Origin of the sequence: Okeania sp. SIO1H4 (genome assembly GCF_010672695.1) — a bacterium.
Classification (GTDB): Bacteria; Cyanobacteriota; Cyanobacteriia; order Cyanobacteriales; family Microcoleaceae; genus Okeania; species Okeania hirsuta.
Window position 1 is genome coordinate 57,672 of record NZ_JAAHGB010000010.1, and the last position, 57,671, is coordinate 115,342.

Annotated in this window: 35 protein-coding genes, 1 tRNA gene and 4 pseudogenes (1 of these 40 only partly in view); 25 read left to right on the plus strand and 15 right to left on the minus strand. The window is 35.5% G+C overall.

Annotated features, from left to right (window positions below; all coding sequences use genetic code 11):
• On the plus strand, positions 1 to 653 hold the end of the coding sequence (locus F6K06_RS10695; protein ID WP_124142806.1) for a hypothetical protein. Its footprint begins 694 nt before the window's first position; 653 of the gene's 1,347 nt are visible here — the last part of the coding sequence; its start codon lies beyond the left edge, outside the window; the stop codon is at positions 651 to 653.
• A gap of 233 nt (positions 654 to 886) precedes the next feature.
• Here the strand turns inward: F6K06_RS10695 and F6K06_RS10700 are convergent, their stop codons facing one another.
• Positions 887 to 2,620, minus strand: a complete 1,734-nt coding sequence (locus tag F6K06_RS10700) for an asparagine synthetase B (RefSeq protein ID WP_124142807.1) — start codon at positions 2,618 to 2,620, stop codon at positions 887 to 889.
• A gap of 831 nt (positions 2,621 to 3,451) precedes the next feature.
• Between F6K06_RS10700 and F6K06_RS10705 the strand changes: the two genes are divergently transcribed.
• The 5 genes from F6K06_RS10705 to F6K06_RS10725 all read left to right on the plus strand — a co-directional run bounded on the left by F6K06_RS10705 (position 3,452) and on the right by F6K06_RS10725 (position 11,214).
• Positions 3,452 to 4,618 carry a class I SAM-dependent methyltransferase gene (locus F6K06_RS10705; protein WP_124142808.1) on the plus strand — a complete coding sequence of 389 codons (1,167 nt, stop codon included), beginning with the start codon at positions 3,452 to 3,454 and terminating at the stop codon, positions 4,616 to 4,618.
• Between the two features lie 278 nt (positions 4,619 to 4,896).
• Complete coding sequence (locus tag F6K06_RS10710) at positions 4,897 to 6,255, plus strand: acyltransferase domain-containing protein (RefSeq protein ID WP_124142809.1); 1,359 nt, start codon at positions 4,897 to 4,899, stop codon at positions 6,253 to 6,255.
• Between the two features lie 21 nt (positions 6,256 to 6,276).
• Entirely contained in the window at positions 6,277 to 6,969 is a 693-nt protein-coding gene (surE, locus tag F6K06_RS10715) for a 5'/3'-nucleotidase SurE (protein ID WP_124142810.1), read from the plus strand.
• The gene (locus tag F6K06_RS10720) at positions 6,963 to 9,221 is read left to right on the plus strand and encodes an SMP-30/gluconolactonase/LRE family protein (protein WP_287240900.1); all 2,259 of its coding nucleotides are present in this window, start codon (positions 6,963 to 6,965) and stop codon (positions 9,219 to 9,221) included. Before surE ends, F6K06_RS10720 begins: the two co-directional genes overlap by 7 nt.
• A gap of 1,459 nt (positions 9,222 to 10,680) precedes the next feature.
• Positions 10,681 to 11,214 (plus strand): histidine kinase dimerization/phospho-acceptor domain-containing protein, encoded by a 534-nt coding sequence (locus F6K06_RS10725; RefSeq protein ID WP_240038743.1) that lies wholly within the window; start codon positions 10,681 to 10,683, stop codon positions 11,212 to 11,214.
• Positions 11,215 to 11,757: 543 nt separating this feature from the next.
• Here the strand turns inward: F6K06_RS10725 and F6K06_RS10730 are convergent.
• Positions 11,758 to 14,442 carry a HEAT repeat domain-containing protein gene (locus tag F6K06_RS10730; RefSeq protein ID WP_124142813.1) on the minus strand — a complete coding sequence of 895 codons (2,685 nt, stop codon included), beginning with the start codon at positions 14,440 to 14,442 and terminating at the stop codon, positions 11,758 to 11,760.
• A gap of 1,051 nt (positions 14,443 to 15,493) precedes the next feature.
• Between F6K06_RS10730 and pip the strand changes: the two genes are divergently transcribed.
• Entirely contained in the window at positions 15,494 to 16,441 is a 948-nt protein-coding gene (gene pip, locus F6K06_RS10735; RefSeq protein ID WP_124142814.1) for a prolyl aminopeptidase, read from the plus strand.
• Between the two features lie 239 nt (positions 16,442 to 16,680).
• Here the strand turns inward: pip and F6K06_RS33875 are convergent, their stop codons facing one another.
• Positions 16,681 to 17,163 carry a hypothetical protein gene (locus tag F6K06_RS33875; protein ID WP_338043112.1) on the minus strand — a complete coding sequence of 161 codons (483 nt, stop codon included), beginning with the start codon at positions 17,161 to 17,163 and terminating at the stop codon, positions 16,681 to 16,683.
• A complete protein-coding gene (locus F6K06_RS33880; protein ID WP_339379578.1) occupies positions 17,150 to 17,467 on the minus strand; it encodes a methyltransferase domain-containing protein in 318 nt (105 codons plus the stop codon). Before F6K06_RS33880 ends, F6K06_RS33875 begins: the two co-directional genes overlap by 14 nt.
• Positions 17,468 to 17,480: 13 nt before the next feature.
• On the opposite strand from F6K06_RS33880, the pseudogene F6K06_RS10745 reads away from it, so the two are divergent.
• Positions 17,481 to 17,999 (plus strand): annotated as a pseudogene (locus tag F6K06_RS10745) (adenylate/guanylate cyclase domain-containing protein); the annotation flags it as partial.
• A gap of 611 nt (positions 18,000 to 18,610) precedes the next feature.
• Here F6K06_RS10745 and F6K06_RS10750 read toward each other — a convergent pair.
• A complete protein-coding gene (locus tag F6K06_RS10750) occupies positions 18,611 to 19,135 on the minus strand; it encodes a pentapeptide repeat-containing protein (protein ID WP_240038744.1) in 525 nt (174 codons plus the stop codon).
• 358 nt (positions 19,136 to 19,493) lie between these two features.
• Between F6K06_RS10750 and F6K06_RS10755 the strand changes: the two are divergent.
• From F6K06_RS10755 to F6K06_RS10765, 4 genes and pseudogenes are all read left to right on the plus strand, one after another.
• Positions 19,494 to 20,209, plus strand: a pseudogene (locus F6K06_RS10755) (IS1 family transposase).
• Positions 20,210 to 20,861: 652 nt separating this feature from the next.
• A pseudogene (locus tag F6K06_RS10760) lies at positions 20,862 to 21,545 on the plus strand (Rpn family recombination-promoting nuclease/putative transposase).
• Between the two features lie 12 nt (positions 21,546 to 21,557).
• Positions 21,558 to 21,758, plus strand: a complete 201-nt coding sequence (locus F6K06_RS33885; RefSeq protein ID WP_338043114.1) for a DUF4351 domain-containing protein — start codon at positions 21,558 to 21,560, stop codon at positions 21,756 to 21,758.
• Positions 21,759 to 23,366: 1,608 nt separating this feature from the next.
• Positions 23,367 to 23,540 (plus strand): hypothetical protein, encoded by a 174-nt coding sequence (locus F6K06_RS10765; RefSeq protein WP_161564985.1) that lies wholly within the window; start codon positions 23,367 to 23,369, stop codon positions 23,538 to 23,540.
• A 251-nt stretch (positions 23,541 to 23,791) separates the two neighbouring features.
• Here the strand turns inward: F6K06_RS10765 and F6K06_RS10770 are convergent, their stop codons facing one another.
• The 4 genes from F6K06_RS10770 to F6K06_RS10785 form a co-directional block, all read right to left on the minus strand.
• Positions 23,792 to 24,646: a DUF6816 family protein gene (locus tag F6K06_RS10770; protein WP_287240904.1), complete on the minus strand. Its 855-nt coding sequence runs from the start codon at positions 24,644 to 24,646 to the stop codon at positions 23,792 to 23,794.
• Positions 24,647 to 25,606: 960 nt separating this feature from the next.
• Positions 25,607 to 27,247 (minus strand): AAA-like domain-containing protein, encoded by a 1,641-nt coding sequence (locus tag F6K06_RS10775; protein ID WP_287240906.1) that lies wholly within the window; start codon positions 27,245 to 27,247, stop codon positions 25,607 to 25,609.
• 849 nt (positions 27,248 to 28,096) lie between these two features.
• Positions 28,097 to 29,209, minus strand: coding sequence for a bifunctional diaminohydroxyphosphoribosylaminopyrimidine deaminase/5-amino-6-(5-phosphoribosylamino)uracil reductase RibD (ribD, locus tag F6K06_RS10780; protein WP_124155506.1), 1,113 nt, complete (start codon positions 29,207 to 29,209; stop codon positions 28,097 to 28,099).
• Positions 29,210 to 29,486: 277 nt separating this feature from the next.
• Entirely contained in the window at positions 29,487 to 30,017 is a 531-nt protein-coding gene (locus tag F6K06_RS10785; RefSeq protein WP_240038745.1) for a cyclic nucleotide-binding domain-containing protein, read from the minus strand.
• A 607-nt stretch (positions 30,018 to 30,624) separates the two neighbouring features.
• On the opposite strand from F6K06_RS10785, the gene purF reads away from it, so the two are divergent.
• Entirely contained in the window at positions 30,625 to 32,106 is a 1,482-nt protein-coding gene (purF, locus tag F6K06_RS10790) for an amidophosphoribosyltransferase (RefSeq protein WP_124142819.1), read from the plus strand.
• 1,035 nt (positions 32,107 to 33,141) lie between these two features.
• On the opposite strand, the gene F6K06_RS10795 is transcribed toward purF, so the two are convergent.
• On the minus strand, positions 33,142 to 33,768 hold the full coding sequence (locus F6K06_RS10795) for a chorismate lyase (protein ID WP_124142820.1): 627 nt from the start codon (positions 33,766 to 33,768) through the stop codon (positions 33,142 to 33,144).
• Between the two features lie 1,828 nt (positions 33,769 to 35,596).
• Between F6K06_RS10795 and F6K06_RS10800 the strand changes: the two genes are divergently transcribed.
• Complete coding sequence (locus F6K06_RS10800) at positions 35,597 to 37,231, plus strand: hypothetical protein (protein WP_287240910.1); 1,635 nt, start codon at positions 35,597 to 35,599, stop codon at positions 37,229 to 37,231.
• A 163-nt stretch (positions 37,232 to 37,394) separates the two neighbouring features.
• Positions 37,395 to 37,748, plus strand: a complete 354-nt coding sequence (locus tag F6K06_RS10805; protein ID WP_287240912.1) for a hypothetical protein — start codon at positions 37,395 to 37,397, stop codon at positions 37,746 to 37,748.
• A 7-nt stretch (positions 37,749 to 37,755) separates the two neighbouring features.
• On the opposite strand, the gene F6K06_RS10810 is transcribed toward F6K06_RS10805, so the two are convergent.
• Positions 37,756 to 38,901 carry a GTPase gene (locus tag F6K06_RS10810; RefSeq protein ID WP_287240914.1) on the minus strand — a complete coding sequence of 382 codons (1,146 nt, stop codon included), beginning with the start codon at positions 38,899 to 38,901 and terminating at the stop codon, positions 37,756 to 37,758.
• A gap of 252 nt (positions 38,902 to 39,153) precedes the next feature.
• Between F6K06_RS10810 and F6K06_RS10815 the strand changes: the two genes are divergently transcribed.
• Positions 39,154 to 40,407, plus strand: a complete 1,254-nt coding sequence (locus F6K06_RS10815) for a transposase (protein ID WP_287240915.1) — start codon at positions 39,154 to 39,156, stop codon at positions 40,405 to 40,407.
• A gap of 185 nt (positions 40,408 to 40,592) precedes the next feature.
• Here the strand turns inward: F6K06_RS10815 and F6K06_RS10820 are convergent.
• Positions 40,593 to 40,673, minus strand: a tRNA-Leu gene (locus tag F6K06_RS10820).
• A gap of 183 nt (positions 40,674 to 40,856) precedes the next feature.
• Here F6K06_RS10820 and accC point away from each other — a divergent pair.
• Positions 40,857 to 42,215 (plus strand): acetyl-CoA carboxylase biotin carboxylase subunit, encoded by a 1,359-nt coding sequence (gene accC, locus F6K06_RS10825; protein ID WP_124146591.1) that lies wholly within the window; start codon positions 40,857 to 40,859, stop codon positions 42,213 to 42,215.
• 100 nt (positions 42,216 to 42,315) lie between these two features.
• Here the strand turns inward: accC and F6K06_RS10830 are convergent, their stop codons facing one another.
• The gene (locus F6K06_RS10830; protein ID WP_124146590.1) at positions 42,316 to 42,600 is read right to left on the minus strand and encodes a YggT family protein; all 285 of its coding nucleotides are present in this window, start codon (positions 42,598 to 42,600) and stop codon (positions 42,316 to 42,318) included.
• Between the two features lie 540 nt (positions 42,601 to 43,140).
• On the opposite strand from F6K06_RS10830, the gene psbX reads away from it, so the two are divergent.
• From psbX to F6K06_RS10850, 4 genes and pseudogenes are all read left to right on the plus strand, one after another.
• Positions 43,141 to 43,260, plus strand: coding sequence for a photosystem II reaction center X protein (gene psbX / locus F6K06_RS10835; protein ID WP_124146589.1), 120 nt, complete (start codon positions 43,141 to 43,143; stop codon positions 43,258 to 43,260).
• 487 nt (positions 43,261 to 43,747) lie between these two features.
• Entirely contained in the window at positions 43,748 to 44,629 is an 882-nt protein-coding gene (locus F6K06_RS10840) for a Ycf66 family protein (RefSeq protein WP_287240918.1), read from the plus strand.
• Positions 44,630 to 46,666: 2,037 nt separating this feature from the next.
• A pseudogene (locus F6K06_RS10845) lies at positions 46,667 to 47,800 on the plus strand (trypsin-like peptidase domain-containing protein); the annotation flags it as partial.
• Positions 47,801 to 48,442: 642 nt separating this feature from the next.
• Entirely contained in the window at positions 48,443 to 49,150 is a 708-nt protein-coding gene (locus F6K06_RS10850; protein WP_287240920.1) for a pre-peptidase C-terminal domain-containing protein, read from the plus strand.
• Positions 49,151 to 50,098: 948 nt separating this feature from the next.
• Here the strand turns inward: F6K06_RS10850 and F6K06_RS10855 are convergent.
• Together F6K06_RS10855 and F6K06_RS10860 are read right to left on the minus strand one after the other, a co-directional pair.
• A complete protein-coding gene (locus F6K06_RS10855; RefSeq protein WP_192901219.1) occupies positions 50,099 to 50,299 on the minus strand; it encodes a chlorophyll a/b-binding protein in 201 nt (66 codons plus the stop codon).
• A gap of 226 nt (positions 50,300 to 50,525) precedes the next feature.
• The gene (locus F6K06_RS10860) at positions 50,526 to 51,542 is read right to left on the minus strand and encodes a succinate dehydrogenase/fumarate reductase iron-sulfur subunit (RefSeq protein WP_124147578.1); all 1,017 of its coding nucleotides are present in this window, start codon (positions 51,540 to 51,542) and stop codon (positions 50,526 to 50,528) included.
• Between the two features lie 1,468 nt (positions 51,543 to 53,010).
• On the opposite strand from F6K06_RS10860, the gene F6K06_RS10865 reads away from it, so the two are divergent.
• The 4 genes from F6K06_RS10865 (at position 53,011) to F6K06_RS10880 (ending at position 56,234) form a co-directional block, all read left to right on the plus strand.
• Complete coding sequence (locus tag F6K06_RS10865; protein WP_124147577.1) at positions 53,011 to 53,544, plus strand: RDD family protein; 534 nt, start codon at positions 53,011 to 53,013, stop codon at positions 53,542 to 53,544.
• A 33-nt stretch (positions 53,545 to 53,577) separates the two neighbouring features.
• A complete protein-coding gene (gene rpmG, locus F6K06_RS10870; RefSeq protein ID WP_124147576.1) occupies positions 53,578 to 53,766 on the plus strand; it encodes a 50S ribosomal protein L33 in 189 nt (62 codons plus the stop codon).
• Between the two features lie 75 nt (positions 53,767 to 53,841).
• Positions 53,842 to 54,060, plus strand: a complete 219-nt coding sequence (rpsR, locus tag F6K06_RS10875) for a 30S ribosomal protein S18 (protein ID WP_124147575.1) — start codon at positions 53,842 to 53,844, stop codon at positions 54,058 to 54,060.
• Positions 54,061 to 54,215: 155 nt separating this feature from the next.
• Positions 54,216 to 56,234, plus strand: a complete 2,019-nt coding sequence (locus tag F6K06_RS10880; RefSeq protein ID WP_287240935.1) for a ribonuclease catalytic domain-containing protein — start codon at positions 54,216 to 54,218, stop codon at positions 56,232 to 56,234.
• Positions 56,235 to 57,671: the final 1,437 nt, after the last annotated feature.

Genomic DNA, 57,671 nt, shown 5'->3' on the forward strand with positions numbered 1-57,671 from the left:
TAAAAATTAATTCTGAAGTTACAGCTTATAGTTTTGACCGAGTTATTGTGTGTGACACTGCCGAAATTGCTCAATTTTTAATAGCTAATAATTTCCACTTTGAACATAACTGCGCTGTACTCAGTATTGATGGATATCCCCAGAATATTTTTAGTACAGTAATGCAAATGTTAAAACAAAATCCAGATTTAAAAATTTATGCTTTTCATAGTGCTAACCCCCGTGGAGTCAGGATGATAAATGAACTGCGAAATAGTCCTAATTGGTTTGGCGGAAATAATCTAATTATTTATGATTTAGGATTATTGCCACGTCATGTATTTCCTAGTAAGAATATGTGGATTTTAAAGTCAGATGAATCAGCAAGACAAGTGCAACAAATACCTACAGCAGTTAAGTCAACTTTATCAACAGATGAATTAGCATGGTTAGAGGCAGGATTTTATGTAGAATTAGAATCTTTTTCTCCTCGTAAATTACTACAAGTAGTTTCTCAAGGTATTGCTAAAACTCAAGCAGTAGCTAATGGTTATACTTCAACTTCAGATAATAGTTTAGATTCTGGTGATAGTGGTGATGATGGAATAATTTTTATTGGTATTAATAATGATAGTCGAAATGTAGGTTTTTTCGCATCTGATAGTTTTGGTTAATGTAGGTTGGGTTAAGCGAAGCGCAACCCAACAAAAACCTATATCTATCTTATCTATTCTATATATTATATTGGTTTTATCCTGCGGATAAGTTCCGCTAACATTCCTCAACCCAATCTACTAATAACTAATAACTGTTGGGTTTATCCTACGGATAAGCTGGCGCTAACGTTCCTCAACCCAACCTACTAATAACTGTTGGATTTTAGTTGCTCAACCCAACCTAAATAAACTTATTTTTGATTAACTTGTAGCCAAATTTCTAAACTTACTAATAACCATAATTTAATACCATAACGCTTCCAAGTATCCCCACGATAATTTAACCAATCTTTGATTAAATCTTGATTGAAATAGGGAGCGATCGCTGCATTTTTACTTAACAATAAATTCCTAGTTCGACGTTGCCATATTTGTTTAAACCAAAAGTTAACAGGTACCATCATTCCACTTTTTGGACGAGTTAATATTCTCTCTGGTAATAAGTCTGCCACTGCTCGTTTTAATACCGCTTTTTCATCAGCACCAGATAATTTATATTCTGATGGAATTTCTAAACTTAGTTCCACAATTCTTTGGTCAAATAATGGGGAAAGTCCGATTAAACTAGCCGCCCTAGTCATATTATTTACCTTAGTTAAAATATGGTCTGCTCCCTTAAATTTAATATTGAGTAACATCAAACGTTTTAAATAATCAGCATCAGAATTTAAGTCAGATTCAAATATATAAGATTCTGTTTTTATAGCTTGCCAAATCTCCGGTTTTAATAGCTTAGATAAATCTGCAAAACATTTATGAAAAGAACTTAGATAAGACGAAACAATATCTGGCTTTCCTGACTGCAAACCACCATAAATATTATTTAATAACATCGGTTTATTTTTCGGTCCGCCAAAACAAGGGTCCCCACCTTCACCATTTAGAATAACTCCCACATTTTCTGCTGCTAAATTTCCTAAAAGATAATTAGGAACTGTTAACGGATCACCAATAGGATCGTCTAAATTTGCCATAGTAATTGGCAGTTTATTCCACATATCATCCGGTGTAATTTCTAGGATATGATGTTGAGTTTGACAATGTTCAGCAACTAAACTAGAAAATTCTAATTCGTTCGGTAATTCTGCACCAAAATGTATTGAATAAGTATGTACTGGATAATCATGATTTTTTGCTGCTAATGCCACAATACAACTCGAATCTAAACCACCCGATAAATAAGCTCCCACTGGTTGATTATTTGGTAAATATTCAGGAATAATTTTATCTAGAAGAGAACGTAATTTTTGACCATGATATTCTAAAGCTTGATCGGCATCTTTAACTTGTGCTTGTGGTTGCCAATAAGACATTGGTGATGGAATTTTTAAATCATTAGTAAAATGGATGAAACTTCCCGGTCTTAATTCTTTTACTTCCTGCCAAAGAGTACGTTCTCCAGGTACAAAAGCACAACAAAGATAATCCCGTAAAGCAATTAAATCTAACTCATTAGAATGGTAAGAAGAAAGAATTTTTAACCGAGGAGAAATCCAAATAGTTGAGTCAGTAGTCGTGTAATATAAAGTCCGTCCACCCACGCGATCGCGTCCAATCCATAATTCTTTTTCTTCCCTATCCCAAACTGCTAAAGCAAAAATTCCTTCCAACAACAAAAAAGTTTTTTTTCCATAACTTTGCCATAATTCAGCAACTATTTGAGTAACAGTAAGAGAGGTAGAAATATCTAAAAGTTTTTGTAATTGTGGCAGATTAGTTAAACAAATATCACCCACAACAACAAACCTTTCATTAGAGCTAAAAATCGGTTGAACTTGATGAATCAAAAAATGGCGATCGCTCCAAGAAATATCTGCCTTTATCTGGTCTATTTTGCCCCAAGCAATATGCCAATTAGGGGCAACTAAATTTTTATTTGTAGGAATGGATAATTGTTTATTTAATGATAAAAAAGAAAACTTCATATTTACTAATTTAGATAATAATTATTGGGTAGTCCTACATAGTAATGGTAAGATGATTTAAGGATAAGTAATATCATGTCCGGTTAAACAGTTATAAATAAACGACTCATAATTCAGAATTTAGAATTCAGAATTTAGAATTTAGCAGGGAAGAAAGAAGAAAAGAAAGAGAAAGTTTTTTGATCACTAATTATCCGGACATGATATAAGTCGGTGAAAAAAAACCAAATTATGTAAATAAATTTTAAGCAGTTTGATTTGAGTAAAATTTAAAACGTTCCGTACTGTAGTTTCCCTTTTTTCCCCTACCCCCATGTGTAAATTTCCTCACTCATATATGTAGGTATATTATCCATATTTACTTATCTTTACATAGTTTGGTTTATTTATGCCAACTTACTTAGAAGCACAGGGCAAACGCATCTCGTCAATAAACTAGGGGTAATTATCAATAAACCGGGTTTTATTGCGCTTGTTGACAATAGACTTTCAACATATAGTGTCTATAAAATCAAATAAACACTACATATAGGGAACGGCAAAATAAGATGCGTTTGCCCTGCTTAGAAGCAAAAGTTATTGATGGGAATCATCAATATTAATAAATTTTTAGTATGGATGGTTTTCCTAACCATATCCAATTGAAAATGTGCTCACATTATCATTGCCTAGCAAAGCGGAACAGTGTTCTATCATTAGCTTTATGCTCTCACTTGAAGTTACTCAAAGCCATAAATAATTCTACTTAATTAAATACACAAATTTTCTGTAGCTTGTTGTGATATAATCTGAAGTGCTGAATGTGGGTTAACTAATTTAATTGTAGGAGACATGAAAGTAACTCCAAAACAAATAGAGACTGTTTACAATGAAAGCAATGCCGTTGAACACTACCTATCTAAAAGTCGTCGTGATGGTGTAAAAATTGAGTGGGAAGAACCTTTTTCTTGTTCAGTATTTAAGAGAGCAATTGTATTATGCAACAGAAAGAAAGGAGACAAGCTAAAAGTTCTTGATGTTGGTTCAGGTACAGGTGATGGATACGCTTTACTATCCCAGTTATTATGTGATGATTTCGCCATTGCTGGCAACTACGAGCTAGATTATTTAGGTGTTGATATTAGCAGCCAGATGGTAGAAACTGCCCGTAATATCTATGCCAACCATAGTAACGCTAGGTTTGAGTGTGCAGATATTCGCACCAGCAGTTTGACTGAGCCTTTCGATATTTACCTCTCTTGTGGAGTTCCCTACTCCCATCTTACCCACAAAGAACTTCACCAAGCCCTCAAGATGATCGCTACCAATGTTTGCCAGCATCGCTCCCGGTGTGCTGTGGTGGTGGATGTCTTAGGGCGCTACAGTATTGAGTGGACACCCCAATGGCAAGAAAGCCGTTGGAATTACTCCATGAGTTTTTTTGAGAGTGAAGGGGATGCAGAAGCTACCTGGATGAGCTTTTACTCCCATCACGACTTGCAGGAAATTATGCAGCAAGCTATGGATGAAGTAGGCTGTCCTGTAGAAAGATTTGAGTTTTTTGACCGTTCTATCATGGTAGGTCGTCATACCTCAACGGGACAGTTTAATCCGAAATTACCCCAGTATCGGAACCTAGTTAATAGTTTACTTGATAGTTCAGTGGAGACAGATTTAAGTCAACTGCTATTTTCAGTAGAGTTAGGTTCAGCACCAGAGCATATCTTAGATTTCTTCAGGAAATTTTCTCGTTGGTGGAATACTTTGGTGAGTCAAGCAGCAGCACTTTTGGGTGAGTCTCTAGCAGTGGAGTCTGTGGAATTACCTTCAGAGATTCAAGAATTCCAGGAAAATGTCCAAAAGGAATTGTCCCATATTTCTGACCCAAATTTGTACCGAAAGAAGGTAGAGTTGATGCTGCCTGAAGCGTTACGTTGTTTGGAAGCAACGCAACAACCAGGCTATGGTGTAGGTCATGATTTGTTTGGGGTAATGTGGTTGGATGCCACCAGGCTTTAGGTAAAAACGGCTTTCTTAAATCAGTGTTAACTATAGAAGCATTGACGAATAAAGTTTGTAGCATTTTTAGGTCGGAAAAAGTATCGTATTTTCGCTTGATAAGGCTCAAAAAGTTAGTATTTGAGTAAGATAGAGGCAGAAAAATTAAGGGATAATTTTTCCGAGTCTCTCCTCTACAACTACCTCCAAATCTTGAATCTTAACTACTCCCTACTCTCTACTCCCTGCCTTAGCAAAAAGACTTTTGAGCGCAAACCCTAACTAGATATCTAAAGTGAATGAATGTTTTTTGTGAAGTTCAACAATCAAATATAAAACCAGGAAAAAGAAAAGAGGAACGCCCCTTACATCTCCTGATTTTATCCGCTAAGACGGAAATAGAATTGCAGGAATTGAGGGCAAAGTACATTAGCTATTTAGAGTCTACTACCGACGAAAAATTGGCGGATATTTGTTTTACTGCCAATATAAGCTGTAAGTGCCTGAAGTATCGCTTGGCAGTTATCGCCTCCTCAGTGGCACAGATGCGGGAAAAATTAATGGCACCTGACTCAGAGAGTATGGGGGTTGTTGAAAACCAGGAAAACAAGAGCAAGATTGCCTTTCTCTTTACCTCTCAGGGCTATCAGTATGTAGGTATGGGTCGCCAACTCTACCAAACTCAACCGACTTTCCGACAAGCACTCGATCGCTGTAACAACATTCTTAGTCCATACTTAGAAAAGCCGTTATTGGAAATTCTCTATCCTCCAGAAGAAATAGAAGAGTCAACCCAATATCTGCTTGATGAAACAGCTTATACCCAACCAGCATTGTTTGCAGTACAGTATGCTATGTTTGAACTATGGAAATCTTGGGGAATTAAACCAGATGTAATGATGGGGTATAGTGTAGGGGAATATGCTGCTGCTTGTGTTGCTGGAGTTTTTAGTCTGGAAAATGTTTTGAAAGTGATTGCCGAACGCAGTCGGCTGATGGCAGAATTACCAAAGGATGGTAAGATCGTGGCAGTAAAAGCATCAGAACAAGAAGTTCGCACAATTATTGGTTCCCAGCCTTGTCCTATTTGGATTAGCGCCATCAACGGCCCCAAAAATGTCGCTATTGCTGGCAAAATCGAGGATGTGGGCGCAGTGTCTACGGCAGTAGAAGCACAGGGACTTGAAATTAAAAAACTAAATGCTTCTGTTGCTTTCCATTCGCCCTTGATGAAACCTATGTTAGGTGAGTTTAAGCAGGCGCTCCGAGAAATAAGTTTTTCTCCACCCCAAATTAAGCTAGTTTCTAGTATGACGGGGAAAGTAGTAATAAAGGAAGTGACTTCTCCAGATTATTGGTGTCGTCAGATTATCGAACCAGTGGAGTTTTTAGCTGGCATGAATAGTCTAAAAAGGGAGGGAATTGAGATTTTCGTAGAAATAGGGCCAAAACCAACTTTACTACGAAGAGGTTGCCAGTGTCTACCAGATGCTGAGTACTTATGGCTGCCAAGTTTGTCTCCAACTGAAATAGACTGGCAACAAATGTTAACCAGCACTGCTGCACTTTATCTTCGTGGCATCCCGGTAGATTGGGTGGGTTTTGACCGCGATTATAACCGTTCTTTCCTACCTATACCAAGTTATCACAGCAACTAAATCACTGAATTATCTGAAATTATGACTTTTTTAGTAACTAATGATGATGGGATTGATGCTCCCGGTATTCAAGCCTTACACAAAGCATTGTTTCAAGTAACCACTGATCCGATTGTAGTTGTTGCTCCTAAAGAGCACCAGTCTGGCTGTGGTCATCGGGTTAATATTCGCACCGTTATTCCTGTAGAATGGCGCTCCGACACTGAGGTGAGTGTAGACAGTACCCCAGCAGATTGTGTTCGTCTGGGCATCAACTATCTCTATGACGATATCCATTTTGTCGTTTCTGGAATTAATGGTGGTTGTAATCTAGGTTCAGATATTTATCCTTCAGGAACCATAGCTGCTGCTAGGGAAGCCACCCAACATAGGATTCCTGCCATTGCCTTTTCTCATTTTAAACGCACTGACTGGGAGTTAGACTGGGAGCGAGCCACCCAATGGACAGTGCGGGTGTTGCAGGAATTACTAACTCAAACCGTCGATCCTGGGACATTATGGAGTGTTAATTTTCCCCACCTAGAGCCGGGATCGCCAGAGCCAGAGATTGTCTTCTGTTCCCTGTGTACCCGTCCCCTACTCACGGAATTTGTGAAGCAAGAGAATGGGTATCTTTATGTGGGAGACGATATCAACCGCAAGTCTGATTCCGGTACAGATGTTGATGTGTGTTTGTCAGGGAACATTGCGATCGCCAAATACTGTTTATGGTAAAAAATATTTATTCTCAGTTCACACTTAAAGTTGCCACAGTAACTGTAATTAATCCATCCGATAAACTAATTCCTATTTTGGTTTTGTGTCCATCTCAGAATGAAAAACAGTTATTTTATCGTGCTGAATTTTCTGATTATTGTTTTCATTGCCTAGAATATTCCTGTTTACAAACTACCCCACCGAAAATCAAAGATCGAGTAGATTTAGTAGCTTTTTGCCAAGATGCGATAGCTTATGCCCAAGCACATCAAATTGTGGCTATTTACTATAGTTTTGATATTGCCAATTTGGTAGCAGCAATAGTTTGTGAAAAGCTTAATTTATTTGGTCCTCGTTTTGAAAGTGTGGTGCAATGTTTTCATAAATTTTATGCCCGTAAAATTGATTCCTATGCCCCTGGTTACTCTGTTGTGCAATGGGAAAATGAAGGGAAATTGACAATTGATGAGCAGATTTTAACTAAACTGAAGTTTCCCCTATTTGTGAAGCCAGTTTGCTCCAGTTACGGTATGTTTTGTGGGAAGATAAATAAACCAGAACAGTTACCAGAATTATGCAACAATCTTGCCAAGAATTATCAACCTTGGTGGCAAATGTATCAGGTTTTGTTCCAAGAATTTATTGATAGCAGAAAATACCCTCTAGCTACAACATCTCAAGTTCCCCTTTTAGTGGAAGAGATGGTTTCTGGTCAACCTTTAACCTGTGATGGTTTTGTCTATCAAGGACAGGTTCATTTTGTCGGTTTAGTGGACACATTGGAAGCCGAAGATGGCTCAGTTGATTGTTATATTTTTCCTGCTCAAGTTAGTTGTAAACAACAGCAAAATATTTACGCTCGGGTGACTAATTTTATTCAAGATAGTGGTTTAGATAACAGCTTTTTCAGTGCAGAATTTTGGCTTCAAGGGCAAGATACCCCGATCTTAATTGAAATAAATGCCCGCATGAGTGCAACCTTTGGCTTTCTATATCAGCAGAGTCTGAATTTTAATTTACCCAAAGCTGCCCTGAAATTAGCTCAGGGAATTTGTCCCCAAGCTCCTCAACACCGATCAGAAGAAGAAATAATCACCACTTGTCGTCTGTATATTTCCACTCGTAAAAGTGGTCTTGCCTCAACACTGTTTGATTTTAACCTTGCTCAACAAACTCTTGATTGCTCACAATTGATTACTTTTAATTGTGAACCAGGAGAACAAATTCAAGACACTCACTATCATCCTACTCCCCTCGCAGAACTCAACCTTGTGGGTGCTAACCGAGCTGCTCTACAATTTTACGGGGAACACCTACGCAATGCCTTACTCTTAGAAAGACGCTCCCCAACCTATCAAGTTTCTGTTGTGCAAGACTGTCCTCTTCAAGGAGGTGAGGGACTTTGCTACGATGGGGAAACTAATCAACTATTTTGCTTAGACTACGGTAACCCTCAGCTAATTAAATTGTGCTTAACCACCTGCCAGGTGCAGAGATTTCCCTTACCTGGTTTGTGTTACGGTGTCGCAGTATTGACAAAAGGTACGTTGGTGTTGTCTGGAGAGTTGGGGCTAGTGCAATTTAATCTCCATACCCAGAAAATAACACCAATAATCGAAACCTATCAGGGTAAAAAGTTAGTTAGTAATGATGTAATTATCGACACAACAGGAAACATCTGGTTTAACACCATTAATGAGGATACCACAGGTATTAAGGACAAAGGAAAACTGCTAAAGTGCAATCCCCAAGGACAAATCCAGGAAATGTTTGCGGGACTAAGCTATGCTAATGGTATGGGATTATCCCCAGATGGGCGATCGCTCTACGTTGTAGATAGCTTGGAACGGTCGATTCACGTTTTCGTTGTTAATGGTGATTGTTCTGAGTTTTACCACGATCGCCAATTTATCGTTTCCCAGGAGCATGAAGGAGTACCTGATGGATTAGCTGTAGATCGTGCAGGTTATCTTTGGGTTACATTTTGGTTTGGTGGTAAGGTAGTTTGTATTGATCCGCGATCGCAAGCAAGAGTCAGAGAGATTATTCTACCTGTGATGAATATTAGTAGCGTGACAATTGTTGACTCCAAATGCAATTGCCCTGCCGACTCACCTTGGAAATTTTTTGCTTGCTCATCCATAGTTCCTTGGTTAGGGGGGAAATTATTAGCACCTTGGTACGTAGATGATTTGGTAGTCGAACAACGAGGATATCTTTTTGAACTTCGCGAGAGTGAAAAAATCGGGGGAGATAACAATATATGGTAAGATAAACAAATGTCTAATTACTCCGATGAAGATAAATTACTAATAATGTACCAGGTTTCTAATATATTTTTCTGGTTTCTTTGGCGCTTTTTATATATCAATAAATTTCGGAGGCCGACTTGCTTGAAAAGTGAGTATTTTTCGGGTAGCAAAAGCCGAAAAATCACTCTTACTATTGTTTGGGCCACTGACTCTGTAATTCCCATTTATTCTACCTCCTAACTACTGCCTACTGTCTACCCTCGCAAAAAGACTTTCCATACGCAAACCCTAATCAACAACTACCTCTTCTTTGAAAGGAGAGGATTGACTCAAAGGAAAATTTTTCCTTCTGCCCTCTGTGTTCAACTCCCGCTACCTTCGTTTATTAATTTTTAATTAGGGCTTGCTGATTAATTCTCAAAGCATTGACTGATATTGGTTGTAGCATTTTTTTGTCGAAAAAAGTGCCAGCTTTTCAGTGGCAAGAGCTGCATAAAGCTAGTATTTTGGGATGATTATGGCAGAAAAATTGAGGGACAACTTTTCCGACTACCTACTCTATAATTCCCATTTCTCCTGACTCCTGACTCCTTCCTTCACTCATAAGACTTTCTCAGCAAACCCTAATTATTCATTATTAATTATTCGGTAAAGTAGTCTTTTACTGCACTTTTTACTTTTTATATTCCCCAAAACCTATAATTTTGTAGCTCATGCTTTTTGGGAATTGCTATAATCTAAAAATACAGCATATTTTAAACTAATGTGGTACAACTGACGGGGTCAATATTTTGTGCTTGTTCACTACCCTAATTCCCATCTTTCCTACTCCCTAAAAATCAATATATGTACCTCTTAACGAAGTCAGAAGTCAGAAGTTAACCCACCCCTAACCCAACCCACCCCCGCTCCTCCCAGGAGGGGAGCCAGGAGGGGAAGTAGGGGATGCGTGACCAACTATCCAAAAATATTGCGCCTTAAAAGGCGGGGTTTTAGACCCACATTATTTTGATAACTTCGGAAACTGCTGTATGTAGATAAAATTGAGTCTAATAGACATCTCCAAAAAATCAAAATAAAATCAATTATTATCCATAAATTATCAATTATTTATCCCTATTCCCTATTACCTATTCCCTCTATTTTAAAGACTATGGCATCTATAAATCAATATTTCTCGATCGAGAATACTAGAAAAAATTCCCTGCGCAACGTTTTTATTGTACCTTTTGTTTGACAAATATTAACAACATTTGCATTAATTGGTTATCTTTCTTTTAGAAATGGAGAAAAAGCAGTTAATCGATTAGCAAGTCAATGGGAACATGAAGTTACAAACCGTGTTGAAGACCACCTAAATCATTGTCTAGAATACCCTCATATTATTGTTCAAAGTAATATCAATGCTATTCAACTCGAACAACTAAATACCACCAATATTGATACTTTAGCCTTTCATTTCATTAAACAAATTCAATTGTATAAATTTGTTTCTGCTATTTATTTTGCAGGTGACTATGAAAATGGAGAATATGCTCAAGGCAGACGAAATATAGATGGTACTCTAAATATAAAAGTATTTGAAGATTTTCCCAATCGTGTCGATTATCTCGTAAATAAAGAAGGTCAGCGTATTAAAAAGCTGCAAAGTGTAGTAGTAATTATGACAGTACGTTTAGTTACCGCACCTATACTCAAACTTAATTGTGCTGCCAAAAAAATTACTCAAGGTAAATGGGAAACTCAACTCCACATTAACCGTAACGATGAAGTGGGAGAACTGACTCACTCTTTTAATTGTATGGCAAACCAACTGAAAAATTCCTTTAAATCTCTAGAAGCAAACAACGAACAACTCAAGCAACTCGATCGCCTCAAAGACGAATTTTTAGCCAACACTTCTCACGAACTACGAACCCCCCTCAATGGTATTATCGGTATCGGTGAATTTCTTTTAGAAAGCAATACAGAAAAATTGAATTCAGTCACCACTGGCAACTTAACGATTTAAATATTGGGGGTGGGGAGTGTGGGGAGGTGGAGAAAGTGTGGATAGAATTATAAACATATACTGTATAACCAGATTCTATATAATTTATCTTTCTCCTAATCATAAATTTATTCAGCAACGCCCCAAAACTTAATATTATATCATGTCCGGTAGCATCGGTATTGTAAGCGTGAAGGTAAGGAAGAGGGAAGAAGGCTTAAAAGCTGGAAAAAAGGCTTAAAAGCTGGAAAAAACGTAAATTTCCTGTAGATATTCACCCTTGATTTTACACAAACGATACCAACGGACATGATATTAAAGGTGCGTGATGGCTCAACTATGAGTCTATTATCGTCACACACCTTACTTATATCATGTTCCCCTCCGGGGGAGCTACGAATTGCGGATAATCAGTTATAATAAACCTTCTGCCTTCTAACCTTGCTCTTTCCCTTCAGCATAGCTGCCCTCTGCCTTCTGCCTTTGGTCCACAGATATTATAAGTATTCAACCGAACATGATATTATACTGCTTGAAACTTGTTGCAGATATAGCCTATGTCCGCTAAAATCCTTTTAAAGTTTTCAGGGCAAACTTTTGCACTTGCTCATCTGAGTCATTTTCGGCTCGATCGCTCAATATCTGGAGAATCTGAGTATTCTCTTGATATTGTTCGAGAATTGCCTCTAAAGCAGTTTGGCGCGGGTTATCTTCCCACTCCTCCTGGCGTACAAATGGATCGGAGTATGTGCGAGTGCAGAAAAATTCAAACATTCCTGGTTCATCATGCCAACCTAAAGCTAACTGCTGTATTGCTGAACGTCGTACATAAAAATTCTCATCAGACTCAGCTAGTTTTTTGAGCATAATAACCGCAAAAGGATCGTTTTTTCCCAGCATAGCAAATAATTCTAAAGCAGTTTGTCGCACATAAAAACTACGATCGCTCATAGCTACTTGTTTGATAATTTCTATTACCTCAGGGTCATATTGCCAACAAATACCTAACTCAACCACTGCTGTTTGCCGGACGCACACATCCTCGTCAGAAATAGCTAATTTTTTAAATAACGCTAATGTCTCAGGGTTATGCTTCCAACCGAGAGCTAATTGCTGCATTGCTGCTTGTCGTACTTCTCGTTCATCTGTAGACTCTACCCTTTGTTTGAGAATAGTAAAAGTATCAGGGTCATCTTTCCAACCAAGAGCTAATTGTTGCATTGCTAGCTGTTGTAAATCTGGACATTGAGCTGATACAGCCAGCTTTTTGAGAGCAGACATGGTCTCAGGGTCATCCTTCCAAGTAGTAGCTAATTGTAGTACTGCTGACTGTTGTAGCTGTGAACAATTGCCAGACACAACCAGTTGTTTGATAATATTTAGAGTGTCGGGATCGTCTTTCCAATCTGTAGCTAACTGTTCCATTGTTGCCTGTTGCACATAAGAACACGGATCGTCAACTGCTTGTTGTTTGAGCCAAGCTAAGATATTAGGATCGTCCTTACCATCATTGCCTAGTTTAACGACTGCTGCTACTCGCACATCTGAACATCCGTCAGATACAGCAATTTGTTGCAGAGTTGCCAAAGTATCACCGTCATTTTTCCAAGTAGTAGCTAACAATTCCATTGCTGCTATGCGTACTTCTGAAAATTTATCGGATAATGCTGCTTGTTTAATTGTAGCGATCGCCTCTGGGTGATCTTTCCAACCTGTGACCAACATCTCCATTGCTGCAATTTGTACATCGTGGCGATCGTCAGACAAAGCAACTTTTTTGACTACTTCAAAAGTCTCAGGATCGTCATGCCAAGCAGTAGCTAGTTGTTCAACTGCTAACTTCCTAGCGTGCCAACAATCATCTTGGAAAACGACTTGTTTGAGAATACTCAAAGTATCAGGGTCATCTTTCCAACCGATAGATAATTCTCGTATTGCAGCCACTCGTGCATCAGAGTTAGACAGAGCCAATTTTTTCAGGAGAGCTAAAACACTAGGGTCATCTTTCCACCCAACAGTTAATTGTGCTACTGCTATCTCTCCCACTACCCAGCACTCAGGAGACTCAGCCTGCTGTTTGAGAAAAGTCAACACATCTGGGTCATGTTGCCAAAATGCACCCAACTGTACCACTGCCAGTTCTCGCATCCGCCAACATTCATCTGACTGCACAACCTGTTTCAGAATAGCTACTGTATCAGAGTCTTTTTGCCAGTTTTCGATCAAATAGCCCATTGCTGCTTTTCGTACTTCTGAAGCTGTGTCTGATATAGCCAACTTTTTCATAATAGCTACTGTATCAGAATTTTTCTTCCAATCTGTTACTAACTGTTCCACTGCTGCCAGTCGCACATGAGAACACTGGTCAAATTCTGCCAGTTGTTTGAGGGTTAATAGCGTATCTGGATCGCTTCCCAAATTTTCTGCTAGTTGACTCATCGCAGCTCGTCTTACCTCTGAAGCTTGAGCAGACAAAGCCAATTGTTTCAGAATAGTTCCAGTATCGATGTCATCTTTTGCCAGTTTGGCTAACTTGAATACTGCTTCTGAAGCCACATAAGGGCTTGGATCAGACATTGCCATTCCTTTGAGCCAAGCTAAAGTCTTGCGGTCGTACTTCCCATCTTGATTTAATTTTTCTATGATGGTTAAACGTACTCCCCAATGTTTATCTGATTCTGCTCTTTGTCTTAGCCAGGTGAGAGTATCTATATCTTGCCAACCTTCAGCTAAAAGTTCTACTGCTGTTTCCCGCAAAGCTTCATCAACATCGGATACAGCTCGTTGTTTCAAAAATGCTAGGGTATCTGGCTCATTTTGCCAGTTTTGGGCTAACTGTTTTAATGCTGCATAACGTACATTTGAGGAACGATATTGATCTGCCAAAATCAGTTGTTTCAGGAAAGCGATCGTATTTGGATCGTCATGCCAACCTGTAGTTAATTGGGTAAGTATGGCTTCTTGTACCCACCAATATTCATTGTTAGATACTACAAATTGTTTAAGAAAAGGTAAAATATTAGGATCGTTTTGCCTGCCTTGGACAAGATATTCTGTTGCAGCTCTCCGCACATCTGGACATCCATCGGATATAGCTAATTGTTTAAGAATAGCTACAGTATCCGGGTGATTTTTCCATTCTATGGCTAGCTTTTCCAATGCTGCTATTCGCTGTTCTGGGTCTTCGTCAAACACCACTTGACGTTTGAGGGAAGATAAAGTGTGAGAGTCATTTTTGAGCATTATCATAATGGCCTATTGTAAGTTAATAGTTTTTTTAGCTTTACGTTTAACTTGGATATTTGTAGGGAAAGTTTCACAAACTGAGTCTATTATAAGTTAAATTAAATAAATAGAATTGCATCCTCAATAGATTTTATATAGATTAATAGTTGTATAGGTATGTGTAGACTAATTCCTGAAATCCGAGAATTCAGGAATATATGTCCAGCTAGTTGACTATACATCAATTTTGCCTATAGGTTAAACAGGAAAGATATTACTTAGTATTAATAAATATCTCTAGAAAATAGGTAGTAAGGAGTAGGGAGTATGCGGAAATAATTAATAATTTATTTATGAAAATTAATTTTATTTTTTATTTATTATTGGATATTTCTAATAATGACATCATGAAATATATAAGTAAGTGATGGGTATCACTCCTTGAAAAATAAAAATATAAGTATCGTATGCTATTCTTTGAATAATGGCAGAAGTGCGATCGCAGCTCTAAGGCAGAGGATACATCTACTCACGACGCTGTAGGCGATAACACTTTTAGGACTTACGCAGTATAATATATTTTCATCATTGTTACCCACAGGGCAGCAACCTCAAATCCCAGTTTTTCCTACTTTATGTGTAAGTCCTGACTTTGTTTTTGAGTTATAAATTCTTAATTTTTTGGTTTTCCTAATGTGAATCTAGGGTTGTTTCAAAAATCTTTAATTTATTAGGACGTATGCATTCAGCCGTCAGCTATCAGCTATCAGTTATTGCTTTTAGTTTACGATCAAAGCTTTATTAATTGTATCCCCACAAAAGTTAGTTCCCTTGACCTTAAAGTTAGTTGTTAATTTAAACACTGTTCTTAAAGAGAAAGTCTTTTTGCTGATAGCTGACTGCTAATAGCTGTTTGCGCAGCATTCCGTAGGAAATGCTTACATTAGGACTATTCATAATAGTATGTTACTTTTTTTATACTAAAAGTTATTTTAATTAATAATTAACAGTTGAAATAAATATTATTTAGCCTAAATTTTCTCTAAAATATTAATATAAATCTTGAAATATAACCATGCGAGAACTTTATCCACCCATTCAACCCTATCAAAGAGGCAATCTCAAAGTTTCCGATATTCACACTATTTATTATGAAGAATGTGGCAACCCCCAAGGTAAACCAGTAGTCTTTTTACATGGTGGACCAGGTGGTGGAATGATACCTCTTTATCGTCAATATTTTGACCCCAAAAAATGGCGAATTATACTATTTGACCAACGAGGTTGTGGCCGTAGTACTCCCCATGCTGAACTATCTCAAAATACTACCTGGGATTTAGTCAGTGATATAGAAAAACTACGAGTTCATCTCAGTATTGAAAAATGGGTGGTGTTTGGAGGTAGTTGGGGAAGTACTCTAGCATTAGCTTATAGTCAAACTCATCCAGAAAATTGCATAGGCTTAATTTTACGAGGTATTTTTATGGTGCGCCCGAAAGAAATTTCTTGGTTTTATCAAGAGGGTGCAAGTAATATTTTTCCTGATGCTTGGGAGGAATATTTAAAACCTATTCCTATAGAAGAAAGAGGTGATTTAGTTAAGGCTTATTACCAAAGATTAACCAGTACTGATGAAAAAGTTCAATTAGAAGCAGCACGCGCTTGGTCAATTTGGGAAGGAAGTACCAGTAAATTAATTCCAAATTCAAACGTATCACAACAGTTTGGGGATAGTTATTTTGCTTTAGCTTTTGCTAGAATAGAATGTCATTATTTTATTAACAAATGTTTTTTTGAACATGAAGAACAGTTATTAAAAAATGTCTATAAAATTCGGCATATCCCAGGAGTAATCGTACAAGGAAGATATGATATTGTTTGTCCGATGGTATCAGCTTGGGAGTTACATCAAGCTTGGCCGGAAGCTGAATTTATCGTAGTGCCAGATGCAGGACATTCAGTTTCTGAACCAGGAATTATAAATGCTCTAATTAAGGCAACTGATAAGTTGGCAATTCTATAAAAAAACAGAGGTATTTTACTTGATAATTGTCAGTATTTATCCTTGTTAAACTCTAAAGGTGTTAGGTTTTAAGTAGCAGGGTAAGCTGTTTTCACCTAAAGCCTAAAGCCTTCTTCAATATAACTTTCAATAATTCAAATCATTGCTGAAAATTCCTACTTTTATGTAACCATTCAGCATTTAATATATTTTTTCCATATCACTATTAAACGGATATTATATTAAACACAGAAATCATTCTAAACAAAACCACCAAATACTGCAAATTTATAATATTTCCAAGGAACAGCTACAGGTATAAAATTAGCTGTTGTTAACATCTCCAAATGGGCAGACAAACTAGCTAATTGGTCTTGATTAGAATAACCATAAGAATTGCTAGTACCCATTTTGGCATGAACTTCTGTTAAAGTAGTTCCTTGACTTATTGCCCACTCCTGCTGTATATGTTTAAACACCTCTGCTAATTCTGTAGTTGCAGGCAAAACAGGATCGGCATTCCAAAAACAACCTCCATAATTTAAGCTTTTTCTAATCTTTTGAAATAATTTTAATTTCATACTATCGCTCAGATGATGAATAGCGAGAGATGATACACAAGCATTAAAACCATCACCAATAGGGGATGATAAATCAGCGTTATTTGCCCACTCACCAAAATCCATTTCTATTTCAGTCCATCTATCTGTATACCCAGCAGCATCAATCTTAAGTTTGGGCAAATTCTAGCATCCGTGGAGAATAATCCACCGCTACTATCTGTGCGTTAGGATATTTATGTAATAGCTTTAAACTTAGTTCCCCAGTACCACAACCAAGTTCCAAAATGCGATCGCTATTTTTTTGCACACAACGCACTATGACATCCAACATTTCATCATATCGTGGTAATAAATGTCGAATACCTGTGTCAAAATTAACAGGATGACTGAATACTTCTCCTGGAAAAATATTTTGCTTTTCTAAAGGTAAATCTTGAGAATCGAAAAAATTTCTCAAATTGCTTTCTGGATTAAGATTTTTCATCAGGATTAATTCAGCTGATCTTGTTGGTTTTACTCAACTCTCAGAAAAAATTCTACCGGAAGATTTGGTAATATTGCTCAATAAAATTTTTTCAGAATTTGATAAGTTGAGCGATCGCCACGGGTTAGAAAAAATTAAAACTATCGGAGATGCTTACATGGTTGCTAGTGGTCTACCTACTCCACGAGCAGACCATGCCAAAGCTGCTGCAGAAATGGCTCTTGATATGCAACAAGAAATCAGCAAATTTAATTTACAGCATAATTTTGAACTCTGTATCCGCATTGGCATTAACACCGGACCTGTTGTTGCTGGGGTCATTGGCACGAAAAAGTATATTTACGACCTCTGGGGTGATGCAGTGAATACTGCCAGTCGCATGGAATCTCATGGAATTCCCGGTACGATTCAAGTTTCGACAAAAACTTACGATCTCTTACATAATCAGTATATTTTTAAGGAACGCGGTTCCATAGTAGTTAAAGGTAAGGGTGAAATGAAAACTTATTTATTGATTGGCAGAAAAGTATAGATAGAAAAAAAGAAATCAGGAATAAGGATTAAAAGAAAAATAAGACATCTAATTAAATTCCCATCGCCACTGAACATCAGAGAAAATATAAGTTGCTTCAGTTCACAGGGATGGTCTCTTGAGTATCCGTAATATCATGTCCGTTTAATTAGTTATAATAAAGTTCTTATATCATGTTCGGATAATCAGTTATAATAAACCTTCTGCCTTCTAACCTTGCTCTTTCCCTTCAGCATAGCTGCCCTCTGCCTTCTGCCTTTGGTCCACAGATATTATAAGTATTCAACCGAACATGATATTAGGTGGTAGGTCGTAGGTGTAAATTCAAGTGAGAATACTGGAAACAGAGCAGAAATTTGGGATATTCCTTCAAGATCGCTTCAACAGAACATTTTTATTATACTTAATCATCCGGACATGGTATAAGCACTTTAGTAAGTGAATTGGTTATTTTTCTTCAACAGTTTCATGCTGGATATATAGCAGTCACTATTACTGTATTTGACTTATGAAATAGCTACAAACTTGGGAATATCAATAATCAAACTTCTTCTTTCTTCCTTCTGCTATATTTGTTATGTTGATGAAAAAAGAACCTCAATTTATCAAAATTAGAGTTTAGGAGGACACCCCAAACTATCGCGGGTAGCTACTCCTGTAATAGGATTAATTCCTGAAGCATTTTTACACATTAATTTTACCTGATAGCGGTCTACTATTGCTCGAGAAAAATCTGCCCCTGTCACCACTGCATTACTGAAGGTGCTACTACTCAACATAGCATCTGTAAAAATAGCATTAGTTAAGTCAGTTTGATCGAAAGTGACTCGATCTGCAAAAGTATCAGTAAAATCTGTTTCACTTAAGTTTGCCCGAAAAAAGTCTCCCTTAGTAATAATTGTTCGTTGCATATTTGCCCCTTGAAAATTTGCACCCCGCATTTCTGCACCAGCAAAGGAAGTACCTTGCAAATCTTTATTAGAAAAATCTCGATAGTTTAAATCTGTAAGAGTATAGTTTACAGTATTTTCCTGTGCTTGAGCTAAATCAATATGAATTGGTAAAATACCTACGACAGCCAATATTAATACCAATACTAAAAATCCTGTTTTCACCACTACAATAACTGCTCCCAAAGTTGAGTATAACTAAATAATAAATATACCAAATTAGAGACCATCTTAACGAAGTCAGAAGCCAGAAGTTAGAAGTCAGATAAAGTCGCTGTGGGTAGGGCGACCTACAGAAATTATTTTTGTCATGGGGATAGATGAGCAACCCTCCAAAAATATTTCGCCAAAGCGGGGTGGTACGACCCAATTATAGCGCTACGCGCAAGGCAACAGGCAACAGGCAATAGGCAACAGGCGAATACAAAAGGGTTTCAGCTTTTATTTATGTCAAACACCTTAATGTGTAGTGCTATATTTTGATAAAAATAAAAAATTTGGGTGTTGCACAATAGAGAATGATATTCTAGAATTTTCTAGACAGATGGACTGTCCTGATTGTCAAAGTCATAAAGTAGTGAAAAATGGTCATCGTCAGGGCAAACAGAGTTATCTGTGCCCTAACTGTGGCCGTCAATGCGCGAGAAAGCCCCTGTCCTGCGGGTTATAGTTCTGATCTTAAAGAGCTTTGTGTGAAAATGTCCCTATTTGCCATGGGATTGGGAGCCATTGAGAGAGTGACTGGTATTTCCCATAACACAGTGCTCAACTGGGTACGACTTGCACCAAGCACAGATTCCCGATAGTAACTATGAAATACCTCAAACAGCTCACGCTAGATGAACTACAAACTTTTATTGGCTCAAAAAAAACCAAATTTGGGTCTGGAGAGTAGTCAACAGCAAAATGCCAGGAATTCTGAAGTTTGTACGGGGGCGCTCGCTCGTTAGTTACCTTCACTATATTGTGGCAGATGATTCACGCCTGGGCCGGTTTTCTTGAGATTACAGATGGATATCAGGTTGATCCCTGTTTAATCGACGATTGCGTTCGCGAAGTTCGGTGCGGAGCACGCTTCACCTAGTAAGCACCCGCAGCGATGACCAGAGTAGAAGGAGAAAACTGCCGTCATTGACACTACGCACGCTAGGTTACATCGTAAAACTTTGTGTTATTCCAAGTCCATTGATTATGTTTTACAGATCAATTCACCTGCTGATCTATTGTTTGAAACATCGTCAAGTTCCTCAATTCTCATAATCATTCGTCACTGTGCAACGCCACTTTGACACTCATCATTGATTTTTTTATTTTCCTACCTTAAATACCTCTTCATGACCATCTTTAGCTTTTTTTTACATAGCTTTTTTTTACAAACAGTCTCTTAGATTTTTGTTAAATGCTCAATTTGATATGAAGAAAAAAAACCTTATAACAACGGAGATACTTTATAATCATAAGTAAAACTTATAGTAGATTTCCAGAAATCAGAAAGGCTTGTCTTCATCGAATCTTCACAAAACTCAGCCAGGACTCTAACGGTACTTTGATATTTGTATGCAGTGAAAATGGCTTCAAACCCAATAGGGGCAAGGGTAATTTCAGTTATCAGTTATTAGTTATCAGTACCTCTGCAATAAGGAGGCTTGAAATATAGAATATTCTCTTTTTTATTCCCTTAAAAGAGGAGGCTTCAGACCACAATTTCTCGGTAATATATGAACAGGCTAAAAATGGCTCAAACCTAGATATATCAACAAACATCCTGATTAGATGTAAAACCTTTACTGTATAAGCTTTTGATGCTATTTTGAACTGATTTTTTGTTAAAATTTCTATATTATACTAATCTTTGCCTTCTATAGCTACAATATTTTTCATAACTTCTGAGATTAACTGTATCAAAAGTATTATGAGATTTATTAACCCAAAAGTCGATTATGCCTTTAAAAAAATATTTGGATCGGAACAAAGCAAAGAGATTTTAATTAGCTTTCTGAATGCGATTATTTATGAAGGAGAGAAAGTAATTGAATCTTTGACAATTGTCAATCCTTATAATCCCGGTCAGATAATATCATTAAAGGAGACTTATTTAGATATAAAAGCAGTTTTAAGAGATGGCTCTCTGGTAGTAATTGAAATGTAAGTGGCGCGAATGACTGCTTTTAGCAAACGGGTAGCTTATAACCTAGCTAAAGCTTATGCCAATCAATTAGAAAAAGGAGAAGATTATCCTCTATTAAATCCAGCAATTGCGGTGACTATTACTGATTTTATTCTGTTTAATAATACTGAGGGTGTGATTAATAAATTTGTGTTTCAAGAGGAAATCAAAAAGTTTGAATGCCTGGAGCGAGAATTGCGGTTAATTTTTGTAGAATTACCAAAGTTTAAGAGAACTTTGTCAGAGTTGAATAGTTTGACTGATAAGTTGATTTATTTTTTGAAAGAGGCAGCTACTTTGCATGAAATACCAGAAAATTTGGGAGAAGTATCAGAGATAGAAATGGCTTTAAATATTGCCAATAAAATTAATATGACGGCAGAAGAACTAGATATAGTTGACCGTCGGGGAATAACCTTGCAAGATTAAAGAGGGCGAATAATTTATGCGGTAGAACAAGGACGACTTAATCAAACAATAGTCTTAATCATGCGTCAACTGAAAAAGTGTTTTGGAGAAATTTCAGTAACTATAAGTAGTCAAGTGGAAGATTTATCCATTGAAAATTTAGAAAGTTTAGGAGAAGATTTTTTAGACTTCAAAAGTCTGGAAGATTTATTGAGTTGGTTAGAGAAACGTTAGTTGTTTTAATAAGTTAGGTGATCGCTTCCTACAATGGCCTTATATTTTGAGGAGGCGATCGCTCTTAATATTAGTAATCCTTTAATAAGTGCTTTATCAAAAGTATTTTTCTTCTGTAATTAAGGATTAAATAATTTCTGTCTGTTCATCAAACTCTGGAGTCTTACCAACTAACAGCAAAGCAAAAAAGTCTGATTCAAGACAAGAATCTTCTAAATTGGTAAATCTTCTACAATTAGATTAATTGTGTAATAAGTAAAATCTGAAAAAAGTCTGCTGTCATGTTCTGATAATTTAGCCAGGATATTGTAGGTAGGCAAATTAAGTTCAGCCCAACAAATATATTTTTTGTTGGGTTAACCTTTGAGAAGCAATCTCAGGTCTCTCAACCCAACCTGCAAGAGACTGTTTTTCTGATTAGACATCTAGCAGACTCGATCATCAGAAGCCAAAGAAAGTAATTTCTAAATCAATTCCAAAATTACTCAAATTCTGGATAAAATACTCTCCCAAAATCTTGAGAGAGCTGACCAATAAACAAAACTAATTTAATTACTCAAGAATAAATGTATTTATTAGAGAGTATTTGTCCTAATTCAAGACTTAATTTCACCTCTCTATTATGTATGTGGTTTTCTAATCTGGTTTTGTGACAGTGGCGATCGCAAATTTATTATTAAACATCTCTTTTTTTTATGAGTTAATTGAGATTTAGACCAGTTGCCAAAAATCTTTCTTTGTCGGCGCATTTTGTTAGAGATATTTTCCATTTGCTTCCCTTATTTCCTGAAAAAATCTCTAATTTATGACAACTCAAAATAACTCTCAAATCTTCACTTTCCTGCAGGAGTCGCGATTGCCCTCTTCTACCATTTCACGGAAATTAAAAGTCAAAAGTCAAAAGTAAGATTAGCATTCCATTACTAAAATCAAAAAACAGTTTCCCGCCATAACGCCAAAATATAAATTTAAACAATAAAATTAACTCTTATAATTTTTTCTGCTTATCAAAAAAATCTCTTGTTTTAGCTAATTATTACAAAATATTTCACGGACTTGCGTTATTTCAGCGATTTGGTATCATATAGATACATAGTATATTGTGTCAGTCTTCTGTTTAAAAATAAAAAGTTTTGTCTAGAAAAAGCTACAACCTTCTATTTTTCGTCAATATAGGGTGCAAAAATTTATACTTTCTCCACGGATGAATAAATCTCAAAAAAACAAATTTTGAACAAGTATCGGTGCTTAAGCAATTATAGCCATTGACAAATTTCTTTTTTATAGAGTAAAAAAAATTCTCTTCAAGATCAAATATTCCAGAAATGCCTAAATAGGGTTTGCTGAATAAAGTCTTTTGCTATGGGTAGGAGTCAACCCACCCCTAACCCCTCCGGTGGAGGGGAAGTCAGGAGGACCGAGTCAGAATAAATGGGAATTATAGAGGAGGTAGTCGGAATAATTGTCCCTTGATTTTTCTATCCTTGTCTGCCCAAAATCCTAACTTTTTGGCAGCTCAAGCTTAAAAAGTTGCACTTTTTTTCAGTATAAAAAGGCTGAAGCTCTTATCTGTAAATGCTTTGAGAATTAATCAGCAAGCCCTCAATAATGCTCGATCTATATTTTGATTTTGTTCTTAGAGCGATCGCCAATCAAAATTCCTCACCTCAACCCAAAGAGGCGATCGCGCAAAATTATAGTGGTTTTTATCAAAATGGAACACAGACTAAGAACTGCAATTTTTGTAGAGACCCTTTATGGAAAGTCTCTACTATGGTCTAACAAAACTTAAACTTCTATTTTTGTAGAGACCCTTTATGGAAAGTCTCTACTATGGTCTAACAAAACTTAAACTTCTATAAAAAGCAGTAAAAAATTCCTTCAAATCTTTTGATTCCTAAATTCTGAATTATATTAAGTCTGGATAATTAGTGATGAAAAAACCTATCTTTTTACACAGGGTAAATATTCCTATTATTCTCTACTCCCTACTCCCTACTCCATTATTTATAAGTATTCAAGGGGACATGATATTATTCTTCTAGCAAAGGCAATAATTCTAACTGATAACGATACAAGGCTACGGGATGATTACCTGCCACAAAATAATCAGGGTCTTGAGGTGATAAATAAATAGCAGTTATCTGATTTGCTTCAATTATTTCTCCTTGATTTTCATCGATAATATAATGATAATCTGTAGTTGTTTCTACCTCATTTAAGTAAATCATAGTCTCACCCTGAAATAGTTGCTGAGTTATTTCGCAGGTAATAAAATTATCTGAGTTTAATTGTTCCCTTGCCCTACCAGTAATAACTGAAACTAACTCTAGATTATCTCGCAAAATAGTTGTCTGACGATTAGGATTATTTTGGTCAATTTTTACAGATAAAATTGCATCATCACCCAAAAGTGCTTTGCCAATATTTAATCCGTTAAATTCTCGATCTGCAATAACTGCTTTTGGAGGTAAATCTAATTTTTGATTAGACCAATATATGGGCAGATTAATTAATTTTTGTTGGGATATTTCTTCGATATTCAAGTTTGGCTCGAACTTAATAAATCTAACTTGAAAATTTACTGATTGATGCAAATATTTACGATTATTTTCAAAGCCTGGCGTAACAATTTCTGGAGCTAATGGTGCAACCATATCTATTAAAGTGCTTTTAACATTCCAATTTCCTGCCATCCAATCTGGATAAATTAAGTCTTCTTTAGCAGTGCTAATTGATGGTTTATTTTCCCAGTTAGGAAAATCATCAATTCTGGAACTCAGTGTTCCTGCTATTGCATTATTAGCCCGAAGCAAAATAATTGTAATTAAACATAAACTCCAAATTACTTGCCAGAATTTTTGATAATTTTTTCTAGATTTGTGCATTATTATAGTCGCAATTATTTTTTGAATAATTTCTTAGTATACCATTTTTATTTGAGATGTTTGATTGAATCAAGTATTCAGCCTTTTTGTCGGATAGTTGCTGCGAATATCCTTCCTCAAGCCAAAATAAATAAACCAAATCTCAAAAGTTTTGCTAGATTTTAAGGTGTTGTTATCTACAAATCTCAGTATCAACTTTGTGAGCTTTCTGACAATATCCCCTCATTTTTAAAACATCCTCTCAATTGTACTTTTAACAATTCTTCGATCAAATCACTTAAATTCTGTAAATCATAAATTCTTTATCGGTGATTACAGCAAAATTTTAAATTGAGTTTTCCTAACTAATACTAATTTCATAAAGTTATGGAAGATATAAAGCTTGTAAAATCTCAGACCACTCAGTTATTGAAGAAGGAGACAGGAGACAGGAGACAGGAGACAGGAGGAAAATTACATGGGGATTCTAACCCCAAGTAATTTTGAACACCGTGTAGACGGTGGGGTATTAAACCCACAAAGAAAATGATAAACCAACAACTTGATTAGTTAAAGATGTTAAAATTTTCTCGACTTTAATTCTAAGTTATTCAAGGTAAAAAAACATTTCATAATTTGATATTATTGAGGCTAGGTAAAATTTTAGAATGCTGATTTGAGTCAGATCAACTACAGTACAAGAAAATCTTTCCTGTTTGATTCCAAATTCATTTCTAAGTTGCATAGAATAATATTTGAATCAGAGTTGACTGTAGATAGAGATAGGCAAGTTAATAAATTTCATAATTCTGTGCCACCTAAGATAAAATTGGTATAACACTAAGTACCTAAAACCTAAAACCTAAAACCTAAAACCCAACACCCAACACCTAATATTGATATTTAAAATGTAAAAAGGATTATTGCTTAGAAGGCTGGTATCTATAAATTGACATAAATAAACTGTCGATCTTTTGATACTCAAGAATCTTGATAATTTAAAAATGAACTTAAAGTAACACAATCTCCTTGTTCTTGAGATTCAAATAAGGCTTCTTCTGCTGCTAAAAACAGACTACTATGTTCATTTTCGCTGGGAATTGTACAAGCAATTCCCATACTCATAGTTACTATAGAGTTAGGAAAATTAGTCCACATATCTCTGTCAGGAGATAATGTCAATTCTTTAATTTCTCGGATAATTATTTCAGCAATTTCTATTGCTTTTCTACCATCTATTTTCGGCAAAATCATTATAAATTGTTCATTTTCCTTGTTGAAATGTACATTGTGAATATCCTGTAAAATCAGAGATATTTTTTTTGATATAACTTGTAAACAATTATGACTAAATTTAGTTCCATATTGATTTTTATAAACTTGATAATTATCTATTTCACCTAATATCAAAGCAATCGGATAGTTTTCAGCAACTATATTATTCCATTCAATCTTAGTGTAGAAGTTAAAAAAATCATGGTTACTCATTTTAACAGAATTAATATTTGTAAAAACTTGTGGATTTTGATAATCTTGATTTTTGGTTTTTTCTGCCACAGTTCGATCACTTGTCTGCCCTAATTTTTGCCCTTGAAAATAGAGAGAATATAACTTACAGCAAGGAACACAAATATTTCCATCTATTTTGACTAATCCTAAATTTTCTAGTTGATAAGTAATCATCGGTTCCAATTGAATATTTGTTGGTTCTGTAATTAGCTGTGTAAATGTAGCTGCCAGTGTTGGTTGCTTTTGTAATACTATCCATAAACTGCGTAAATAATCACTATAAATTCCTCTCTGAGTAGGAGCATCTCTTAATAATTCTTCAAAAGTTAAATTGTGATGATATAAATTATCTAAAGCCAGATGTACTAAATAGGGATGCCCCCCTACTAAATTCATCAATTCTTGTATTTGTTCTTCTGGCAACTTCAGTCCATAACGTTGAGCAAAATCTTTAACTTGTTCTAGTGTAAATTCAGATAATTTAATGGGTAAACCAAGATTAAACGGTGATTGATTCACACTTAATGAAACATATATTTCAGTAGCATGAACTAACACTAATCGCAGTTTTTTCCAAATTTCTACTATCCGAGCTTGTTCATGCCAAAATCGTAATAATGGTAAAAAATCCTGGGTAATTTTAGTATATTTAAAGACGCAATTAACTTCTTTAAAAATCAACACTACAGGAGTATAAACTTCATGTAATAGTTCTTCAACAAAAATCGTACAACATACCTTATATCCTATATCTTCGTCCCAATAATCATCTATATTATAAGTCGATTTTAGCTGCCTACTAAGATTAATACAAAACCAACGTAAAAATTTTTCTGTACTCTCAAAAACTGCTGTATCAGTCTGTAAAAAATCTATAGTTATGATTCGGTAATCTAAAGTTTTAGTGTAGTTAATCAATCGTAGTAGGAAAGAAGTTTTTCCCATTTGTCTAGGCCCTCTAATCCTAATCAAACTACCTGGAGTAGCAATTTCTTGATATGCACGTTCTTCGCAAGGTGGTCGCTCGATATAAAATCTGGAGTTAAGTGCTATGGGTGTTCCTGGATTATCTGGCCTGGGATCTATACTTTTTGAGTTAGGAATATATGTCATTAGATTTAAAAGATTATGTATACATTTATAGCAGTTTTCGCTTGATTAGACTACAGTTATATAGAGGATATATACAAGAATTATAATTTTTACTGCGTATTCCATCTTCCTGAAAACCGCTCTAATTTATATTCAGATATAGCTATTTAAAATAAGTCGTGAAAAATCAAAAAATAGATTATTTCTTTGTAGTTCCTGCCATCGTTTTCTAGTTCATAAATTATATGCATATTCTCTACAATATCCAAATCTAAGGTTGATTTTATTTGTATAAAGATAATATTATTTTATTTCGTATTTAAACCGTGAACTTGCCTCAATATCTACTTATATATCTTTCTTGATTACTAAAGACTTAATAATACTAATATTACCGGAAAATTGAGAACTTATATCATGTCCGGTTGAATACTTATAAATAAACAACGGAGGAGTCAGTCGGACCGAGTCAGGAGGAAATAAAGAATAAAGAGGAAGAAAAGGAGAAGTTTTTTTGAGCACTAATTATCCGGAGATGATATTACCGAATAATTAAGGTTTAAACTCTCTCCTTGGCTGCGCCGCGAGCTGTCGCTCTATCAGGAGAAATAAGCGGTCGTTAGCGCAGCTTCCCGTAGGGTGGGATGGCGATCTTCGGAGCCATATCCAATCAACCAAGAGAAGAAAAATTTTTCATGATTAGTCAATCCTTTTCTTTTCAAGGAGAGGTAATAATTAATAATTAATAATTAATTGTTGAAATACTTTAAGATCAATCATCAAAATGTTTGAATAATAATTTATCATGAATAAACTCTTTTCAACCTTCCCTTCTTTCCTCCTATCTTGCTTCCATCAAAGTATTAGTATTCAATCGAATATAATATAACCTGTCAATAAATAGTCACAACCAACAGCACAAATACTCACATTCTCTAACTCCACAGCTTCTGTCATTTTAATTAATCCTAAATCCCCTACAGGTGAAGGCGCTATTTGGCCACCAATAATTTTAGGAGCAATAAAAGCGCATATTTTCTGCACTGCACCATCAGCGATCGCCCTTGCTGCCAAAGTCCCCCCACATTCCCAAAGTACGGAAAGAAATCCGCGATCGTAGAGATTTGCCATCACCTTTGCCGGAGTCAATGATGAAACTTCTACTACTTCAACCCCTTTTTGCCTCAAATATTGCTGAAATTCTCGATTAGACTCTACTTCTGTAAACACTAAAGTATTAGCTTCATCAACATTCCATAAATTAGCCTCTGTAGGCAAATCTAGACTGCGACTCATAACCACCCGCAAAGGATTATCAACTTTACTGCTGCGACTCGTCAAAAGTGGATTATCTCGACGCACCGTATTGCCTCCAATAATCACAGCATCACAAGCAACCCGTAACTTATGTACTTCACTCCGCGCTGCGGGTGATGTCACCCATGCACTATGACCTGTAGTAGTAGCAATTTTGCCATCAAGAGTCATGGCATATTTCAAAATTCCAAAGGGTTTTTGGTGGAGTATTCGGTGAATAAAAGCTTCATTTAGTTGACGACATTCAGCTTCTAACACTCCGACCACTACTTGAATACCAGCTTCTCGTAATTTTGCAATACCACTACCTGCAACCAAAGGATTTGGATCGATCATTCCCACCACAACCTTTGCTACACCTGCTGCAATTAAAGCTTCCGTACAAGGTGGCGTACGTCCATAGTGATTACATGGTTCTAAACTCACATAAACAGTAGCTCCTTTTGCTTTTTCACCTGCCTCCTTGAGAGCAAGCACTTCTGCATGAGGATGACCTGCACCAGGATGAAACCCTTTTCCTACAATTTGGCTATTTTGAGCGATCACACAACCTACCATGGGATTAGGGGCAGTTTTACCTAAAGCTTGTTGGGCCATATCTAGACAATAACCCATGATTATCCGGTCGAATTTTTGTTGATTTTCACTTTGATCAAATTCTGACATCTTCAAATTTTTAGCTTCAAAGTACAAATTAAATATACATTTCCAGAAAAAAGGGAGTAGGAAGTAGGGGGAAAGAATTAATGAATAAGAGTGGGATAATTATAGCGGTTTTCACAAAGGTAGACTACAGACAAAATATAAGTATGTTTGAAGTTTAATAATTACAGACCTAATAGCTGTATTCTATGTTAATGAAAACCGCTATAATTTTATTTTTTATTATTGGAGATGTCTAATGAAGAAAGAGGGTCATTAATACTCCGCAAACGAGGGCATCTCAAAAAAAATTTGCTGATTGCTGAGGTGCTGACCGCTGAGGTGCTTCTTTAACTACTCCTAAGACTTCCATTAATGCTTCAAATCTAGACTTAGCTACGGCACTATTGTCTGCTAATGTTTCAGTATTATTATTCCCATAATTATCTTGATCAAGTAAATCTTGATGTTCACTAAAGCGGGTTACAGTACCGCGTAATCGAGTCGATAAAAACTTAGTAATTGCTCGATAAAATCTGAGATAAAATAATACATCTTGCTCTAATTTTTCATTTAATTTTTGTTTAGAGATAGACAGAATTAAAGTATTTTCTATCGCCTTTAAAGTAGCAGATGGTAATCGACCATCTACAAAAGACATCTCTCCCCAAATTTCACCAGAAGTAATAATACCTATTTCTTGATTTCCAACACCAGCTACATAAACTTTCATTGTGCCATATAGTGCAATATAAAGACCATCAATTGGTTGACCTTCATGGATTAATATAGTGTTAGTAGTAATTTTTTTCTTACTACCATTAGCAATCATCCAATCAATGTCATGATTGCTTAATTACCCTAAAATAGCTAACACTTTACTCATAGGATATTTGTTTAATAATACATATTTCTAAATGACTTAACTTAAGTATTTAACTGGACATAATACATTAAACCTGAAACGGCGATTCATTCCTACTACACAGATTTTACCAACATTAATACCAATTATCAAAAATAATACTATAAAAAGGAATTTGAAAATTTATGCCTACTAAGAGGCTGATAATCATATTTCCTACCCAATCTCTATCATGATTTTTATTCTTTTTTCTTCCTTACCTTTTTGCGAAATTGTTTGATGCAACAATTAGTACTAAATAACTCTAGGAAAACTTTTTTGCCTTAAGCAAGCTCCAGTAGAATGCCACCAGCATTCTAGTAATTTTATAAATCGAAGGGTTTGATAAGTTATCAATCGCCCTGATGAGCTTAATATTTTACCTATTTAGTTTACAATACTTCACAAAATTAGTTACTATAGTTTAAGATGAGGTTAAATTTTTCCTAGTCTATGTATCCTTAGACCAGATAATTTACCACTTTGAAAATAGTTATAAAAACTAATAATCCTGATAAGGAGTTAAAATATAACCATGACTGACAACTACCCTTCAACTACTGAGAAACATTTAGAAAATTATCTTGAGACAGATAAACCAGAAGAAGCTTGTGGCGTTTTCGGCATTTATGCCCCAGAAGAAGATGTAACTAAACTCACCTATTTTGGCTTATACGCACTACAGCATCGAGGTCAAGAGTCTGCCGGAATTGCTACTTTTCAAGACGATCGAGTTTACATACATAAAGGAATGGGGCTAGTATCTCAAGTATTTAATGAGTCTATCTTACAGCAGTTGACTGGTAATATAGGAATTGGTCATACTCGTTATTCTACTACAGGCTCTAGCCAGATTAATAATGCTCAACCTGCTCTGGTTGAGACTCCTCTTGGACCTTTAGCGATTGCACACAATGGTAATCTTGTCAATACACAAGACTTAAAAAAAGAACTAATTGACCGTGGATGTAACTTTAACAGCACTACAGATTCAGAAATGATTGCATTAGCGATCGCCACAGAAGTTAAAAGTGGTAAAAGCTGGCTAAAAGCTGCTATTAGTGCTTTTCATTTGTGTAAAGGAGCTTTCAGTTTAACTATTGGTACTCCAGAAGGTCTGATGGGAGTACGCGACCCCCACGGTGTAAGACCCCTTGTGATTGGTACTTTAGAAGATATCAACCCAAAAAGATATGTCCTTGCCTCAGAAACCTGTGCTTTAGATATTATTGGTGCAGAATATCTCCGAGATGTTGAACCTGGAGAGTTAGTTTGGATTACAGAAGAAGGCATGGCTTCCTTCCACTGGAATCAGAAACCACAAAGGAAGCTATGTATTTTTGAAATGATTTATTTTGCCCGCCCTGACAGTATAATGGAAGGTGGTAGTTTATACAGCTACAGACTGAAAATAGGACGCCAGTTAGCAAGGGAATCTTTAGTAGAGGCAGATATGGTAATAGGTGTTCCTGATTCTGGTATTCCAGCAGCTATAGGTTTTTCTCAAGAATCAGGTATTCCCTATGCTGAGGGATTAATTAAAAATCGCTATGTTGGCCGTACCTTTATTCAGCCCACTCAACACATGAGAGAATCAGGTATCCGAATGAAACTTAACCCTCTCAAAGATGTACTAGAAGGTAAGCGAATTATTATGGTTGACGATTCCATTGTGCGTGGCAACACCAGTAAAAAAATCGTTAAAGCTTTGCGAGATTCTGGTGCAACAGAAGTTCACATGAGAATTTCTTCCCCACCAGTTACTCATCCCTGTTTTTATGGCATCGATACAGATAACCAGGAGCAATTAATTGGAGCAACAAAATCAGTTGCAGAAATTGCTGAACAAATAGGTGTTGACTCTCTAGCATACTTGAGTTGGGAGGGGATGTTAAGAACAACGGATGAAGATCCTAAGACTTTTTGTTCTGCCTGTTTTACTGGTGACTATCCTATTCCTTTGCCAGACAAATTGAAGCGTTCTAAACTTGTTCTAGAAAATCCTGTCCAAGTTTAAAATGATGAAATATAGCGGTTTGTGTATAGCTTGAGTAGAATTTTGGTATTCACAAAATAGTGAGTAATATTATTTATTTTTGCCGGTCTAAATTGTGGTTAAGATACTAGGAAACCAGAGGATAAATACTGAATATATTTTAAATTAAATGATGTAGCAAAAAAATAATATGGAAAACAGTCAAAGACCTTAAAATTAATGATAATTGTAGTCCTATACTACCGATATTCTAATTACTGACTACTTACTGTAATTACAGTTCGTTTAATGGCAAACTGTTATAGTCTTTGATGATTGATTACTGAATAATAAAAACTTTTTGTATGAGATACCCACACCTTTTTCAAGATTATCGTGTGGGTGTCTAAGTTTAAAGTAAAATTTAGCGCATCAGCATCATAATTTATACCAAATCTGTTTATTCATTATATTGTTCCGTCAAAATAAAAATGACGGGTATTTCAAAATTGAAAAGCCGATCAAACATTTTGATTGATAGTTTATCATCCGTTAAAATTCTTTTGACAAACCACTATTTTTCAATTCATCTTTAACGTTCCTACTTAATACAAAACAGAACTATTTGATCAAATTTTTGCAACTTTATCGAAAAATCCCTGACCTAAAACCCAGACTTTTAGAGTGTGAATTAAAAAAAATTTTGAACAAAACTTCTCATGCCCGGTTTTTTTATACTATCTGACAAAGTCTAGTATCATGTCTGTTTGAATAACCACTTCGGAAAAATTTAGGGAGTAGGGAGGTAGGGGAAATTTGTTTTCTGCGCATTCCGCACCGAAAAAATATTCTCTCTCAAAAGAAGAAAATTTTTATTATGGCTAATTAATGAGACTTGATATCAGATTAAGGTCGAACCATAATAATTTATGAGTGCCTACTACGGAGGAGTTGCGCTTTCAAAGTCAAAGCTAAACTTCAGAAATACGTAGAAATAGATGATCCTATTTGTACATCTAAATTCATCCAAAATTTGTCGATTCTTAATATTTATGGCAATCAAAAAATTAACAACTATTACTTTTGAAAGTCTGTATCCGTCACGTTTGTTTGTCCCAAATATTTCTTAAGATAAGGTGAAAACACTTCATAAATTAATGTCAGTGGTTGGCCATGATGCCAAAATAGGTAATGTCGCCCCCAAAATGGTCCTAACTCGCCAAAAGCTAACTCTAATTCTCTAGAATGACCATAATAAATTCCCTGGACATCTCGATATAATTCGGTCCGCAAACGAGCTAAACTAGCCCAAATAGGCAAAGACCGATTTTGCAAATACTCATCCACATGACTCGCTTCCCACCAGGAAGCAGCATAAGCTAGCCTTTGTCCTGAAGTTGTTCTCAACCATACCTGTCGTCGCAGTCTAGGGCCAGGTACAGCATGAATTAAGTCAGGGGCATTATCCAGATTCATGCCAATGGGAGACATATCAATTACATCAACTTCTGTGGGTTCAGTTGTCAAAAGTTGCAAGTGACGAGTGGGAGAGCCATCTCCAAGTAGTAATATTTGCCATGTGGGTGAAAGTTGGGAGTGGGGCAGACCTTGGCGAACTACTTCTTCTCCTCCTTGCCATAAAGGAGCTAGGGAGTACCAAGGTTTGGGTTGTATAATAGAATGTTTGGGTGAAATAGCAGTCAATTTTTTCTTTACAAAACTTAACTTAGTTATTCCGATCATAGCGTCCCGACTCAATTCTTTCTACTAGCATCAAAATAATTAGGGTTTGCTTATGGAAGTCTTATGGGTGAGGGTAGGAGTCAACCCACCCCCGCCCCTCCCAGGAGGGGAAAAGCCGAGTCAGGAGGAATGAGGAATTACAGAGGATGTAGTCGGAACAATTGTTCTGAGATTTTTCTGCCCTTGTCTGCTCAAAATCCTGACATTTTCAGCTTAAGGGAGCAAAAACCTTGCACTTTTTTAGTACACGCCTTGGCTAATATCTTTATATACCAATGCTTTTAGATTTAATCAGCAAGCCCTAATTAGGGTTTGCGTATGGAAAGTCTTTTGGTAGAGGTAGGAGTCAACCCACCCCCGCCCCTCCCAGGAGGGGAAAAGCCGAGTCAGGAGAAATGGCAATTATAGAGGAGGTAGTCGGAAAAATTGTAAGAGTGATTTTTCTGCCATAATCGTCCCAAAATACTAGCTTTATGCAGCTCTTGCCACCGAAAAGCTGACACTTTTTTAGACCAAAAAATGCTACAACCTTTATCTGTCAATGCTTTGATATTTAATCAGCAAGCCCTAATTAAACGAAGTAATACCAATTAACTTAAAATTTTGTCACGAATAATTTCACACACGGAACTTACGCAAAGGTACTATATATAGTAGATAAAAACTATAGCACTATGGTATATATAGTGTTTTTTCGGAAAAATGCGTAAGTCCTGACACAATAAGTGCAAAATTCTTACCTAATACCATTTCTCTCTAACAATGCGCTTAATAATTGTTGCTCAGACCTGATTACAGTGACTATTCTTGTCTTTATATTAACTGCAACTTCATGGAGAAATGGTATAAGTAAAATTATTATCAGTTAAACTTTTTAGCTAAATCAATCTTAAACTTTTTACTTTTGACTTTTAACTGTAATGAAGTTCATCTTAACCCAGCTTTTAACGTAGCCTTTCGGTCAGAAATGGAGACCGACTAATTACGCACTTGATGGATGATTTATGTGAAATATTATCAGAAGTAAAAAGGTAAATTTAGAGGAGTATTTAAACTGCCTCTAAATCTTTTATGGGGGACTTAAAGCCATTCCTTTAAGAAGTATTAATGGAAGATCAAAACTTTCTAGTATTGGCTTTTTGTTTCTTCCTTTCCTAGATAATGCTGCACATTTATATCATGCTGTAAAACAAGTAAAGCAATTTAAAGTTCAAGAAAGATTTTTGCTATATTTTATACTATTAGTAAACAAAAATTAAATTACTGCGTCTATGAATAAAATATAGCGCTAATACCAATTTCATAAAAATTTGTCTATCAGGTAACAAATCCATAAAATAACAGGGAATATTAAAAGATAAGTCTATGAAAAAAGATCAAAAAAATTAATATTTATAAAATCTGCAAGGGATAAAATTTTCTACTATAGATATAAAACACAGATTAAGATGTAAGTAATACCAAATCTAACGAATTTTTGCTACATATTTTTTAGAGTAGGGAGTAGGTAAATAACGAATAAGATATCTTTACTTCATACAAATAATTGCTCAAAACATTAATGAGCCTTACTTATTACTTAATAACTGAAGTGTTATATAAGTATAGAATGATTTTTAGGAATTGGTATAACTTGGTCTAAATTTGGTATAAGAAAAAAAAGACTGACAGCGATTAAATCCTAAAATGTTACAGATTTTTTGAGTATAGCTTAGTACTGAACCCTTTACTATTAGTTCTCAGATATTAAGTATGATACAAGAGAGATAATTTATAAATAATCAAAATTATGAATAAAAAACAACCATCATCCTTATGGAAATCAATGACTAACAAGGCATCAACAGTTAGAGAAAATCTTGGTAAAAAAGTATCTAAAGCCGGGCAGTCAATCAGTGAAAAAGCTTCCGAAACTGCTAAAACTAAAGCTTCAGAAATAGAAGAAATTATTAGTAATAAAACATCAGATGTTGGTAAATATTTTAGAGAAACTGTTAAAGAATCTGCTTTTGGAAAACAGCAAACTAATTCTGAATTATCGCCAGAAATAGAAAATGATTTAGAACAAGAAGAAATATATCATATTTTTGTTGCTTATCAGGTTGCTAGTCAGGGAGGTACTCAAAAAGTAACTCTTAAATCAGGTAAAAGCTATAACGTGAGAATTCGTCCGAATAGTACTGAAGGTTCTACTTTACGATTAAAAAAATGCGGTTTACAAGGAAATGATGCCTTTCTAGTTTTACATACTTTTTATAATCCCGAATTTAACCTAGACCGTCGGATGAATAATTTGATAATTCATTCATCAATTTATGAAAGAAGCAAAACTAGATGTTTAGAAGCTTATAACAGAATTAATGTCGGTTTATATGTTTATGATTTAGCAGCACTCAATCTATTGGATTTTATTGTTAACTCTTCAAATATAGATTCCTTAATTGGTTTACGCTATACAATTGCCAGTGAAAATTCGCGGTGGATAGGTATTGATAAAAGTTTAGAAGAAGTGTTAGAATTTACCAATTTAAGTGAAACTGAAAAATGTAAAATCAAGAGTATTTATCAATATATTAAAGCAGCAGACCCTTTACCTAAATTAGATGATTTTCAACAGTTAAATGCGATGATTTTAAATTCAGCGATCGCTTCTGAACTGAAAGATAAATATTTATTGGCAAGTGCTACATCAACTGGGTTAAGAATAGATATGTTGATTGTAGATTTGATTTACAGTAGCTCAGAAATAAATGATAATCAGCGTCGGAAATATTTATCATTATATCAACAGATTAAGGAAGGTGTAAAAGTTAAAGATAATTTTATTTCAGAAAGTTTAGACTCGATAATTATTCAGGCAGAAATTCCGAGAATATGCAAGATTGTATATCAACTTTTAAGAGAAAGATATTTTGAAATAGAATTAGAATTAGAAAAACTAGACCGGGAAGAACTTTACTCAGTTTTTAGCAAATTCAAGAAAGTAGAACAATTTATAAAACAGGCAGAAAATCCAACAAAAATCACAAATAGTTTCGGGAATATTGCCATTCAGAAAGGAATGTTAATCGAGGAAGCGGATGATGCTGTAGTTAGTGGTGGTGTTGGAGTATTAGCAGGGGTAAAAGTATTAAAAGGAGGAGAAGCTTTAATTGGAGCTGTTGGTTTAGTAGCGATCGCTTCAACTTTAGAAATGAGTACTCAGGAGAAAATTAAATTAGGAATTACTGAGGAGGGAAATTTTTATGGGGGGGTTGCTTATAGTGGAATTATGAATGCTATTAATCAAGTTAGTTGGGTAATTGGCGATGGTGGAGAAAGAAAATTAGAGCAGAAATTAGATATTTTTGGAATGTTGAAAGGTAGTCAGGATAAAAAGCAAATTTTACAAGAATTGGAAACTAAATTGTATAGTTCTAATTAACCAACAGTATAGGGTTTTAAAATTAGATGATTCTGTATTTATTATCCAAGATTATCAAGGTTATATTTACAGAGATAGCAGTAGTAGAAAAGTAGAAATTTTAATCGAGAAAATTAGATTAAGTAAGGGAGTAAAAGCGTCTACAAAAATAAAAATAGTTACATTGAAAGATGAGCAAATTTTAGATAAATTAAATTCTGTACAGGCAGCAGATGAAGTATATGTGTTTGAGAGTTTAGAGAAAGTTGATGATGTTAATAGTCTGAATTTTCCTGTTTCAAATAATTATTTATGCCCGATATGCTTAGAGGGGGAAAGGTTGATATTTCATGCTGCTAGATTAGAGCAATTAGAAGTAGGAAATAGATACAGAACGGGACAATTAATAGTTATGAAGTTAGTTATTAAGAAATTTTTTATCGATAAACCCCCTTCAATAATTCAAAGGGGTTATGAGATTACAGTGTGTTACAGATGGCCTGTTTATAATGGCTTCAGCTTGCGTTTGAGAGTTTAGGCTGTACCTAGTCAGCAAAGCCTTTGAAATAAGAGGGATCTACTGCAAATGTCGGAATAGGCTCACCTTCACGCCGAGCCTTAGCACACTTAATTAGGTAATCATTGACTAAATTTCCAACTGCTTCAGTCAAACTAAACGCTAATCCAGATTGAATAACCGTACCCAACCCTGGAATTAATTTAGTTAAACTTGTTGCAAGCATTGTACCTGCTACTTGAGAAATCATAGGAGCAAAATAAGCTTTTACTCCTTCTTCAGTAAAACCGTACAATACAGTTAAAGATGCTATCATTCCATACTGAATTCCTGTAATCCATAAAGAATCGCTAAGTGGAATAGGATCAGCTGCAGCTACTGCTGCAGCTACTGCTGCTGTATGAATGATAGTTTGGGCCTTTCCCTGTTTGGATTCTAAATCAATTAATTGTGCATTCATAATAGCTTCCTTGTAGGCATCAGGCATCATTTTTATAGTTAGATTTAGTAATTTTTTGAGTTGCTTTTGGCTTTGTTTCTTTTTTTCACTTTCTATAGCCTCTGAATAGCCAGAAGTGGTAGATTTTAAACTATCATCATCATCATCATTTAGAAAGTCTAATGCCTCATAAGGTTCTGGTATATAAACAAAAACTGGAATAATTTTTTCTTTTGAAATATTTGCATCTGTCAATGTTTTAATCATCTCTTCAAGTTGTTTTTTACTCGTTCTGTCTACTTGAGTAATAATAGTAATGATATTTTTAAAACTCTTAATAAAATCAGTATCTGACTCTGTTACTCTTGCCAATGGCCCATGAATAGTATACCAAATCATATGAATAGAACTATCAGGATTATTTTCTTTTGCTTTTATCCATTTTTTAGTTTCTTCTGTTAGCTCACTTTGAGCTTTATCATGTTCAAAACCTTTAGAATCCCAAACGTTAATATTAGGATTTTTATATTTTTCAAACCCTTGAGTCATTGGTTTACCATGACCAATTAACTTATCATCTACAGTATCTTTTCCAAATAAACTCTGAATTATTGAAGTCTTTCCAGTTCCCGTATAACCACAAACAAGTATATTAGGTACAGCTTGTTTTTCTTTTTCTTTAATATACTTTTCCAAAAAATATTTAAAACCCTCAGAGCTAGAGCTTGTGTTCATATATTAATATCCTAAGTTAATATCTTAAGTATTATCATATCATTGAGGGACTACGAGGTTTAAATTCTTACAGGTTTTTTGAAAATCTTGACCTGTTAAATGTCAATTTTTCATCCATAATACATCCAACTTGATACGGTATCGGGGTCTCCCGTTATAATATGTGATTTAACGGGAGGGGAGTTGCCGAGCTGTAAATTAAAAGGGTTTCGATTGCTGTTCAAATGCAGCACTAAAGAGTAGTATAAAATTATGATAATTACTCATTGCTACAAAATTAAGCCTACTTGTGAGCAGTCAGTCAAAATTGATTATTGGCTAGAACTATTACGAAGGCATTACAATTATGCTTTAGGCCAAAGACTAGATTGGTTAAATAGAACTAGATGTCAAGTAGACCGTTGTTCATTAATTTCATGTCCTATTGGCGAAATTCAAAAGTTGCCAGATTATTATTTTCAGCAATCAGCACTTAAACAGACAAAAAAGTTATTTCCTGACTACAAAGAAATCTATTCAGAAGTCCAGCAAATTAACTTACAAAGACTAGATAAAGCTTGGAAACGTTGGCTAATACCTGACAAAAAGGGTAAACGTGGAGGAAGGCCAAGATTTAAAAAAGCAGGAAAGTTAAGGTCATTTTGTTTCAGTAGAGTAAATCATCCCAAAGCAGTAATTAAATTTGATGGAAAACAAATAGTTACTACGAGGTTTGGTGCTATTCCAGTCATAGTTCATAGACCAATTCCAGATGGGTTTACGATTAAAACTGCAACTATAACCAAAAAGGCTGATGGTTATTATGTAAATTTTAGCTTAGAAGATAAGTCAGTTCCTAGTTTAATTTCTACAGAAAATATCAAAACTACTGTAGGTATTGATGTAGGCTTAAAAGAGTTCTTAACTACCAATACTGGTGAGACTGTTTCTGTTCCTAAATTTTATAGAAAATCTCAATCTAATTTAGCAAGAAAGCAAAAAAAAGTATCTAGAAAAGAAATTGGGTCAAAAAACTGGAAAAAAGCACAAAATAGAATAGCTAGACTACATCAACATATTGCCAGGCAAAGAGAATATTTTCACTATAAGACTGCTCATAAATTAGTTAAAGAATATGATTTAATTGCTGTAGAAGACCTTAATATTAAAGGTCTAGCTAAAAATACTAAACTATCAAAATCAATTTATGATGTAGCCTGGAGTAATTTTATTGAAAAATTGAATGCAGTAGCGGTAAAACGCGGTGTTCATCTAATCAAAGTTAACCCTCATAATACATCACAAAATTGTAGTAATTGTGGTCAAAAAGTACCTAAAACTTTATCAGTTAGAACTCATTCTTGCCCTAAATGTCAAACAGTTTTGGATAGGGACGAAAATGCAGCAATTAACATTTTAAATAAAGCGTTAAACGAGGTGGGTATCATCTTGTCTGCTTGTGGAGGCTTAGATGTTAATCAGCCTGTGAAACAAGAAACTTCTTTGTTTGAGAAGCTCCCGTTATAATCGCTCTTATTTAACGGGAGAGAACTTCACAAAGACAACTTGAGGTATTTCGCCAGCTCAAACATTAAAGCCATAGCACTAAAGATATAGCGCTATAGTTTTAATTATCTATATCTAACATTAATTCCTGGGTCCAAAAAAGAGAAAATCAGAAGTTAAACTAATAACCCCTGATCATTCTCCAATGCGGATGGCGAGACTCGAACTCGCAAGGCAAAGCCACACGTCCCTCAAACGTGCGCGTATACCAATTCCGCCACATCCGCTCTAGTTAGCATCTATCAACAAAACTTCAACAAGAAATATAGAAATTTAGCTAACAAAATATAATCATAACATAAAATTCTGGAATGTCTACAAGAAATTTTCTCAAATCTTTTCTATAGCATCTTCCCTAAAAACCCAAAACATCTTATCCTAACTGAATAATTGAGCTAAAAGCACCGAAAATGCGGTTCTCTAAAATCCTAATAGCCAACCGAGGCGAAATAGCCCTACGCATTCTCCGCACCTGCGAAGAAATGGGCATAGCCACCATCGCCGTCCACTCAACAATAGACCGCCACGCTCTCCATGTGCAACTGGCGGACGAAGCAGTTTGCATTGGTGAACCCACCAGTAGCAAAAGCTACCTAAATATTCCTAACATTATCTCGGCGGCTTTAACTCGTAATGCCTCTGCCATCCATCCAGGCTATGGCTTCCTAGCAGAAAATGCCCGGTTTGCAGAAATCTGTGCTGACCACGACATTGCCTTTATCGGCCCATCACCAGAAGGGATTAGGGCAATGGGGGACAAATCTACAGCAAAAGAAACTATGCAAAAAGCTGGAGTTCCTACAGTTCCAGGAAGTGATGGTCTTCTCACAGATGAAAAAGAAGCAGAAGCGATCGCCAAAAAAATCGGCGTTCCCCTGATGATCAAAGCCACTGCTGGAGGAGGGGGACGAGGAATGAGACTGGTTCGCCAAGAAAACGAACTCTCCAAACTGCTTCAGGCAGCTCAAGGAGAAGCAGAAGCAGCCTTTGGCAACTCTGGAGTCTACATAGAAAAATTCATTGAACGTCCACGTCACATTGAATTTCAAATCCTGGCCGATAGTCACGGAAACGTTATTCACCTGGGAGAAAGAGACTGTTCTATTCAGCGTCGCCATCAAAAGTTACTAGAAGAAGCTCCCAGTCTAGCATTAAGTCCTAAACTACGTCAGAAAATGGGAGAAGCCGCAGTCAAAGCAGCCAAGTCTATCAACTATATAGGTGCTGGCACTGTAGAATTTCTCCTAGACCAGTCTGGTGAATTCTACTTTATGGAAATGAATACTAGGATTCAAGTAGAACATCCAGTCACAGAAATAATTACAGGACTAGACTTAATTGCCGAGCAAATTAGAATTGCCCAAGGAGAGAAACTCCGACTAACTCAAAAGCAAGTAACTTTTAATGGTCATGCAATAGAATGCCGAATTAACGCCGAAGACCCAGACCATAATTTTCGCCCTCATCCTGGTCGCATTAGTGGTTATCTACCACCGGGAGGTTTAGGAGTGAGGATGGATTCTCATGTTTATACAGACTATGAGATTCCACCTTATTATGATTCTTTGATTGGTAAATTAATAGTTTGGGGACAAGACCGTCCTACTGCTATTCAGAGGATGAAACGCGCTCTAAGAGAATGTGCTGTGACAGGAGTTCCCACAACTATCAGCTTTCATCAAAGAATTTTAGAGACTCCGGAATTTCTGGAGGGGCAAGTATATACAAACTTTGTTGAGACTGTGATGAAACCCGATAGTAGTAAATAAGTAAGTTGGCGCAAAAGAAACTAAGTATGTAACAAAAAGTAAAGTAGCTCTAAAACCTCTTCCCTTTTGCCTTCTGCCTTCTGCCTCCTGCCTTCATTAGCTATAGCATCATTCTCAATAAACCTTGCTGACCCAAAAGCAACTCTCGTAATAAACTGAAAATACCTACCCAAATAATCGGACTAATATCTACTCCACCTAGAGGAGGGACAATTTTCCTAGTGGGGGCTAAAAATGGTTCTGTAGGCCAAAAAATCAAGTTAAACGGAAGTTGATTGATATTTACCTGGGGGTACCATGTGAGAACTATTCGGAAGATAAATAAGAAAGTCATTAACCCCAGGAGAATACCTAGAGTCCAATTCGCTAATGTCAGATAGTCCATAAGACAATAAAAAAATGTAATTTTGTAAAGTAAAAATTAGCTTTAAGTTACTTGATTGTATTTCAAATGATGAAGCGCTATTAATACAAGTTTTTCCCTTTTGAAAAAAAACTTTTTCACCATAATGATATAAGTTATGGCAGTTTGCAGATTAGTTAATTGTGAAAGTTTGACCAAATTTTCAAGAGAAGAGGAACTTTTGAATAAGTATGTAATTAAGTAAGTAGCTTTAATATCAACCACTGAAATATCTCCTGTTCCCGAAAATCTTTTGTGTAGCGCTGTAGAAATAATCTACCAGTGACACAATTCCATAAACATTAGTAATTGATCCTTCTACCTTCTGTACAGCCACACTAAAAATTTGGATAGTCCTAAATATGTAAGGATATTGATTAGTAAATCCTTTTCATGGTCAGGAGGTAAGCGATAAAATCATTACTTGTTTACCACGACCAAAATTTGTACTGAAAAAAATCGCAAACCGCTATAATATCTAAAATAAAGTAAATCAAATTTTGTGGCAAAGGGCAATAATCCATGACTCCTTCTTTATCAAACTTCTTATTAAGTCTACTGGCGGGAACTCTAATTGTAGTTATTCCTGCTACAATTTTTCTGATATTCGTCAGCCAAAAAGATAAAGTTACCCGTTCCTAGACCCTAGATAATAGAAATTTTTCTTTTTGGAGCAAAGGTTAAGTCAGAATACCATTTCCTAGAAGTCTAAAAATCATGAATTCTTCTTAGGAATAAACTTTTTTCTGCAATAACCTAACAGTTATGTGAAGAGCCGAAAAGCAAACTATTTTAGGTTTAAGTTTCACCTAATTTTTTTTTGCAAAGACAAAGTTAAAGCCTCAGACTATAGAATAGGGAAGACAGTGATATAATTGTCCAAACCTAACAAGCTGAGGTTTTTCTTTGTTAAATTGATGATATAGCAGAAGGCAAAAGGAAAAATCTGGCGTTGTCTGAGTTTTTAGCTTTTGATATGTCAAATATAGCAATGGCGACTGCTATACAATATCCTACTAAATATTAAATAAGCTTTATATCTGCCAAATAACTTCAAGTCTAGATACCAAAGCAGGATAGAAATTTTAAACTTGAATTACTAATTGATGAATTACTTAGGAGATTTAGAATGGTCAACTTAGGATTAAATTGGAGTAGTTTGCTAGGAATAATCCTGGCCATAGCAGGAGCAGGACTATACTTTCTCCGCACATGGCGTCCAAAACTAGCGAGAGACCACGATATTTTCTTTGCAGCAATTGGCTTACTATGTGGAGGTATTCTTATATTCCAAGGCTGGAGACTAGACCCTATTTTAGCTTTCGGTCAGTTTTTGTTAACTGGTAGTGCCATATTTTTTGCAGCAGAATCTATCAGAATGAGAGGTCTTACAACTAAGCAAGCTAGAGAACGTACCCCTATTGTAGATGAAGAAAGATCGGTAAGTCCTGTTTATGGTTATGCAGAATCAGACTTAGACGAACTAGAACCTTATGAAGAATATCCCGCTAACCGTCGTATCAGAGGTTCTCAAGATTATCGTTCTTCTAGGCCAGATAATTTTGAGGATGACTACCGCCGTCGTCCTCCTAATCGCAGAAGTAGTTATGATAGAACAGAAGAAATCAACCCAAGATTACGCAAGCGTAGTCCTCGTTCAGAAAATTATCCTACTAGATCGTCTTCTGAATATTGGGAAAACTCTGTAGATTTAGAAGATAAGAGACCTGCTTCTCGCAGTCGAGATAATTTCAGTGATACTAATAGGCCAGAAGATAGACTGCCTCGCCCTCGTAGTCGAGATAGCTGGGAGACTTCTAGTACTGAAGAAAGACCACCCCATAACCGTACTCGTCGCCCTAGTCCTGAAACAAGCTACTCGGAAGAAACATCTCCTAGAACGAGAAAGCGTCGTCCACCAGAAGCATCATCTACTGATGGAGAAGCAACATCAGAAAATTATGTAGAGTATACTCCTATGGATTCTGTTGATAGTGATGTTAATGGTTAAATAGAATTTATAATAGAAGTAGGAATATTAGGTGGGGATAATTTGTCTTTTTAGAGTAAATAAAAAAATCCCATTTTTCCCCGCCCATTCTATTATTTATTTAGTAGCTGAATATCAATACTTCTGTATAAAATGTATAAAATAAATTTTTGCTGAATCTAAAAAATTATCATCAAAGCTTCACCACAAAATTCCTAATTTACTCATTAATAAGCTGTTTTGTATTCAAACCATATATCAAATTTTTTTCAAAGGGAACAGCGGTGCGAACCCGCGGGGTGCGACAGATGCAAGCGTTAGGAACCCGGCGAGGTCTCCTCGCCATGGGAATGCCGATCAAGAGAGGGAATGCGCACTCCTGTGAGGGAATATAGAATCTAAATGATTCTTAGCTTATTACTAATTTTCTATTAGTTTATAAACAATAGTTCAAACTGTTCAAATGTTATGAACTCCTCTATCCATTTTCAGTGAACTATAACCCCAATACTTTGCTGTGGTAAAATGAAGCCCTAATTGATTAAATTTCTTGTTTAATTTGCTCTACAACTATAGAAATTTTAGCAGTTTTCAATTTAGTAAAAAATACAAAGTACATAGACTTTAGCCTAAAATTAGAACGAACCTCTTCTCATAGACCTCTGGTGATAATTAATCTCAAACCCTGATCATACATGCATGGGCAAAAACTTAGTTCCCACCAGATGTCTAATGGTAAAAGTTATATGTTTCACTCAAGTGAAAAGTGCTATTGCTATAATTATTAATAACTTTATCTACAAAGCTTGCGCGAAGCTAATGCCTAGAATACTTGAAAGCCAATTCCCAATACAATAGTTAAAAAAGAGATAAATTTAATCTACCATAACTTTTCAGTCTAGTGCTAATAATTATTAGAATAAGTAAGTCGGCCAAATGAAACCTAAAATAACTGATATAGCAGAAGGAAGAAGGAAGAAGGCCTTTAGTTATCTAGGCGATTTAGTTATCTAGGCGATTTAGTTATCTAGGCGATTTAGTTATCTAGGCGATTTAGTTATCTAGGCGATTTAGTTATCTAGGCGATTTAGTTATCTAGGCGATTTAGTTATCTAGGCGATTTAGTTATCTAGGAGAGGACTGAAGTTGGAAAAATCTGACGTTGTCTGAGTTTTAAGCTTTTGATATATCCTAACCTTTCCTTCCACTGCTATAGTAAATTTTTCCCAACCCCGGCCAAATTTTTACTCCTGTACCTCGCACATATGACAATTCTCCTATGGGACTCCTCCTCTTCAAAGTTAATTTTATTTATGACTAGGTACTTAATCTGAGAAAGTTGCTCAAATGTAATAGTAAGTAGCTGAAGGTAAAATTGAAAAACTTATGTTTTTCGTTGATACTTAATCTAAAAATCATTACCACTCAGCAACCCTAATCTAAGAGCTACAATAAAAATTATAATAGTTTTAATATTACATTGTTTCCACGCTAAAATTTATACAGACAAAGTAATGCCAAATCTCACGCATTTTTGCTACATCTTCTTGAGAGCAGGGATTAATAGGGATGTTACATGCAACGTCCGCAGGTCCTAGGTAAATAAAGAATAAGATATCTTTACTTCATACAAATAATTGCTAAAAACATTACTAAACCTTACTTATTACTTAATAACTGAAGTTTTCTATAAAACAAGCATTATTTTTAGGGACTGGTATAACTTTTAAAATGTCTTAATAAGTAGCTGATTCTAATCTATGGAATTAAGTATCAATTGAAGAAAATTTTTATTAAGAAAGAATTCAGGAAACAGGTAGACGATAAATTTAGTTTGCGATGTAAAGAATTCAGAATTGATTTTTTCACATAGGATGAGGATAAATAAATAAGTTCTACACTCTCACCCAATATTAATATTGGGTGGTCTTTAGTTAGTGGCAACTGCTGAATAACTCACTCATTAATTCTGTCTATTGGCTACTCAACTCCTAACTCTATTTTTCAAAAAATTACTGGGTAATAATATTAAATATAAACTAGACTTGACAAGCAACAATGAATGCCAAATTTTTGTCAAAAACCACATTAAGAATACTTATAGTAGTAGCAGTTGGTGTGAATTTAAGTAATTTTCCTCCAGTCAAAGCTCAAATAAAAGTGGATACAATTCCCAGACCCCTGAATAAAAACCGAAAAGAAACACTACTTTCTCTGAGTCTAGAAGAACAAACTAATATTCGTGTTTATGAACAAGCTAGTCAAGCAGTAGTTTCCATAGATACAGATAAAACTAATGGTAGTGGTGCCATTATCAGTCCCGACGGAATGGTATTAACAAATGCTCATGTCGTATCTCAAGGCCGTGTGGTCAAAATTACCTTAGCAGATGGTAGAAAAGTTACAGCAGATGTCATAGGTTTTGGTGAAGAAGATTTAGACTTAGCAGTTCTCAAAATTCGAGGACAAAGAAACCTTCCTACTATTAGAATAGCTCGTCCAGGTTCGACAAAAGTAGGTCAGCGAGCTTTTGCTATCGGAAATCCTTTTGGCAGATTTCAAGGTACTCTTACTGTAGGAATAGTTAGTCGTATAGATCGAGAAAGAGGATTGATCCAAACAGATGCAGCTATTAACCCTGGTAATTCAGGGGGGCCACTATTGAATAGTTCTGGAGAACTTATTGGTGTCAATACTGCTATATTTACTCGTGGTCAATTAGGGGGTAATATTGGCATTGGTTTTGCTATATCTATGGATAGAGTCCCAGAGTTTCTAAGAGCGGTTCGAGAAGGAAGAGCGCCTTTAGTAGCTCAACAGCAAACAGGAATGTTTGATGAGAGACAGGCTGAAAAATTAGACCTTAATGGTTTAATAGAAATAAAGGGCAATTTGGACAGTGAATCTAATGTATTACCTGTAGACAATAGTTATTATGACCTTTACGCTTTTGAAGGTTTAGCAGGTCAAAAGATTTCTATTGATATGAGTAGTAATAAAATAGATTCTTACTTGATTTTATTAAGTTCAAATGGTCAAGAATTAGCTCAAGATGATGATAGTGGTGGAGAAAAAAATGCCAGAATTGTGATTACGCTACCAGAAAATGGAACTTACAAGTTATTAGCAAATTCTTATGAAGCAGGAGAGTCAGGAGAATATCGGTTGAAAATTGAGTCTGTTTCACCCAGAATTAGACCTTTCTTTGAGCGTGAAAGGATAAATTACTATAGATAAATTGTCTGAAATTTTATCTACTGATTGATAGATAGGGATATGAAGGTTAAAAAAAATTTTTGACCAGAAATATCGACAAAGGAGGATGAAAAAATTTTGACTTTTAAAGTCACCTAAATAGTAAATAGTCGTTTGCCAGTACAGTAGTTAGTAGATATAAGTAGGTTTGAGGAACGGAAACCCAATAAGATGTATTGAGATGAAATACTAAAACTTCTTGCCACATATTCTCCCCTTTTTTAGAGAGGAGCTAGAGGTTAGGAGAATCAAGGGACTGTATTTTTTTTATATGAAATATTAAATTGATTTAAAATGTCATAATGAGCGGATAATAGCAATTTTCTCAAAAAATTTATTTATAGGAAACATGAATTTCTAGGAAGTGCAACAAATTGTCTTACAGCAAAATCAAACAGTTAATAAGTTAAGTACAAGTATTGGTTTGAAAATAAAAAAAAGATGATTATAGTGATACTCTGTAATTACTAACTAAAATTTACCCTAAACTTTTTCAATTAATAATTATTCGTGATTATTTCCCACTATGCTAGTAGACTAGTTGGAGAATTTAAGTAGTATATTTATTTGAGGTGATTAATGCGTCAAGCAAGATTTTGGGCGATCGCTCCTTTTGGTCTACTAAGTATTATGGGAAAAACTTTACTTTTCCCTATCCTTCTATTTCATCCGGTGGTTATCAATTCTAGCTATGCTAATGAAATTTTAGTTCAGGATACTCCAACTCCAGAAGAAACTACTCCAACTCCAGAAGAAACTACTCCAACTCCAGAAGAAACTACTCCAACTCCAGAAGAAACTACTCCAACTCCAGAAGAAACTACTCCAACTCCAGAAGAAACTCCAACCCCAGAAGAAACTCCAACCCCAGAAGAAACTCCAACCCCAGAAGAAACTCCAACCCCAGAAGAAACTACTCCTTCTACCCAAGAACAAAAAGTTGGAAAAGAAATATTACAGCTAGAAGGAACACTGAGTGATGGAGACTTAGTACTTCCATCTGATGAAAGTATTTATGATGAACATACTTTTGAAGGAACAACAGGTCAAGTAGTAACTGTAATCTTAGAAAGTCCTGACTTTGATACTTATTTAGCAGTATTTAGTCCTACTGGTGAATTACTGGGAGAACATGATGATGTTAGTCAGAAAAATACAAATTCTCAACTAACAATTACTCTAACTGTTACAGGTAAATATCGTTTAATAGTTAATTCTTACGATAAAACAGGTAGGGGTCAGTACAATCTCCAAGTAATTGAGTCAGGTCAGACATCAGATTTATAATTGAAAAATTTTAATGGTTAATGGCTAATATCTAAATGCCATTTAAAGATTAGCCATTAACATTTAGCTGTGAATAAATAAAACAAATAAAACTAAATTATCCTAGTACAAACCTAATAAAAAAATCTGGTAGTTGTGCATAGTAATGGTAGAGAAAATTGGGGAGTTGGGGAGTTGGGGAATTTCAACAATCGCCGATTTATAAAACAAAAAGTATCGCAATTTGCGATAAATAAAATAGACAGTAAATCTAAACCAGAATCAGAATATAGATAGAGAAATTCCAGCGATAAAACAGTAATAATTCATTATAAAGTATAATCTCCAAGTAATTGAATCAGGTCAAGCATCAGATTTATAAATACTAATTTTTTGACTATTTAATAGCTAATAGCTAAATGTCATTCTCAAGATTAGCTATTAGCATTAATTAGGACTTGATGATTAACTATAAAACCCACATTCCGCACCACAAAATGTAGTATCGAAGAAGGAGTCAGGAGTCAGGAGACAGGAGACAGAATTTTAGAATAAAATCATAGCTACCGTGATTGAGTAATCAATACTGCAAGTATTTATGCTTAATATTTAACTGAGAATTTGACTCCCAATCGAGGTAAATGAAGATAATTTATATAGTATAAATACCTAAGCAAGCTACGGATTTTATACTAATTTTTATGTTAAAAATTGAAGTGCGGAATGTGGGATAAAAACATTTACAGATAAAGGTTTTAGCCTTTTTGCTGCGAAAAAAAGTGTCAGCTTTTAGCTCCGAATCGCCCAAAATACTCACATTTTGAGCAGACAAAGACAGAAAAACTTAGCGACAATTATTTCGACTGCCTTCTCTGTAATTCGCATTCATTCTGACTCCTGACTCCTAAATCCTGACTCCTACCCTCCACAAAAATACTTTTTCAGCAAACCCTAATTAAACTTTATTTTTTACCGCAAACCTAACCAAGAAAAAAAATCTTGATGAGTAAATAATTCCAGTAATAACAAAATGAAAAATCCTAGCATAGCAAACCTACCATTGATTATTTCTGCGTAAGTATTCCAACCAAAAGCAGGTTCATTAAACTTGGTAGTTTCAACTTTTTTAGCAGATTCTGATGTGGATTGAGAAGTCAAATTTTCAGACATGATATTGATAGAATTTTATTAGCTTTGAAGATTTGGTAGTCCTACATAGTAATGTTTGAAGAACAAAACTTGGTATCTACCCAAATATTTATTCTCCCAGATATTCAACAGTATTTTGAGAATGGGTTGTGAAAAAATTATCCCTCCCCCTAACTTTTACCATTACTATGCACCACCACCAAAGATTTTTGATTACGGATAAAATTACTGAATTATCCCAGTCGATTTATTGTCCAATTTTTTTTACTGATTCAATCAGCGATCGCACAATTTCAGTTCCCTCAGAAGGTTCAAAAGTCAAAGGAAACTTACCTTTTGCCAACATTCTTAATCCTAATGGACCCAAACTAAATAATCCTTGAATATCTCTAAAATAGTTACCCACTACCTGAATACCAAATTTTCGTTCATCAATCCAACCCCCGTCTTTAACCAAATCAATTAATACTTTTCGATGGCGAATAGATCGACTAGCTTGTTTATCTTGACGATCAAGAATTTCTTGTTTAATTTTACCTATTTGATCCATAGGTGCTACTTCCATCGGACAAACAGAATTACAATAATAACAGCGGGTACAACCCCAGACTCCTGCTGTGTCAAGATTATATTCTTCTAATCTTTTCTCTATTTGACTGTCACGAGAATCAGCAACCATTCTATAAGCTTTGGCCAAAGCGTGTGGACCAACAAAATCTGGATTAACTTCACGAGCATTACACTCAGAATAACAGGCTCCACAAAGAATACAATTACCTGTTTGATTTAGTTTATCCCGTTCAGTGGGAGTCTGTAAAAATTCTCGTTCTGGAATTTGTCGTGCTTTTGTGCTGATATAAGGTTCAACTGTTTCTAGATTTTGCCAAAAACTTTTCATATCTACTACCAAATCTTTAATTACTGGCATATTGCCCATAGGAGCAATAGTTATTTCTGGAATAGATTTTTCAGTAGTATTAGCAGAATTATTATTACTATTATTAGCTATTTGTTGTATTCTATCTACTTCGTTTCTAATATTTTCTTTACACGCTAAAGCTGAACGACCATTAATTCTCATTCCACAACTACCGCAGATAGTATTACGGCAATTTTTACGAAAAGCTAAACTACCATCTTGCTCCCATTTAATTCGGTTAAGGCATTCTAAAATTGTATTGCCTGGTTCAACTTCTAAGGTGTAAGTTTGAACTCTAGGAGTAGTATTTTGATGTTGACGAACGATATTAAAACTGACTTTCATTGATGATAAATTCAAGATATTTTGTACTAGCTTAAGAGCTGATTTGTAAACTTAGCTAAAACCCTTATGTAATCTAACTCTCAGGGATTTAAGTATTGTTGGGTTATAACTGCAAAAACCCTTGTATTGCAAGGATTTCAGCCTCTTGATATTTACTTTATAAATCAGCTCTAATTGTGTTTTTTTTAGATGGCGTTGCTGATGGGTGGCTATGATTTTTCTTCAATGGCGATAATGTTCAGCATCGCTACTACGTTTTCCTAGGTCATGCTGCGCAAACATATCGTGCAGCGAAACGCCTAGCTATTAACTGAAAATCATTTTAGATTTTGCCAAATTTAAGTTTCATAGCTTGATTGAGCAACACCTTTTAGATAATACCAAATCCAGCGATAAAAGCAGATTTTTCTTATCTCCCAATCCTTGATTTAGCAATGGCTGTAACTTTCAAAAATACCCTTTTACTAAGGCGGATTTTGTATAAAACAAGATTAGCATTAACTATTAGTTTTTTTGTTCCGATATTATTTTTGTTTTACTACACTTCCATTAGCTTTTCGGTAGTAGGTGTTAGGTTTTAAGTTTTAGCTTGTAGATGAAAAACGTTTACTTAAAATCTATTATTTGTAATATTTGCACAAACAATTGGGTAGAAAGCTCCACATTTAACCTGCGTTGTCAACAATTTTTGGGGTTTAATTCCCATTAAATTGAAATATTAACCTATCGTCTACAACTTTCTTCAATATCTTAACCGTCGTGACTATACAAAATAACAAAATAAAAGGTTACAAGAAAAATCTTCAACAATTAATAATTAATAATTACCTCTTCTTGAAAATAAGAGGATTGACGCTTCAGGAAATTTTTTTCTCTTCTCTTGGTAGATTGGATATAGCCTTCCCTTCGGGACTTTAGGGAAAGGAGAACCTAAGAGTGTAGAGCAGCTCCGCTTGTTCCATTTTTCATGCTGCGCTTTCCATGTTGGCGAGGTTGAGCTACTCTGTAAAAGGCTAGGCTTTAAGGTAGTTGTGCGAAGCGCAAAACGACCGCTTTTCTCATTTAAAGAATAGGATTTAAACTCAATTTTTCGGTAAAACTTAAAATTAAAAGTTAAAAGCAAAACTTGAGAATTTATGGAGTAATCATACTGATTATTGACCAGAGCAAAAATCTCATTTTATCTTAAATGTAAAATCATAGTAATTCCTAAATTGTAGTGAATATTGTGATTGAATTAGATTTAATTTCATATTCAAGTTAATAACTACTTAGTAACTTAGCCATCAGATCGGATTAGTCCTACCCATAGCTACCAGTAATAATTTATGTATATTAACTTCATATCTGAAAAACCCGGAAAAATTGACAAATAAAAAACATGATAAAATTATAGAACAGTAACAAAAGCCAATAAAACAGTTACATATTCTCCTAACCAGACCAAAAAAGAATTAAGGTCTATCTTATGAGCGATAATATTATACCCCAATTGCCAAAAGCACCTCTATCCCGTCGCGTAGCAGCATTCAGTATAGATGCTTTAGTAGTTTGGTTTTTGAGTGCCATAATTAGCAATAATTGGTTCACGTTTATTTTATTTTTTATGGTACTTTGGATAATAACACGAGTACTAGTGGTCTATAAAAACTATGGTCAGAGTATAGGGCACTATGCTCTAGATATGAAAGTTTTAGATACTAGATACCAAAGAAATCCAGGTATCCTAGATTTATCAAAGCGAGAAGGAATTTTAGCATTATCTGGGGCATTGGCCATGTTAGGAATTAGTAATTTAACATCAGGAAATGCTGCTGTCTTACTACTAATAATGCCTTTATTTTTGGACTTTACAGTAGCTTTAGTAGATATTGAAAGGTATCAACAAGCTTTCCATGACAGAATAGCTCAGACAATAGTAGTAGGGACAATGCGTGGTTACTCCCTAGATATTAAGGTAAAGTGGCTAGTTGACGAAGCCAAGCGCTATGTGAGAAGATAGTAATTTGTGTCTAACATTCATGGAAACTGAAAAATGGCTAAAGGAGTCAGAATTGTTATTACACTAGAATGCACAGAGTGTAGAACAAATTCCAATAAACGTTCACAAGGTGTGTCTAGGTATACAACAACTAAAAACCGTAGAAATACAACCTCAAGATTAGAATTGAAGAAATTCTGTACTCACTGTAATAAACATACAGTTCACAAAGAAATTAAGTAAAAATTCAGTGAGTATTAAAAACAGTAAATAACTAAAACGTAAACGTAAACAAAAATAACTAACAAATAATTAGCAATGGCGAATTACTTCCGCAAAAGAGTATCACCAATTAAACCAGGCGATCCAATCGATTATAAAGATGTGGAACTACTAAAGAAATATGTTACAGAAAGAGGTAAAATTCTGCCAAGAAGAATCACTGGTTTAACTTCAAAACAGCAGAGAGATTTAACGAAAAGTATCAAAAGAGCTAGATTAGTAGCTTTATTACCCTACGTTAATAGAGAAACCTGAAGATAGAGTGTTTGAGATTTGAGATTTTGGAAAAATCTGAAAAAGTTAAATATTAAGAAAAAAACCAAAGTCAAAAAATCTCAAACTAAACTAGCAAAAACCACAACCCAAGCCAAGGCAATTGAAAATTTATAGGGATATATAAATAAGGAAAAGTGGAGAAGGGAAAATTAATTGAATTTAGATTGCATGGAGAACGGCGACTAGCCATAGCAGAACGTCCAGATGGTAAAAAAAACTGGGTCGTGGTGGAAGCAAATGGTCAATCTCACAGCATACCTCCAAAGCAAATCAGTTATGAAGTAGCAGGAGAAAGTTACAAATCATCAGAAATTCCCAAATTTCTTCAGGAAGTAGAAACTTATATAGACCCTTCAAGTATAGAATTAGCATGGGAACTACTGGTAGAAGAAGCAGAAACAGTAAATCCAGAAGAAATGGCCTTACTGCTATTTTCAGAACAAACACCAGCCCAATGTTACGCAGCATACATATTACTATCAGACGATAAACTCTACTTTAAGCAAAAAGGCGATCGCTACGAACCCCGACCTATAGCCCAAGTAGGAGAAATCAAACATCAGCAAGAAGTCCAAAAACAAAAACAACAAGAACTAGAAAACTTTTTACTCCGGGTGCGTAACCGACTAGCAGGAGAAGAAGTAGAGTGGCAACCAAGCGATTATAACCGCCTAGATGTAATAGAAAAATTGGCGACTTACGGAGAAGAAGCTTCTAATCGTACCCAGGCAATGGATACCTTGGCAGTCTTAGAATTACCCGAAACTCCAGAAGCAGCGTTTAAACTATTAATGGATCTAGGTATATGGAGCGAACATGAAAATCTATTTCTGCGACGTAGTCAGATCCCAAAACATTTTTCTACCAAGGTACTAGAAGTGGCTCAAAGCTGCCTGCAATCTCCCCAGCCAGATCCAGACACAAACCGTTTGGATTTAACTCATCTAAAAGTCTATACCATAGACGATGAAAGCACCAAAGAAATAGATGATGGCCTCAGTATAGAATTTTTAGAAGACAATCAACAAAAGATATGGGTACATATTGCCGACCCAACTCGCTTACTTACTCCTGGTGATGAGTTAGACCTAGACGCAAGGCGAAGAACTACTACACTATATTTACCCACAGGTATAATTCCGATGTTCCCATCAGAGTTGGCCACAGGGCCAATGAGTCTGATTCAGGGACAAATTTGCAGCGCTTTGAGTTTTGGCGTTATTTTAGATGAAAGTGGAGGAGTTGTAGACTACAGCATTCACGCTAGCTTAATCAAACCAACCTACCGTCTGACTTATGATGATGTAGATGAAATGTTACAGTTACAGATTAAGCTAGAACCAGAAATTCATGTTCTCAATCAGTGGGCGAAACAAAGATTTCAGTGGCGACAGTCACAAGGCTCTATTAGTATATATATGCCAGAGTCAGTGATTAAAGTCGAAGGTGAGGAAGTAAAAGTAGAAGTATTGGACGACTCACCATCAAGACAGCTAGTGGCAGAGATGATGATTATGGCAGGAGAGGTTGGGGCAAAATATGGTCAAAAACATGATATACCCCTTCCCTATCGCAGTCAACCCCAACCAGAACTTCCACCAGAGGCAGAACTAATATTATTGCCTGCTGGGCCAGTTCGCTCTTGTGCGATGCGTAGATGTATGCCTAAAAGTGAAATGGGGATTATACCAGCTCGTCATGCTAGTTTGGCCTTAGAAACTTACGTTCAGATTACTTCTCCAATTCGGCGTTATAGCGATCTATTGGCTCACTTTCAAATTAAAGCTCATTTACGAGGAGAGGAGTTACCTTTTAGTCGAGACCAGATGCAAGAAATAGTAATGAGTTTAGTTCCTGCTGTCAAAGAAGCTTCTAGTGTGGAAAGATGTACTAACCGTTACTGGGGACTGGAATATTTGCGACGTAATTCTGATGAGGTTTGGCAAGCGTTGATAATTCGGTGGTTGAAAGAAGAAATTAATTTAGGGTTGGTGTTATTGGAAGAGTTGGGGTTAGAGTTGGCGATGAGGTTTGGTCGGTCTGTTAATGTGGGCGATCGCATAGAGGTGAAGGTTGCCCATGCTGACCCTCGTAAAGATGAAGTTATATTCCAGGAAGTAATTACGACTGTAGCAGAGGCAGCGGCGAATTAAATTTTTGAAGAAGGAAGAAGGAAAAAGTAAGAAGTAAGGAAGAAAAAGTGGATGGGGATAGTATTCGATATGCCACTTCGTGTCTTATAAGCCTAACCAATTACACCGTGTAGAAAGTGGAGTGTTAAACCTAATATAATGTTCGGATAATCAGTTATAAAAAACCTTATCTCTTTGAACCAATATTCCCTTCTGCCTTCTGCCTTCTGCCTTCTGCTTTTCTTTCTCCAAAGTATTAAGTATTTAACCGAACTATAACTCCTGACTCCTGACAAAAAAATAAGGTCTCAAGCCTCCCCTTGGCTGCGCCACGAGCTACCGCTCTACAAGGGGATGAAAAAAGAGAATATTCCTTATTTCAAGCCTCTTGCTTTCCTAGGTCATACTGCGCAAACAGCGAGAGGTACTGAAGGGCGCAGTTCCTCCTGAGGAGGCTAACTGATAACTGTTAACGAAGTTCCTCCGGAGGAGGCTAACTGAAATGACTCCTACTCCTACCCACACCAAAAGACTTTTTCAGCAAACCCTATATAGCAGTTGCCACTATAGTTAGGACATCGGGTAATTATGATGATTAATGACGCGAGCAAGATGCTCGCACTAATTGTTCTAACTAACCTGGCGGTTGCTATATTTTTGAGATTAAAATCAATATTTTTACAGATATATACAGGTTATTTAATACCTTTTATGTCAGTAAAAACGCTAAACAAACTTAATATCGCAGACGAAGGAAAGATTAGGACAGATCGACAGATTAAAACTCAGACAAAGCAATATTTTTCCTTCTTCCCTCTTCCTTCTTTCTTCTTCCTTCTGCTATATATTAACTTAACTATAGTTGGGATTAAAAAAAAAGGGATTAACCATCGTTATTTGATTTTTATTGAAGCTTAATTATAGGCGTTGCTGAGTGGTAATGATTTTTAGATTAAATATCAACGCCAAACATAAGTTTTTCAATTTTACCTTCAGCTAATTATCATTACATTTAAGCAACGCCTAATTATAGGTCTCAGTAATGTGCCTGCCTTAGATGAGTCGTAGTCAAACCCCCTCTATAGAATTATTAAAGTGCTTAATTTTTTGTAATAATAACCTATACACTACTGCTATCAACATTTTTTTACTTTTGGTAACTAAGATGTATACCTCAGAAAAGTTGTCGGCTATATAGAGTTTAATTAATATATAAATAGAGGAATAAATCATTTATATAGAGTTCCTTTGATAATATAGATGGATAATAAAGCACTATAAATAAATAATTGTTAGGGATCAATGTGATATAGATTATAGGTCGTTAACAAAAATAGTTTTTTTATAGCAGAAGGAAGAAGGAATAAAGAAAGATCTTACGTTATCTGAATTTTAAGCTTTTGCTCTGTCCTAAACTTTCCTTCGACTGCTATAAAGGCAAAAATATAGTGATTTGCC

Bases quoted from the DNA above. Each gene is read 5' to 3' on its own strand.
- F6K06_RS10815 (WP_287240915.1), top strand. From the start codon at position 39,154: ATGATAATTACTCATTGCTACAAAATTAAGCCTACTTGTGAGCAGTCA.
- F6K06_RS10705 (WP_124142808.1), top strand. From the start codon at position 3,452: ATGAAAGTAACTCCAAAACAAATAGAGACTGTTTACAATGAAAGCAAT.
- purF (WP_124142819.1), top strand. From the start codon at position 30,625: ATGACTGACAACTACCCTTCAACTACTGAGAAACATTTAGAAAATTAT.
- F6K06_RS10860 (WP_124147578.1), bottom strand. From the start codon at position 51,542: ATGAAAGTCAGTTTTAATATCGTTCGTCAACATCAAAATACTACTCCT.
- F6K06_RS10830 (WP_124146590.1), bottom strand. From the start codon at position 42,600: ATGGACTATCTGACATTAGCGAATTGGACTCTAGGTATTCTCCTGGGG.
- F6K06_RS33880 (WP_339379578.1), bottom strand. From the start codon at position 17,467: ATGAAAAATCTTAATCCAGAAAGCAATTTGAGAAATTTTTTCGATTCT.
- F6K06_RS10840 (WP_287240918.1), top strand. From the start codon at position 43,748: ATGGTCAACTTAGGATTAAATTGGAGTAGTTTGCTAGGAATAATCCTG.
- F6K06_RS10810 (WP_287240914.1), bottom strand. From the start codon at position 38,901: ATGAACACAAGCTCTAGCTCTGAGGGTTTTAAATATTTTTTGGAAAAG.
- F6K06_RS10775 (WP_287240906.1), bottom strand. From the start codon at position 27,247: ATGACATATATTCCTAACTCAAAAAGTATAGATCCCAGGCCAGATAAT.
- F6K06_RS10865 (WP_124147577.1), top strand. From the start codon at position 53,011: ATGAGCGATAATATTATACCCCAATTGCCAAAAGCACCTCTATCCCGT.
- F6K06_RS10720 (WP_287240900.1), top strand. From the start codon at position 6,963: ATGGTAAAAAATATTTATTCTCAGTTCACACTTAAAGTTGCCACAGTA.
- F6K06_RS10855 (WP_192901219.1), bottom strand. From the start codon at position 50,299: ATGTCTGAAAATTTGACTTCTCAATCCACATCAGAATCTGCTAAAAAA.
- surE (WP_124142810.1), top strand. From the start codon at position 6,277: ATGACTTTTTTAGTAACTAATGATGATGGGATTGATGCTCCCGGTATT.
- F6K06_RS10800 (WP_287240910.1), top strand. From the start codon at position 35,597: ATGAATAAAAAACAACCATCATCCTTATGGAAATCAATGACTAACAAG.
- psbX (WP_124146589.1), top strand. From the start codon at position 43,141: ATGACTCCTTCTTTATCAAACTTCTTATTAAGTCTACTGGCGGGAACT.
- ribD (WP_124155506.1), bottom strand. From the start codon at position 29,209: ATGTCAGAATTTGATCAAAGTGAAAATCAACAAAAATTCGACCGGATA.
- accC (WP_124146591.1), top strand. From the start codon at position 40,857: ATGCGGTTCTCTAAAATCCTAATAGCCAACCGAGGCGAAATAGCCCTA.
- F6K06_RS10850 (WP_287240920.1), top strand. From the start codon at position 48,443: ATGCGTCAAGCAAGATTTTGGGCGATCGCTCCTTTTGGTCTACTAAGT.
- F6K06_RS10765 (WP_161564985.1), top strand. From the start codon at position 23,367: ATGCTCGATCTATATTTTGATTTTGTTCTTAGAGCGATCGCCAATCAA.
- F6K06_RS10770 (WP_287240904.1), bottom strand. From the start codon at position 24,646: ATGCACAAATCTAGAAAAAATTATCAAAAATTCTGGCAAGTAATTTGG.
- F6K06_RS10785 (WP_240038745.1), bottom strand. From the start codon at position 30,017: ATGATTGCTAATGGTAGTAAGAAAAAAATTACTACTAACACTATATTA.
- rpsR (WP_124147575.1), top strand. From the start codon at position 53,842: ATGGCGAATTACTTCCGCAAAAGAGTATCACCAATTAAACCAGGCGAT.
- pip (WP_124142814.1), top strand. From the start codon at position 15,494: ATGCGAGAACTTTATCCACCCATTCAACCCTATCAAAGAGGCAATCTC.
- F6K06_RS10730 (WP_124142813.1), bottom strand. From the start codon at position 14,442: ATGATAATGCTCAAAAATGACTCTCACACTTTATCTTCCCTCAAACGT.
- rpmG (WP_124147576.1), top strand. From the start codon at position 53,578: ATGGCTAAAGGAGTCAGAATTGTTATTACACTAGAATGCACAGAGTGT.
- F6K06_RS10710 (WP_124142809.1), top strand. From the start codon at position 4,897: ATGAATGTTTTTTGTGAAGTTCAACAATCAAATATAAAACCAGGAAAA.
- F6K06_RS10700 (WP_124142807.1), bottom strand. From the start codon at position 2,620: ATGAAGTTTTCTTTTTTATCATTAAATAAACAATTATCCATTCCTACA.